Below are 40,747 nucleotides of genomic sequence, written 5' to 3' on the forward strand. Positions count from 1 at the left end.
GCTGTCTGGAACGTACGCCCCGGAAATAGACAAGTAGGTGTGGGGTAAGCAGAGAAATTCAAGGTCAGCAAATGGAGGGCAAGGAAGCGGTTATGACAGGGCAATGAGAAGGCAGAGATTGTTGCAAGACTTTGGCCTCAACGCGATTGCGTGACAAGGATGTTGCAGAAGCCTAGAATCAACTGGGGACAGTCTTGGCGATAGGCTGAAAGTTCCATGAATAAATTGGATAAAGGTTCTTCGGACATGCGCGATCCGTATGAAGTTCTGGGTGTCAGCAAAACGGCCACCACCGATGACATCCGCCAAGCGTACCGCAAGTTGGCGAAAAAATCTCACCCAGATCTCCATCCGGGTGACGCCAAGGCCGAAACCCGTTTTAAGGAACTGAGTAACGCCAAAGAGTTGCTGTCCGATGCAGATAAGCGCCGTCGCTTTGACGCTGGCGAGATCGACGCCGCGGGCAACGAGCGTCCTCAGCACAATTACTATCGTCCCTATGCCGATGGCGGCGAGGGGGCAAAATACGCCCGTTACGGCGACGGCCAGGACCCTGAAAATATGAGCGATATCTTCGCCGATCTTTTCCGTGGCCGCGGCGGCGGAGGGGAAGGCCTAAAAATGCGCGGGCAGGACGTCAGCTATAGCTTGGCTGTCCCATTCATAGATGCAGCCCGAGGTGGAAAAATGCGGGCAACTATGGCTGATGGTAAGGTGTTAGACATTTCCATACCCGAAGGCGTGCATGATCGCCAGTTGCTCAGGCTGCGTGGCAAGGGCATGCCCGGGATTGGCGGCGGACCGTCTGGAGACGCCTATGTCGAAGTTCATATCCAATCACACCGTTTTTTCGACCGCAAGGACAACAATATTCACATGACCTTGCCAGTGACGTTGCGTGAAGCCGTCCTCGGCGGCAAAGTGAAGGTGCCAACCGTCTATGGCCATGTGGAAATGACGGTGCCAAAGAATGCCAACGCTGGTACGACGTTGCGCCTCAAGGGCAAGGGCATTTTGGATCCGAAAAGTGGCCAACGGGGTGATCAATATGTGCGTATAGAGATCGTTTTGCCTGAACACCCGGATGCGGAGCTTGAGGCGTTCGTCCGCGACTGGCAAACCGGCGAAGACGATCCGCGAAAAGGAATGGTGGCGTTATGAACTTGGAATTCGATGAAATCCTCGCCGTCGTTGAGAACCTTGGCGCCGACGAACTGACGATCTGGATTGAGAGTGGCTGGGTCCGTCCCGAAGAAACCGTTCCCACGCCAAAATTTTCGGCCGTGGATGTGGCGCGAGTCCGTCTTATCCACGAATGCATATACGAACTCGGGGTGGAGATCGATACGCTGCCGCTCATCTTATCCCTTGTTGATCAAGTCTATGGGTTGCGTCGTGAACTGGCGGTGCTGGTCGAGGCGGTTGAGGAGCTACCGGAAGAAACCAAAACAAAGATTCTTCAGCGCGTGGGCCGTGTCGGACAAGACTGAAATGGCTAAGCAGTTTTTCAGCTATAACGCGGGTTGCGACGTATGCTCGGCTAGCAGATCATGTCGCCTTATGAACGTCACGATCTAAGGGATGTTGCTAAAACCGTGGTTATAATAAGCAACAACCCGCCCACCACCATGACGCCCTTAAAAGTCAAGGCGCCGTTACGGTAAAGCATTACGACCATAACCCCAATCGCAGCGCTCGCGACCAATAGGGCAATCAGCGAATCAAGATTGGTGTCCATCGTTTTCTTACCTTATCAAATGGCAGGCGTTAGATAATAGGCACCCAAAATAAAGGACAAGATAACGCATAGAAACGCGATAAAGCCCTTTTGCCAACCTGAGCTGCTCTGCCTCAGGTTCAGGTAAAACCACAAGATCAGAGATGACTTGGCACCGGCCAAAACCAGCAACACCGTCACCCATGTTGAGCCCAGATCAATGTCTGCATTGACGCGCCCGGCCCCCATGAGGCCAATGGTCGCCGCGATCAAGACGGCCCATACGAAAATCAATCTACGTGTTGAAGGGAGTTTCGCCTGCATGACTCACCTCACCAGATAGATGACAGGGTAGACCAGCACCCAGATCAAATCGACCATGTGCCAGAACGCCGCCCCGGTTTCGAGGTTTTCAAGACTGTTCTTCCACGCAACGATTGCCAGAATGATCAATCCCATAATCACATGGAAAAAATGGAACCCGGTGATCAGGTAATAGAGTGTAAAAAATGTATTCGTTTCTATGTCAAAACCGGCGTCCAGCTTGTCACCATATTCGATGATTTTGACGTACAAAAATACCGACCCGATCAAAATCGCGTAAACCATCCACCACCTTGATGCCGAACTGTTCCCATCAGATCGTACACGCACCGCAAGGGCGGCACATAAGCCACTGGTCAACAGGACCATCGTGTTGAGGGCGCCAAAAAACCGATCAAGATGAGCTTGGGAAGCATCGAATGTTTGCACATCCAACATGCGCGCCACGGCGAAGCCACTGAGCGCCGCGCCGAACACCAAAAGCTCGCTCCAGATCAGCACCCACATGATGGGATTTCCGGGCAGGCTCGACAATGGCCCCCATCCGCTGTTGTGTTCATTCAAATCAGACATCAGCTCATTCGACCTAGCTCACAAGGTGACGATAAATGTTTGGCAACGCAGCGCTCAGTCGGTTGATATGGGGGATGATGGCGCAGCCCCCCCTTCCAAACATGTAGGGAAAATAGTCTCGCGCCTGAGCGTCGATGGTCACCCCGTACACCGCCGCACCCGATCTGCGCGCTTCGAGGATGGCCATGCGGCTGTCTTCAATGCCATAGCGCCCATCGTAATGATCCAGATCGTTGGGCTTGCCGTCACTGATCAACAACAACAATCGATGGCGGTTCGGACGCTCGTTCAATTTGTCCGCCGCGTAGCGGATCGCCGCGCCCATGCGGGTGTAATATCCGGGCTTCAGGGCTGCGATGCGTCGATCAACAGCGGGAGACAGCGTCTCGTCAAAATCTTTTAATCGATCCAGTCGCACCAAGCTTCGCTTGCGCGATGTGAACGTGTAAATCGCGTGGTCGTCGCCGCTGGCCGCCAGGCCATGCGTCAAGGTGGTCAGGGCTTCCTTTTCCACGTCCAGCACGCGCTGCCCATCCATCCACGCATCGGTGGACAGCGACACATCCACCAAGATCAGCGCCGCCAGGTCACGGCTTTCGTTGCGAAAGGAGGTGTAAATTCGGTCGCTGCCTTCACCGCTGGCGGCCAGATCGCAGCGCGCCCGGATCAGGGCGTCAATGTCCAATTCGCTCCCGTCAAATTCGCGGGGCGTGCGTTCGCGTTTGGGACGCAAGGCTTCGAACTGACGGCGCACCTTGTTAATCCGCTTGCGGCTGGCTTCATCGGGGCTCCAGTCTTCGCCTTCCTCGTCCGCCAGGCCGGACACGACCACGCAGTGATCTAAGTGATAGCTTTTGCGCCGATAGTCCCATTCCGGATAGGTGATGTCGGCGATGAGCCGTGATGTGTCAACGGCGTTGGCCGGAAGGTCCAGATCAAGACGGATGGTCGAGGCGGTTTTTTTGTCATTTTTCGACAAGGTGATGTGTTCCAATTCCTCCGCCGCACGCTTCGGGTCATTGTCTTCATCGTCGTCAACAGGACGGTTGACGTTGACCATGTCGGCCATAGAGAGGATGTGTTCAAAACGGTCGAAGGCCAGCGGGTCGTCGCGTTCGGCTTGATCGTTGTCGCGTTGTTCGGCCACGAACTTGCGGCCATCGCGCAGATCTTCACTGTTTTGGTGATCGCTTTTGCTGTCTTCGTCATCGACCGCATCTGGGTCGTGTGCGTTGCTGAGACCCCGGTCCACGACCTCGCCCCACAGCGGCACCGACAGAAACGGTTGGTAACCCGTGGGGGCGGTGAAGTCGTCCAGTTTGCCTTGCCCCGCAGACACAAAGTTCCACATCGCCGCGTTTTTGGGAACAGTTCCGCCCAACAGCGCATGCACCACGTCTTCAATTTGTTGTTCTATGGCGGGCTTGGCGTGCGTCGGCCGTGCGTTGCGCACGCCTTCAGATAAGCGTTCGAACACAACCCGCAATCCCGGAAGCTGCTTTAAGGTTGTGCGGGTTTGAGCGGCATAGATCTGGAGGGCCAGCAGATCACCTTGCAAGGGGTCCGCCGGTGAAGGTTGACGGCTTGGTGCTCCGGCTAAGGCCAAATAAGCCGCCAGCCATATATAGAGTTTTCGATTGAGGTCCTGATCGTCGAACAGATCTATGACGTTCGGTAGGGTGAGCGTTTCGGCATCACGCTTGGCGGTTTCCAATTTTTCCATATCCGCGCCCAACTTCATCATCAGGCTGAGACGATGTTTCTTTTCACGCGCCACGGCACCCACAATCTCCAGTCCGCCCGCACCGCCAACGCCGTGAAAAAACACCGCCACCATGGTGCGTACGTCGTCCAGACGTACTGCGGCGTCAGGGTAATGGGCGTAGCTGCTTTGCCCCCCCACCAGACGGTTCCAAAACGTACCGATGAATTCTTCCGGTTCGAGAAAATCTGCGAGACCCACGATGCTGTCTCCTACCCAAACGTGGCGAGAACCACTTCCTCAAGACCGGCCTTAACGTCATCATCATCACTGAGCGGTTCGATCAGGGCTGCGCGTGCCGCATCCAGCGTCGACATCCCAGAGCGGATTAAGGTTGCGCAATACACCAGCAAACGGGTCGATGCACCTTCTTCCAGGTCCTGATCTTTCATCGCCCGAATGCGCGTGGCCATGTTCACCAACGGCGCACAGTGTTCTGCGTCCAGACCGGATTCTTGCGCGACGATGCGCACTTCGATATCCGGTGCGGGGTAATTGAAACTGAGGCCCACAAAACGCTGGCGAGTGCTGGGCTTAAGGCTTTTGAGAATGTTCTGATAGCCCGGATTGTAGGACACGATGAGCATAAAATCATCCGGGGCTTCTAAGGTTTCACCGGTGCGCTCCAACGGTAAGATGCGTCGGTCGTCGGTCAACGGGTGTAGCACTACGGTCACGTCCTTGCGCGCTTCGACCACTTCGTCGAGGTAGCACACCCCGCCCGTGCGCACCGCATGGGTCAAAGGTCCATCAACCCATAGGGTTTCTCCACCTTTCAACAAGTAACGTCCCGTCAGATCCGCCGCCGTCAGGTCATCGTGACATGAAACGGTATGCAAGTCCAAACCCAGACGCGCCGCCATATGTGCCACGAAACGGGTTTTTCCACATCCCGTCGGACCTTTGAGCATTAGCGGTAGATTGTTCTTATGGGCGTGTTCGAACAATTCGCATTCACCGCCCACCGGCAGATAAAAAGGAATATCGGCGTTGATTGCATTCATGATCTGTCCACCAAACTGTACAAAATAACGAGAGAGCAAAATAAAGAAAAGAGAGGGGGGCAGTCTCCATCACAAAAATGGATCGTGCCCCCCTTTTGAAGTTTGTCTTCAGCTAAACTTCATCTTTTTTATTCAGCGGCTTGAGGTTTCATCCCTCCAACGCGAACCTGCGCTTTATCGGTGCTCAACGTGGCGTAGACGAACAACAGCACGCCGATCACCACCACGACGCCGGAAAGCCCGCGCAGGATGAAGAAGAAGCCGATTTCGTCGGCGACCTCCATAAAGCTGATGCCCATGACCCGTTGCAGATGGGTCTGCAAAATGCCCGCAGCCGTCAACGTCAAGGTCATAAAGACCATGCCGCTGGACATGATCCAGAAGCTCCACATGTTGAGCACCTGGTTATACGGCTGCATGCCCCGCAAGTGCGGCATGGCGTAGGTGATGATCGCCAGATTGACCATCACATAAGCGCCGAAGAACGCCAGGTGACCATGCGCCGCAGTGACCTGCGTACCGTGGGTCAGGTAGTTGATCGGGGCCAAGGTGTGCATGAACCCCCACACCCCTGCACCAAAGAATGCCAACACCGCACAGCCCAGAGTCCATAACATAGCGGCCTGGTTGGGATGGTCGCGGCCACCTTTGCGCACGACCATAAAGGCGAACACGACAATGGCGAAGAAGGGCAGAACTTCCAACGTCGAGAAGATCGAACCGATCCATTGCCAGTACCCTGGTGTGCCGATCCAGAAGTAGTGGTGGCCCATGCCGAGCAAGCCCGTGAACAAGGTCATGGAAACGATCACGTACAACCATTTTTCGACGATTTCGCGGTCGATGCCAGTCATCTTGATCAACAAGAATGCCAAGATCGCCGCCATGATCAATTCCCACACGCCTTCGACCCACAGATGCACCACATACCACCAGAACATTTTATCCAGGGCGAGGTTGCTGGGGTTGTAGAAAGCGAACAGGAAGAACAGTGCCAGTCCCCACAAGCCCATGACCAAAATCAGGGACACCGCCGTTTTTCGGCCCTTGAGTAAGGTCATCGAAATGTTGAACAGGAACATCAGCGCCACGACAACGATGGCAACCTTGATCCACAGCGGTTGTTCGAGGAACTCGCGCCCTTCGTGGATGCCGAACAGGTACCCTAGAACTGCTGCTGCCGCGCCGAACAGGAACAGCCAAAACTGTAACTTGGCAATCAACGGGCTGTGAATTTCTGTTTCTGTTTCTTCTGGAACCAAATAATAAGCTGCACCGAAAAAGCCGAACAGCAGCCACACGATCAGCGCATTGGTGTGGATCATACGGATGACGTTGAACGGCACGGCTTCCGCCAACAGATTGGGGAATATATAAACCGTTCCAGCCAGAAGGCCACCCAGCACTTGCGCAACGAAGAGACCCATCGCCGCAAGAAAATAGGGGTAAGCCAGTTTTTGAGTTTCATATTTCATGATCAATTTGTCCTCTTGCCTGGCTCAATTAACCGGCCACGTTGGGGGGCCAGTTCTGTGTTTTGATGGTGTTGACCCATTTGAAAAAGTCAACGAGCGCATCGAGCTCTTGTTCGTTGATTTCGAAATGCGGCATTTGCCGACGCCCTTCGACCTCAGTCGGCTGGGACCGAATCCAGTCCTTGATGCCGTCGCGTGCTGTGTCGGCATCTTCAAAACCGCCGTAGCGCGCCCATACGTTGCCCAACTCCGGCGCGTAGTAGGCACCTTCGCCAAGGATGGTGTGGCAGTTGATGCATGAATGTCGTTCCCACACGGCTTTACCCTGTTCGACACCCGGCGTAATACCCGCCACATCCGTAGAGTTCTTTTCGATGTAGCCGTAGCTGTGCACCGTCAAGGCAACCAGAATGACGAGAAAAAAAATGGTGCCGCCGAAAAAGATGTTCCGTGCGGCTGACTTGGTTAGACCTTCTGACATGTTCAATATCCTTCGTGATTTCCACGATCATTGCCAAGTGGTCTCGATAAACCACCGTGGTGGTATTCAATCTGTCCCCGTCCATGGCGTCCTTATCTTTTGTTAAGAACGCTAAAAAACGCCTGACCATGTTCCTCAACTCTCGACATGCTCCTCATCTATGCCTTAGAATGGTTTTATTGGTTTGGAAGTAACTGCATTTTGCCGGTGCGTTTTTGTTTGTCCGTGAATTGGAGTTCTAAGCCTTGTCTCATGTATCCCCATTAAGCGAAGACCCGGGTCTGATTTTCAGGCTTGGTATGGTTCCCGTGTTCTTAGACACCCCGCAGAAAAGCCTTTGTGCTTTGTTGCAAAACGCGACGCAGTTGATGCCACCTCCCGGCACGCAAATCGTTGGCAGCGATACGACAGCCGATCATCTCCATATTGTTTTGCAAGGTTATGTGGGCTCTTACGCAGGAGATGGAGTGACGAGCGATGATGCTGCTGGCGCACAACAGTTGCTCAATTGCATCGGTGCCAACAGCTTCATCGGTTTGTCGGAAATCTTTCTCAATCATCCTCATAAGTATGCTTATAGGACTTTTGACGACACGCACATCGTGAGTATTCCGACCGAAGATTTGTTGAGCGCCTTGGAAAAAGATTGGGTTTTATTAAGGTCAATGCTTTGTGGTATGAGCCAGCGCATTCACGGCTTGGTCCATCAAATCAACAGCCTCAAGACGCAAAAAGCGGAACAGCGCCTTGCGGCCCATTTTCTCGACTTGATGGAACAGCAAGGCGGCGGCATGGCGTTTGAGTTGCCCTATGGCAAAAAGAAACTTGCCGCACATCTCGGTCTGGTTCCGGAAAGTCTGTCGCGTGCCCTCAAGCGGCTCAAAGAACGCGGCGTTCACGTGGAGGGTCGTTCTATCACCATCAGCGACCCCCAGTCATTGATGGATGTTTTGGGAAAATTGAGGGCTGAGCTATGAACCATACCCTCAAAGCCAAAACCACCGCCATGTTGTCACAGGAAGATTTCGAGAGCATTGCATCGGTTCCGTTTTTTGCCCACATACCGACCGAATTGCTGGCGTCTTTGACCGTGTCCGCCAGCGTTACAACCTATTCCCAAGCCGGACTTCTGTTTAATCACAACGAGCCGGCGGATACCATTTACGTCTTGTTGGACGGCATGGTGACCATTTCGCTTTATCACGAAGACGGCACCCAGGCGATCATCGACACCATTACCCCGGTGTCTACGTTTGCGGAGGCTGCTGCCTTCCATGAGGGGAGTTATCCGGCAACGGCGGAATATACCGCAGGTTCGAAAATCATCGCCATTCCCGTATCTCTGTTTCTCAACCAACTGGAATCTTCATCGAAGACAGCCTTTTCGATTTTAGGATCTTTGGCCCTGCGCGAACGCGATCTTGCGACGCAGTTGGATACTTTAAAACTGCACAGCCCGACCCAGCGCATGATCGAATACTTGCTCGAACAAATTCCGGAAGACGAAAACGGCGCATACAGTTTAACCTTGCCCTTCGACAAAGGGCTGACCGCCAAAAAGCTGGGGATCACAGCCGTAAGCCTGTCGCGCCTGCTGGCTCGGCTGTCACAGTACGGTGTAAAAAACTCCCGAAAATCCATTCATATCGCCAATGTCACTAAGCTTCGAACCTATCTGGAAGATAGCAAAAAGAAAAAGCGGTAAGCGGTGAGCAGAGTGCCGCGCAAGTTTGCCTTGTGACTTCGGTTATGGAGACGTGAATGTACGTCGAAGTTGGTCGTGCTTGTTCTGACAGGTTACACAACAACCGCCCGCGACCGCACGGGCTGCAAAGCTTTATGTGATGTGTTGGAGAATGTGTTTGTATTTGGACCAAGTTGTGTGGTGTCGGATACTTTGAACTCTGGTGAACGGTTACCCGTGTCCGTAAGTCAGTTTTTTTTCCGCTTTGATCACATAGGGGATATACCCCTTATCTAACTGGCCGATATGTTTAACCAGCCATTCTTTCAAAAAGCCCAATAATTTTTCCATATCCACAGACTGTGGATCGGATGCAAATGCGGCCGAAAAATCATGCACCAGATTTTCAATATCGCGATGATTTTTTTTGTGCTTTTCCGCGTTGGGGTAGTCTGTGTTGGAAAACAAATCTTCTTCCCGTGCAAAGTGGGTTTCAATGTATTGCACAAGACGTTCCAAAGACTTTCCAATCGCGTCAGGTCCCTGAGCGTTCACAGTGTGGTGCAAGTCATTGGCGATGTTAAACAGCATCTGGTGATCGTAATCGATAACCTTATGACCGACTTTCATTTTATCAGACCACTGTAGCAGCATACCGAACTTCCTTGTTGTACGTTCCGGATGTTCCAGATGTTCTCGTTGTAATTTTATTACCATAGCACGATGCCGCCAATTAATGGTATCGCACAATGATATTAGGGTGATGACAGCGGCCTCTCTGATTTGGTTGCAAGATGGTTTGAGCACAACAAACCGAACTTGTATTCCAAGGCTGTGGGGGGTAAGAAATTTGGACTCAAAAAAGCCGTCAGCCATGGGGCGGCTGACGGCTCATTTCATCAGGAGTTGGCAACCTGATGTTTAATACACGTCCTCACGCGTATTAAAGACGTTGAACTTACCCGTTGGCGTGATCAGACGCTTATCCTTGATCACCTTTTTCACCTTTAGGGTTTTGTCATCAATAACAACAATGGCAGACTGCTTATCCTTGCCGTTCCATACCGAGAACCAAATTTCCGTTCCGGCCTTGTTGTATTCACCTTGCACCGCGCGGCGAGCACCATCTTTAATGCCGGCCAAAGCTGCGATGGGGATCACTTTATAAGGTGCATCCGGTTTGGTCATGTCGAACACCGCGACCGAAGATGCGATCTCTTCATCGGGATTAAGCGGGCTATCAACCCACAAATTGGTGGAGTTGGGGTGCGTTTTGACGAACAGAGACCCGCCACCCTGGGCTTCAAGGCTCTGCACAACTTTCCAGGCATATTGCGGATGACCGATCGGGTCGGTACCGATCAGCGCCACCGTTTCATCGCCGAGATGACTGGTCGCCCACACGGGTCCAAATTTTGGATGATTGAGGTTTGCCCCGCGCCCCGGATGCGGGGTGGTAGTCTTGTGTATCCACGGTCATGCCGCGGGTCGATACGATCTTAAGGGGCTCCAATGTATGGCCGTCCATAATGGTAAATTGCGGTGGCCAATAGGCTCCCGCGATGGCGTACTTATCTTCGAAGCCTTTCATTTTTGAGGATTCGACGGAGCGTGCTTCCATACCGATTTTAATAGAGGCGACCGTGGCGGGTTCTTTCATCCATAAATCGATCATGTTGATTCGCGCGTCGCGACCAATCACCAAAAGATAACGGCCATTGGCCGAGATCCGCGTGATGTGCACCGCGTAACCGGTTTTGATAATGGTTTTGATTTCATATGTATTGCCGTCGATGAGGGCGATCTGACCGGCATCGCGAAGTGTCACCGAAAATAAATTGTCGATATCCCAATCATTCATCTTTTTCGTGGGACGCTTGTCAGGAGGAACCGCCAAATTCCAACTGGCCTTCATTTCGGGCATGCCGAATTCTGGCGGAGTTTGTGGCTCATTCAACAGATAACGCGCCATCAGATCGATTTGGGATTCACTCAGCTCCCCAGATGTGCCCCAATTGGGCATACCCGCTGGTGAGCCATAGGTGATAAACGCGACCAACGTGTCGTAGCCGCGCTCTTTGGTGATGTCGGTGGTCAACGGTTTCCCCGTAGCACCCTTGCGCAACACGCCATGACAGCCTGCGCAGCGTTCGAAGAAGATTTTGTTGGCTTGGGTCCGTTCCTCATCGCTGAGGTTTAGATTTGGTTCCGCTGCATTTGAAGCGAACGCAGTCCCCAAAAGAGAGCCGAAAATCATAGCGACACCGACCAGACGGCTTATCTTTGTTCCGGGCATCTTTCCAAATGGACCAAATAATGTTGTATGTCCCATATTCATTTTTCCTTACAGATTGGACGGATTTTGTCCGTCGTTAAAATGTTTGGGCCAATGATCATTTGATCTAACAAAGGCTTTGGCGCAGCCAGTTATAAGTTAAGCCGCTTTTTTCCTGATGGTTGAAGCGGTGTTTTCTGATTTTTTGATGTTTGATTCTTTGGGCTGTTTCAATCTCGTTCAAATAAGGTGGACCTGAGGGGTATTTTTTTTGCCAGGCGATTGCGCTCTTGGATCATTTTCTCAATATCTTCGAGTTCACATGCCTTGGCACATTTCTTGATGAACTTTTGGGAATCGTGAACACTTTCCAAAACGTCTTCATATTTGCTGATGGCATTCCCCAGATGTTGGTTCGTAATATCCAGTCTACGTTGGATTGAGGCGTGTATTTCAGTCAAGGAAGAGACTGTCAAAGCCACATCATGCGCTTGCTTGGTAAAGCCTTTCAAAAGGCTGGCGGCACGAATTGAACCAAAATCATAGACAATAGACATGGCAGAAGTTACCCCTGACGAATGTTGTCGAGGAACACGTTTACTTCCTCTCTCAAAACTTCAGATTGACGAGACAGCTCTTGTGCAGCCGTCAGCAATTCCTCCGAAGAAGCTCCTGTTTCATTTGCGGCATCATTCACCCCGGCTATGTTCGAGGAGACCTCATTGGTTCCCGTGGCAGCCTGTTCTACGTTGCGTGCAATTTCCTGAGTGGCGGCTCCTTGCTCCTCTACTGCGGCAGCAATAGCTGAGGTTATTTCGTTCATTGTGTTGATCGTTCCGCCAATGGATTGAATGGCAAGAACGGCCTCATCCGTGGCACCCTGGATGCCACCGATCTGCGTTGAAATTTCTTCCGTCGCCTTGGCCGTTTGGTTCGCAAGGTTTTTAACTTCTGCGGCAACAACCGCAAAACCTTTCCCGGCTTCACCAGCACGTGCGGCTTCGATTGTGGCGTTGAGGGCAAGAAGGTTGGTTTGGTCGGCGATGTCTGTGATCAAAGCAACCACGTCACCGATTTTTTGCGCAGCTGTGGCCAGACCCTGCACCTTCTGATTGGCAGAAGCAACTTCTGCTACTGCGGCACTGGCAACATCCGTAGACTGTGCAACTTGTCGTGAAATCTCAGCAATTGAACTCGAAAGTTCCTCCGCAGCAGAGGCGACCGTTTGGACGTTTGTTGATGCTTCTTCGGCAGCCGCCGCAACAGTGGTGGACTGTTTTGATGTTTGCTCTGCCGTTGCAGAAAGGGAGGCAGCTGAAGCTTGCATTTCCGTTGAGGCAGACGATACGGACTCGACAACGCTGCCGATAGAGCTTTCAAAGTCATTTGCCATCTTCAGCATTAATGCCCGCTTTTCTTGCTCGGCTCGAAGTTCAGCTTGTTTTTGTTCTTCCTCCATCTTTTTCACGCGGATGGCGTTGTCTTTGAACACTTGAACAGCTTGGGCCATTTCGCCAATTTCATCATGCTTATCAAGCGCAGGAATATTGGTTTCCAGGTTGCCATCGGCCAAGCTGCCCATTGATCGGGTCATGTCTCTGACGGGTCCAACGATGGAGCGAATGATCAAGAAGGCAACCAGACCTGCAACGGTTAACCCAACGCCCAAAAGGACCCATTCAACCGTTAATAAGGCGGATATGGCTTTGCTGTTGTCTTGAGCATCATTTGTCAAAAGCAGCTTTTGATTCCCGGCCATGCCGCCGGAACGTTTCCCATCTGCGTTTGCTTCGCCCAACAAGATGTTCAGAATTCGGCCCGCCCGTGGTGCCGCTTCAGTGACCAACAAGTAGTTGGCCATATTTGTTTTGCTCGATGCTCGGATCTCAAACATTTTAGCAGGGAGGGAAGAAAACTGTTTGCGCACATCAGAAAAGTTGGAGAGTGCTGTGATTTGATCTGTCGAAAGTAAGGACGAAGAAGCCGTTAGATCAGAGAATCGTTTTTCATTCGTCGACCACAATTTTGCATATGCGTCTGCATAGGATGTATCTCCAGTCAGCAAATAGGCGCGTATGTTGGCGAGGCTCAAAGCCAGAGAGCCTCGCACATCAGCCATCATGCCCAGGATTTGGACGCGGTCGCCGCTTGTCCCACCTTTTCCCGCGAGTTCGAGGTTGATCATATTTGTGATGTTATCAACCATTTTGGACGCATGAGGGGTAACCCGACGGCCACCGCTAAGATCAGAGCCATTGCGGTAAAACCAAAAATCAACCGAGCGCTGATTTTAAAATTCATTCTATTGTTCCATTCCACAAAAATTTGCGCGTCTACATAATTGGTATGGGGTGTGAGCAAATGGTCACGTCCCAAAACACATCAACGGCTTGACGCTCCATTTTTCTGGAGGCCAATACACCGTTTAGATGTGTGTGCAGCTAAAATAGAGGCTGTATCACCAAGTGATAAATCCGGGAAATACACGTATATATTTTTAAGAGATAAAATTAACTGTATACAACCTTACAGGGTTCTGTCGTATTGGATAAGATCGGCAATAGAGCGCGCGCTCATTTTCCTCAACACGCGAGATCTGTGAATTTCGACCGTTCGATCACTGATGTTCAAACGTGCAGCAATCGTCTTATTGGTCTTTCCCAACACCAACATATCGTAAACTTGACGTTCTCTTGGCGTCATCAGCTCTAAGCGCTTTGTAACTTCAACATTATTCTTGCGGACATTTCTTTGTTCCGCATTTAAAGATATTGCCGCTTTAATGCAGTCTAAGAGGCGCCGGGTGTCGAACGGTTTTTCAAAAAAATCGAAGGCTCCGGTCTTCATTGATTCGACGGCCAGTGGCACATCACCATGACCTGTGATCATAATGACGGGCAGGATGCTGTCGTTGGCCTTCAACCATTTTTGCAGTTCAGACCCATTCATTTTAGGCATTCGAATATCAAGCAAAAGGCAGCCTGGATCGGATAAATGATTGGCTTCAATGAAATCATGAGCAGATGAGAAGGTCTTCACGTCCAAATTCTCTTGGCTGATAAGCCAAGAGAGAAAGTCACGGATGGCACAATCATCATCAATGACAAAAACCGTTGGATTAGATTGCAAAAGCGCTCTCCACCTCAATAAAAGGGATGCTGACTTGTGCTATGCATCCCTTTTCAGGGCCATTGCTCAGGCTAAGGTTTCCACCATGTCCCTCTACAATTGTGCGACATATTGTCAGACCGATGCCAATTCCATCGTCTTTGGTTGTGTAAAATGGGTCGAAAATGCGATCAAGATCATTCTCTATAACGCCAGGTCCGTCATCGCAGATCTTGATGACAACGTCACCATTTTCGCCAACACACGTGCCAATCGTGACCACAGTTCCAGAGTTCGCTTGCGTGGCCTCAATTGCATTTCTCGCTAAATTGAGAATGACTTGTTCAATTTGAACTCTTTCAGCCGATATATCGGGCACACCAGAATTTAGATCGAGGATTATGCTGATTTCGTTCCGCCGTCCCAACGCATTCAAGATTTCGGACAATTCTTGAATGATGGTGTTTATGTTCAATGTCCTCCGCCGAGGGGGCTCCTTTCGGATGAAAGCGCGGACTCTGCGAATGATCGCATTTGCTCTTTCAGCCTGCATCAAGACTTGTTTGAGCCCTTCACGCACCGTGGTCATATCAGGGCATTTTTCCTGTTCGGAATGCGCTTGTAAAAACTCTGAAGCCACTTGAGCGCTACCAGATATGACGGTGAGGGGTTGATTGAGTTCATGGGCCAAAACGGTGGACATCTCACCAATTGCGGCTATTCGCCATGCACGGGCAATTTCCGACTGATGGAGACGGTCTCTTTCTTCGCTGGCGAGGCGTTCAGAAATATTTCTTGCAATGACATGAATGCGTCCATCGCTGAGTTGTTTTGCACTGATCTCGACGGGAACTGATGAACCATCGACACCGTGTATGGATTGAGTCGAACGTACAACTTGACCTGCCTGCAAGCGGGCGAATTCTTGATCGAAATCAGAACCGTTCTGAGAAGGTAGAATGTCGATGTAATTTAAATCGAACAGAGGGGCGTTGTCAGGAAGAGCCAAAAGCTCACGTCCGGCAGAATTGAGGTCGAGAACTTTTCCATTTTCGTTAAAGACAAAAATGGCATCGGAGGCTTGCTCCATAAGTGTTCTAAAATTGTACTCGCTGGCCCGCAATGCCGTTTCCACATGCAAACGTTCTTTAATTTCTGCGCGTAGATTTTGGGTCCGGTCATGTACTTTTTGTTCTTGGTCGCGCAAGGCCTCATTGAGCGTGGTTTCATATTGCTTGCGTTGATAACTTAAAAAAGCGGTTACCCAAATTGCGAATAAAGCCAGTCCTCTGTTAAAGACAACCATCCAATGCAGGCCTGCAGGAGCAGACAAAAAATAGCCGAGGATCGTCAAGACGCTGCCCAGCACGGCCAGGATAAAAATCATACGTTTGTCTGGATGCCAAAGTCCCAGCAGAACCAAAGCCATATAAGGAACGCCCGCTGCCACGCCGAGCGGTATAGAAAGGTCAAAGAGGAGTATAAGGGCGGCAAAAAGCACAGCCCTAATCAGTAAAGGGTTATAGGATTTAACCTCTAAACTTTTATTCGTTACAAGCATTCGGTTTGGCACATAGGAGCACGCGGTTTCTATTGTGAAACCCGAGTTCCCTCCAGTTATCAACAAGGAGAGGCTGAATTGATAACATTGCCTATTTAAGGGACTTTAATCAAGGCGATAGAGGGTCATCACACTTCGCCATCATCTCTTTCAGAAAAAAATGGGATATTCACTAAAGTTCTTGCACGGTTATGTGTCGTTTTGAACAGTACGCCACCGTTATGTGTGGTTAGTACATGGGCAACCCCATTTGTTTAATTCGCAGGGCCCCAAACGGCTCGGCGTTTTTTTGAGGATCTAAGGTCGGACAATTGCGACGTTTGAATTGCAAAATGCAGGGGTAAAATAATGGTCACCAAACGACCGGAAAGTTCTACGACGAAGCAAGCGTTCGGCCTCAAGTTAGTCCTCAACGCCGTTGGCGATGGTCGGCGTAATGTCCATTATAAAAACAAGGACTTGATCTACCGACAGGGAGACGCCGCTGATGCCGTCTATTATATTGAGAAAGGCGGTGTGCAGATATCCGTCGTCTCCGGTCAAGGTAAACACGGCATTATTGGGGTGCTCGGCGCGGGGGCGTTCTTTGGCGAGGGATGCCTTTCAGGTCAGTCCTTGAATTTGTCCTCGGTCAGTGCGAACAAACCGACCACCGTGATCATCATCTCCAAGGTGGCGATGCAACGGATGCTCCACGATCAGCCAGAGTTCTCGGAAATATTTATGTCGTTCTTGCTGAGCCATAATAGCCAGATTGTTTCCGATCTGGTTGAGTTGTTGTTTAATTCCAGTGAAAAGCGTCTGGCCAGGGTGCTTCTGCTTCTTGCAAGCTTTGATAAACACGGAATGATTTCGGTTGTTGTCCCGAAAGTCAGCCAGGATGATTTGGCATCCAGGGTCGGCACAACCCGAACCCGGATCAATTTTTTCATGAACAAGTTCCGTACCCTCGGCCTGATTGAATATGACAACGACACGATGAAGGTTCACCCGGAATTGATGAATGTGATTGTTCACGACTAAGGTCAGGACCTTTTAAAGAAGGTTGAGCGCGAACGTAGAAAGCTGATGTGCTAAATTGGAGCTGACCGAAGAATGTCACGGGGAGCTCTTCATCCCTGTCAAACTCACTCTCTTTCAGCGTACTATGATCATCATGAGCAAAGTCATTTTCGCACGTTCGAATTCTTTTAAGCGGCACATGCGTCTTGTCGTTGGGGCCCTCGTTTTGGCCCTCGCCCTGGGGGCTGTTGTTGCAGAGCGCACGGTTTTAATGGAAACGGCGCTGCAGGCGTGGTTGAAGAGCCAAGGCATTGGGAACGTAACACTACGCGTGACAGGGTTGGATTGGCGCAAAATACAGGTCGAGGGTATTCGTTTCGGCGATGAATTGTTCTTGGATGCCCTTAAGGTTTCCTATGATGTGGGGCAGCTCATCTCTGCACAGGTTTCTTCAATTGAGATTACCGGGTTAGAGCTCACCGTATCAGATTTTAATTCAGACCTGATGGCTGTTGTGCGCCAAAACCTGGCGGCCTCTCAAAGCGCTGAGGCAGGACCATCCATCACGTTGCCGCGCATTCTTTTGCGCGATGGCAAGGTTCATCTGAGCCAAGCTGATAATTCTATCCGTGCCAAAATTTCAGGTGAACTCCACCCCGATGGATCGGGGACCTTGAGGGTATCATCGGGACACGTGATGGTGCCGGGTCTCGCGCCGTTCGATATTTCAGGGCAAGCGCTATTCGATGGTGCACATGGGAAGGCTGAGCTTGTCGCCTCGCCTGACAAGAGCTTCCCCCCCATCATCATAAAGGCGACGTTCGATGGCAACGAGGGCAGCTCTGGGGGCGCGGCCTTTGAAGTGTCCAAGCTGAGTTTTGCGTCCGGTGGATTGCAGCCGGGACATTGGCTGTTGGCGCTGAAGGACCTTGGCCCCGTATCGGGTGATTTTGAAGGCAGCGGCGAAGTAACGCTTTCGCCCGCCGGGCCGACTTGGGTGGCACGGGTGCGCTTTAGCGGAGCAGGTGTACGGGAGGATGATTTCAACGTGATCGACGGTGCCGGCGTGGTCACGATTGAGCCCGGTGCGGGGCAGAGCGGGCTTGCCCTTCAAGTTCAAGACGGACAAGCCGTTGTTGGTACTCGCCAGGGTCAGCGCGTGCGCTTGAACGATCTCAACATTCACGCTGACCTAGATTTTGAGACGTTGAATTTGAACGCCCGTCTGGAGACCTTAACGGTCAAGCATCCCTGGATCGAACCGCTGCACTTTACGGGTGACGGGGAACGCAACGGGGATCTGGTCAATTTTTCCATTCAGGCTCAAGATAATTTGCTCAGCGCCACCGGGCACCATGACCTTGCGACGCAAAAAGGCATGGGGACTGTTCACGCAGGGCCGTGGCGCTTTACGCCTCACGGACTGCAACCCAAACAACTCTCACCGTTGTTTGCGGACATTGAAGAGGCGCGCGGAACACTCGGCGCAACGCTCAAAGCTCATTGGGGTGGAGAAGCCGATGGGACGGCTAGCATCATTTTGGATGACCTCACGCTCAAAACAAATTCGCTTGTTGTCGAAGGCTTGAACGCAAACCTCAACTTCGCGCACCTGACGACGCCCGTTATGGAGCGCGTTCAGACGGTTCAAGCTCAACGCATCGGCGGTGTACTGGATTTGGTGAAGCCGAGCATAGCCTTCCGTTTTGCCCCCGAAGATAAGCTATACATCGCTCATGCCGAAAGCGGTGTTGCGGGTGGGCAAATGAAGATTGATGATCAGACCATAGATTTTCGCAAATCAAACCACCCCATAACGGTGGTCTTTTCACGCCTTGATCTGGAGAGCTTGTTTGGGCTGTTGAATGTTGACGGCGTATCGGGCACAGGCGTGTTAAGCGGCTCAATTCCATTGATGATTTCGGCGGATGCCGTGACCGTGGCGAACGGTCGTTTTGCGGCAACTGGTCCCGGCGTTTTACAAATGCGATCGCAAGCGGCCCGCAATGCCTTGGGCGGAGCGGGGCAAGATGCCGTCATGTTGCTCGATGTTCTCGACGATTTTCACTATCAAAGTCTGGAACTTAGCATTGATCGAGAGGCAGGCGGTGAGGCACGCATTCTTCTGTCCACGGCAGGCAGCAACCCCGCCGTCATGGATGACCAGCCTTTTGTGCTCAATGTCAGCGTCAGCACACAGCTCGATAAAGTCCTGGCGGTTCTGAGTACCGCTTTGAGCTTGTCACAAAAGGCCTTGCGCGGTACTCTGAAATCCCTTCAGTAAAGGATACAAAAATGGCTGTGACACGCTCTACACAGACGATGGCAGCTCTTGCTGTTGTGGCCATGGCAGTGGGCGCGTGTACGCCGACGGTTCGGGTCGAAGCGCCGCGCGAACCCATCACCATCAATCTCAACATTAAGCTCGACGCCGACGTGCGTCTGAAGCTTGAAAAGTCCGCCGACAAAGACATCACCAACAACCCGGAGATTTTCTGATGCAAGGGGATAAGAGGACGCTGAGCCGCCGCTTTGTTTTGGTCGCAACTCTGGCTTTGATGGTCAGTGCTTTAACGGGCATGCCTGCGTTGGCGCAATCGCTTCAGGATTTGCGGGCCTCCGGCGCGGTTGGCGAGGCTTTTGACGGCTACGCCCGCATTCGATCCGGCGCGGGCGCGGATCAATCCTTAGTGGATGCGACCAATGCGCAGCGCCGTGCCATCTATCAAAAGCGGGCCCAGGAACAGGGCATAAGCGTTGATCAGGTCGGTCGAGTTTATGCCAAAGCCATTTTTGACAAGGCTCCGGCAGGGGATTGGTTTTTGTTGGAATCAGGAAAGTGGGTCCAAAAATAATTCAGGATCAACCGTGACGGGCGTTGATTTGTTCGTCCCCCCTTTGGCATGAGTTGGTATACTGAGGCCCCGACAATAAAAAGGATCTGAACGAAAATGAGCGCCTTACTCATCTTGACGGCGAGCGGTTTTTTGGCTGGCTTTTTCTGGGGGTTCAAAAAACCCGCAAACTACTGTCATCTCGGCACCGCAGGCGCTCAAGCATTTGGCAACCGCTTTGGCAGCGGCATGATCAATGGCGTGATCGTCGGCGCGCTTGTCGGCATAGTGTCTTACGTCGCATTCGGTTAGGCATAATCGGCGGATAACCTATAGATCGTTGGTTTAATCCAAGCCCTGCAACCCTAATAAAAACGGCTAACTCAATAAGTTAATCGTTTTTTGTTGCCTGGATAAATTACCATACAAATGATCGGGTAAATGACCGGGCAGGCGTCGGCTATACAGTCGACTTCAAAATCTAGAAAACCAACGCAAGGTATTCAATAAATGCGGGGCTTGTCACATCGGTAAATGTTCAATGGGTTTCAGAACATTTAGCTGAAACAAACGCATAAAATACCCTTTGCTTTTAGAAATATGCTAAGACATCGATAAATAATGATACAGTCAGGCGTGAACTTATTTTAGAATTATTCTATTGTGTGAGGGTGGTAATGGTAAAGGCAAAGAAAACAGTCGCAGAAATTCTGACGTCAAATCAGCAGAGCATTCTGGAAAGCTGGATCAAGAGTATCAAGCATCTTGAGGGCAACCGCACATTGGAGCTGTTGAGTGAAAAAGAACTGCGCTCAGACGCGACGAGCTTGGCCGACGCATTCGTTACCGCCTTTTCCGTGGAAAATTACACCGACATTCAGCGCCCCGAATTTAAACCCGTTTTGGCCTTGCTGAGGGATATCTCTGCCTCACGGGTGGAGCACGGATTTACGCCTTCCGAAACGGCGACCTTCGTTTTATCGTTTAAAAATGCCTTGTTGGAGTACTTGCAAAAGGAATTTGGCGGCACGCCGAAGGCTCTGCACGAAGAAGTCATTAAGATGAACAAAGTGATCGACGAACTGGGGTTGATCACACTTGAGGGGTTCATCGAAAGTCGGGAAGAATCGGTGCGCCAACAAACGCGGACCTTGATGGAGCTTTCGACGCCGACCATGCGGCTATGGGATGAAATCGTCATGCTGCCTCTGGTCGGGGTGGTTGACACGGTGCGTGCATCACACATGATCGAGAAGCTGCTGGAAGCCATCGTCGCCAACGAAGCACGCGTCGCCATCCTTGACGTCACCGGGGTGCCGGTCATCGACACCCGCGTTGCCCAACACATCATTAAAACCGTTCATGCAACCAGCATGCTTGGTGCAACCACAATTCTGACCGGGATCAGTCCTGAGGCCGCGATGACCTTGACTTCGTTGGGGATCGATCTTTCGGGCATTCGCACCCGTGGTTCGCTGCGCGCGGGTGTGGCGGAGGCCTTCCGGATGGTTGGCAAGTCCGTAACCGATATCAAATCAGCCACCAACTAGGAGAACGGCACATGCGCGTTCCCATTCTTCGCTTGGGTGACATTCTCTTGGCCTCGATCCAAGAGGATCTGACGGACCATGATGCCATTCAATTTCAAAGTGACCTTGCCAACACCATGAGCAGAACGGACGCCAACGGCGTGGTTATCGATATTTCGGCACTGGATGTGGTGGACAGTTTTTTGGCGCGTATTTTAAATGATACGGCGTCGATTGTTTTGTTGCTTGGCGGCGAAGCGGTGATTTGCGGTATGCAGCCCGCCGTGGCGGTGACCCTCATCGAGATGGGACGTGAGTTGCTGGGCGTGCAAACGGCGCTGAATCTTCAACAGGGAATGGAAAAGCTCAAAGATTTGCTGGCAGCCCGCGAGGAGGCGCTCAATGGTGAGTAGCTTTCAGCCATGAAAGATGTGTGGCGAGTTTTGGATATTAAAACCGATGAAGACGTCTTGCGAGCCCGCCAAGCGGGGCGCGATTTGGCGCGTGAAATGGGCCTCGGCACGGCTGATCAAACGCGCCTAGCGACGGCAATTTCAGAACTCACCCGCAACGTCTTGAAGTATGCGGGCGAAGGTATATGCAGCATTGTTGCCGAAGATGAACTCAAAACCCACCGGATCAACGTGAAGGTGGAAGATCACGGACCGGGCATTCCCGATATCGACAGCGCCTTGGAACAAGGTTTCACAACCGGCGGCGGGTTGGGCGCGGGACTACCGGGCACGCGTCGGTTGGTCGATGTCTTCAATATTCAATCTTGCCCGGGCTCAACCGTGGTGAGCATTTCCATGATTCGCCCAAAGTGAAAAGAATTTGACGGAAACGATGGAGGGTGAAAAGCACAAAACGGACCTTAAGGTCTGCATCGTCAAGGTGAAGGAGGAGTATCACGTTGACCAGGCCCGCCGGGAAGCGATGGAGATGGCGGTAAAAATCGGTTTTGATAAGTCGGCATCCCATGCCATCGGCACCAGCGTCACGGAGTTGGCGACCAATCTGGTTTTTTATGCCGTAAACGGTGGAACAATCTTCATCAGGTCCGTGGCAAAAGAAAATCGAGTGGGGATTGAAGTCGTCAGCGAAGACTTCGGCCCCGGCATTGAAGACGTGAAGGCCGCCATGCAAGACGGGTATTCTACGGGTGGAGGGCTTGGCGGGGGGCTGCCCGGTATCAACCGTCTGATGGATGAGTTCGAGATTGTTTCGAACATGGGAATGGGGACCAAGATTATAACCCGGAAGTGGAAAAAATGAACATTGGGCAAGCTCATCGTCCATACTTGGGTGAAGGCCATTGCGGTGACCAGTCTGGGTATTGGTCAGAGGGATCTAGAACAGCGCTTTGCATTGCGGATGGACTGGGGCACGGACCGGAAGCTGAAATTGCAGCAAAAACGGCATTGAGCTACCTGGAAAAACATTGGAACCTGACGATGAAGGCACTGTTTGAAGGGTGTGACCTGGCTCTACGCAAAACACGGGGGTGCGCCATGGGGGTGGCCATTATTGACGAAAGTCGCAATGAACTTACATTTACGGGCATCGGCAATATTGAGGCCCGCATCGTTGGGTCCAACGGGAAGGCCTTGAGCAGCTATCCCGGCATTGTCGGCACCGGGTTGCGTCATGTGAAGTCCGAAACCTTGCCGTTTGCAAAAGGGGACTCGGTGGTGCTGTTTACGGACGGCGTTAAAAACCGCATGCCGCTTTCCGACTATCCAATGCAAGCCTATCGAGAGCCGCGTGAATTGGCGAAAGCCATCATTCGCGATTGGGGCCGGGAGACCGATGACGTTGGCGTCATCGTTTGTGTGCGGGAAGTGGGCGATGACTGAGGTGCCAGATTCGATCCTGTCACGGTATATGGTGGTGGTGGAAGGCTACTTTTCCAACCAAGATGAAAAGTGGCTGGCCGAGGCGTCGACCATTGGTCGTGACGCACTTCAGCAAAACATCCCGCCCGAGGAAATTGCAGAAATTCAAGAGCAGGCCCTTGCCATGCTGGCCAGGAACAAACCCGATCTGACATTGCGCGAAGCATCCCATCTGATCACCGCACCATTTACGGAAATGTTGATGGCTTACGGCCTCGCCTATCGCGAACAGGTTAAAATCCGCGAATCCTTGTTGGCGGCACTGGAATCAGCAAACCGCAGTAAGACCGAATTTCTGGCCAATATGAGCCACGAACTGCGCACGCCGTTGAATGCCATCATCGGATTCTCGGAAATGATGACTGAGGAAATGTTCGGGCCAGTGCAAAATGAGAAGTACCTTGAATACGCCGGCGACATCACCCGTTCTGGAAGTTTTTTGTTGGAAATAATCAATGACATCTTGGATGTATCCAAGATCGAAGCCGGGAAACTCACACTGACCGAAGAAGACGTTGACCTCGCGCAGGTTCTCAATTCGGGAATTCGCCTGATCCGGGATCGGGCGCATGAAAAAAAACTTGTCCTCATCGAGGAAATTGCGTCCCCTTTACCGCTTCTTTTGGGCGATGAGCGCCGGATAAAACAGGCTCTGGTCAACTTGTTGGCCAATGCGGTCAAATTCACGCCGGAGCGAGGTCGTGTGACGATCAGGTGCGCACTGGATACTGAGGGCTGTGTCTGGATCTCGGTTGAAGATACGGGCATCGGTATCGATCCAAAAAATATCAAAAAAATTATGGAGCCGTTTGGGCAAGCCGATAACTCTCACACGCGCAAATACGGCGGAACGGGCCTTGGCTTGCCCTTGGCGAAAAGATTGATCGAGCTGCATTCTGGGGCTCTGGAAATCTCCAGCGTTCTGGGCGAAGGCACGGCCTTGAAAATCGTGTTCCCTTCTCATCGAACGATTTTGGCCGAAGGCTGAAAAGGCTCGATGGGTGGTTTGATATTGGCCTGATCGGACATGGCGAGCTGGATGCCTTTGATCATCAGGGCGTTGTCGGGGCACCTGAAACATAGAATTTTTAGCCAAAACCTCTGAATGTGGTATAGGATCGTTACGGCGGATACCGACGTATCAGGGTGTCGGCTGAGCGGGTTTTAGAAAGCGTGGTTAACACCAAAGCCTTGAAAGGCGCGCCCTTCCATGAGCATTCATGTCGCCCTCCATCACCGTACGACCTATGTTTATGACAAAAAAATCAAGATGGCGCCCCAGGTCATTCGCCTGCGTCCGGCCCCCCATGCGCGTACTCCCATTTTGAGCTATGCGCTCAATGTGGAGCCGAAGGGCTACTTCATCAATTGGCAGCAAGACCCGCACGGAAATTATCAGGCGCGGGTCGTATTCCCGGACCCGGTCGAAAAATTCCAGGTGGAGGTTGATCTGGTCGCCGACATGTCGGTGCAAAACCCCTTCGATTTTTTCTTGGAACCAGATGCCGAAGACCTGCCGCTGGTCTATGAAGACACCTTGAAGGTCGAACTTGGGCCGTACTTGGAGGCCGAACCCGCCGGGCCGCTTTTGCAGGCTTGGCTGGATAGGTTTCCCAAACCCAGCGGCGCGACGGTTCCGTTTCTGGTGGGCTTAAACAGTCGTTTGCAAGGTGAAATCGATTATCTGATCCGCATGGAACCGGGGGTGCAGACGTGCGAAGAAACCCTGGGCCGGGCCAAGGGGTCGTGTCGCGATACGGCTTGGTTGTTGATTGAAATTCTCCGTCACTTAGGTTTTGCCGCACGCTTTGTGTCTGGGTACCTGATCCAATTGGTGCCCGACGTCAAATCCCTCGATGGGCCGTCCGGTGCGGATCGCGACTTCACCGATCTGCACGCTTGGGCGGAAGTTTATTTGCCGGGTGCCGGCTGGGTCGGGCTTGATCCGACGTCAGGCTTGTTGGCGGGTGAGGGGCATATTCCCTTGGCGGCGACGCCGCGTCCCGGCAGCGCGGCCCCCATTTCGGGCGCGGTGGAACCGTGCAACGTCGAGTTTGAATTCGACATGGCCCTAAACCGCATCAGCGAATCCCCTCGTGTGACCAAGCCTTACACGGAACAACAGTGGCAGGCGATTGACTGCTTAGGCTTGGAAATCGACAAGACCCTGACTGAGAACGATGTCCGTTTGACCCTGGGTGGCGAGCCGACTTTTGTGTCCATCGATCATGTGGACGCCGAAGAATGGAACACCGCTGCCGTCGGCGACACCAAGCGCGGCCTTGCCGACGAACTGATCCGCAGATTGCACGACAAGTTCGCCCCCGGTGGGTTGCTGCATTACGGCCAAGGCAAGTGGTATCCGGGCGAGCCGTTGCCGCGTTGGGCTTTCGGTTTGTACTGGCGTCGCGACGGGGTGCCGTTGTGGCGCAACGAAAAGATGATCGCGCGCGAAGACGCAGACCTTGAACCCGATATTGATACCGCCGAAGAATTTGCCAAGGGGATCGCCGAACGATTGGGCGTTTCGCCTGCCGCCGTCACAGGTGCCTACGAAGATCCATGGCATTTTATGGAGAAGGAACGCCGCCTTCCCGACAACGTCACGCTGAGCGATTCCAAACTCGACGATCCGCTGGAACGGTCTCGACTGGCCAAGGTGTTCACCCGGGGGCTCAGCAAGCCGACCGGATACATTTTGCCTTTGCAGCGCTGGAATGCGCGCGACGGGACGCACCGTTGGCACAGCGAAACCTGGGCGACCCGCACAGATCGGCTCATTTTGATACCCGGCGATTCTCCGATTGGTTATCGCTTGCCGATTGCCTCGTTGAAGCACGTGTCTGCCATCGATTACCCGTATGTCGTGCCCGCCGATCCGTTTTCGGAACGCAGCGAACTTCCCGAACCTGACGCCCAGCGCCAGCCCTATCTGCAAGGCAGCGAACATCCGAACGCAAACCGCCAGCATATCGTCGAACAATCGCTGACCAGCGAGAAGGTCCGCGCCGCCATGACGGTGGAACCCCGCGATGGTCGGCTGTGCGTGTTTATGCCGCCGACGGAAACCTTGGAAGACTACCTGGATCTGATTGCGGCTTTGGAAGATGCCACGGCGGAATGCGGTATGCCGGTGCACATCGAAGGCTATACCCCGCCCCATGACCCGCGCCTGAACGTCATCAAGGTCACCCCGGACCCGGGTGTGCTGGAAGTCAACATCCAACCCGCACACAACTGGCCGGAAATGGTCGACATCACCACGACTGTATATGAACAAGCGCGTCTCAGCCGCTTGGGCTCTGAAAAATTCATGCTCGATGGTCGCCACACCGGAACCGGGGGCGGTAATCATGTGGTCATGGGGGGCGCGACGCCCACCGACAGTCCCTTCCTGCGCCGCCCCGATTTGCTGCGCAGTCTGGTCACCTATTGGCAGCATCACCCCAGTCTCAGTTATATGTTTTCCGGCATGTTCATCGGCCCCACCAGTCAAGCGCCGCGCATGGACGAAGCCCGTCACGATGCGCTTTATGAACTTGAAATTGCGCTGAGCCAAATTCCCGAAGTGGGCACGGAATGTCCGCCTTGGCTGATTGATCGTATTTTGCGCAACTTGCTGATCGACGTGTCCGGCAATACGCACAGGACTGAAATCTGCATCGACAAATTGTATTCGCCGGACGGGCCGACGGGACGTTTGGGACTGGTTGAGTTTCGTGCTTTCGAAATGCCGCCCCATGCGCGCATGAGCCTGGCCCAGCAGCTTTTGCTGCGCGGTTTGATCGCGCGGTTTTGGAAAACCCCCTACACGGGTGATTTGGTGCGCTGGGGAACCACGCTGCACGATCGGTTCATGTTGCCCCACGCGGTGTGGAATGATTTTACAGGCGTGATTGACGACATGCGTCGGGCTGGTTTTCCGTTTGAGGCGGACTGGTTCGCACCGCATTTTGAATTTCGCTTCCCGCGCTATGGCTCCACCACCTTCGATCAGATCGAAGTCGAGATCCGTCAAGCGTTGGAGCCGTGGCATGTCATGGGCGAAGAGGGGGCCACAGGCGGCACCGTGCGTTACGTCGATTCCTCCGTCGAACGCCTGCAAGTTCGGGCAGCAGGGCTTACGCCGGGGCGCTACGTGATCGGCTGCAACGGCTACCGGGTGCCTTTGCAATCCACCGGAACGGCGGGCGAGTATTTTGCTGGCGTGCGGTTTCGCGCCTGGAAACCGGCGTCGGCCCTGCATCCGACCATTGGCATCGACGCGCCCCTGACGTTTGATCTCTACGACACCTGGGCAGGGCGCGCCGTTGCCGGGTGCTCATACCATGTTGCTCATCCCGGCGGGCGAAACTTTGAACACTTCCCGGTCAATGCCTATGAGGCGGAAAGCCGTCGTTTGGTTCGGTTTTTTGACACAGGTCATACCCCTGGGGCATCGCCCGCGCCCATTCCGGTGGACAACCCGGAATTCCCCATGACCCTTGATCTGCGCAGAGCGAAAGCTAGGTCCTGACCCAAGTGAAAGGCACTAGCCGCCATGGGCGTGATATTCTATTCTTTCGCCCGCGACCGCATCTTGGGAAGGACGACTTGTGAACGGTGATCAACGATCAAAACGCGGCCCGGCAAAACTCGGTCCGGGGGCACCGAGCCTTATTATTGATGGCTATGCACCGGAGCCCGACATCTACGACGAGATGATGGATGCAGACGGCACCATTCGATCCCATTGGCAAAAGCCCTTAGACGAGCTGCGGGCGTTTTCAGACGCGGACATCAAACATTTCTGGGATACTGCCCAGCGCTTGGTTCGAGAAAACGGCACCACCTACAATATCTATGGTGACGAAGGTCAATCCGCACGGCCCTGGCGCATGGACCCCATGCCGTTTTTGATCAGTGCCGATGAATGGAAACATCTGGAAGCCGGATTGATTCAACGGGCGCGTTTGTTGAACTTGCTGATCGACGACATTTACGGTGATCAGAAACTGCTGTCCGATGGGTTGTTGCCCGCGTCGTTGGTTTTTGGAAACCCGAATTTCCTGCGCCCGTTGCACGGCGTTCGCCCCGTTGGCGGAACGCATCTGAATTTTCTGGCCTTCGATTTGGCGCGTGGGCCCGACCGACGCTGGTGGGTGTTGCGCAACCGAACCCAAGCGCCGTCGGGTGCCGGGTATGCGCTTGAAAACCGGGTCGTGTTGGCGCGCACCTTGCCGAACATTTTCCGCGATGCCCAAGTTCACCGTCTGGCCGGATTTTTCCAGGCGTTCAGCGACAACTTGATCGGCCTGAGCGGCAAGGATGATCCGCTGGCCGTTTTGTTGACCCCCGGTCCGCACAATGAAACCTACTTCGAACACGCTTATCTGGCCCGCTATCTCGGCTTCACCTTGGTCGAAGGGGCTGATCTGACCGTGCGTGACAACAAGGTTTATATGAAAACCTTGAACGGCCTGAAGCAGGTCGATTTGATTTTCCGTCGGGTCGATGGCGAATTCTGCGATCCCTTGGAATTGCGCACCGACTCCCTGCTTGGGGTGGCCGGGCTGGTTGCAGCCATTCGCGCCGGAAACGTGGTGGTGGCCAACAGCCTGGGCAGCGGTGTGGTGGAATGCGAAGCCTTGATGGGGTTTTTGCCCGGACTGTCGAGAACCTTGATGGGCGAAGAACTGTTGGTTCCGTCCTTGGCGACTTGGTGGTGCGGTCAGGAAAAAGAGCGCGACTATGTGCTGGGCAATCTGGATCAGTTAACGGTGTTGCCGACCTTTTCCCATCGCTCGATCATGAATACACAATTTGCATCGCTACCCTCGGATCGTTTTACACAAGGCGCGCAAGATCAGCTGCGCAGCCACCTGTCGCGCCGAGGTTACGAATTTTTTGGACAAGAATCGGTTACGCTGTCCACCACCCCGGCCTGGCAAGGCGATAAATTGGCCCCCAGTCCTATGGTTCTTCGAGTCTATTTGTGCGCCGATGGCGACGATTATCGGGTTATGCCGGGCGGGCTGACCCGGACGGCGGAAAAATCTGCACGCTCGGTTTCTATGCAGCAAGGTGATGCCAGCAAAGATACATGGGTTCTTTCCGATACGCCGGTCAGCACCTACACCCGACTGACGGCACCTGATCAGGTCATCAGCCTACGCCGAAGCGGCAGCGACTTGCCAAGTCGCGTGGCCGACAACTTGTATTGGTTGGGCCGCTACGCGGAGCGCACGGAAGGCACCATTCGTCTGATGCGGAGCATGATTTTGCGTCTGTCCGGTGAAGCCGGAGCGGGCGACGATCCGCAAACCCTGACGCGGTTGACGAACATCTTGGTTGATCTGGGCTATTTGCGTCAGCGCACCGCACGCCGGGCCATCGCCGGGGGCATTCACGCCATTGAACGCGAAGTGGCGATTGTGCTGTTTGATCGCGCTTGTCCCAGTGGTCTGTTGAACCTGCTGGAAAACATTCAACGCACGGCCTCTCTGGTCCGCGAACGCCTGAGCATGGATTCTTGGCGTATTTTGAACGGCTTGCATGCGTTGGCCACAAGCCATGCGGCGATGATCCGCTTGGACGTCGATGACGCCCTGGAACTGTTGAACCACATGCTTGAGGAATTGGCGGCGTTCAGCGGCATGCAAATGGAAAATATGACCCGCAGCTTGGGCTGGCGCATGCTCGACATCGGGCGGCGTATTGAACGGGTTTCGCACACAACGCGGCTGATCAAGGATATGGCCATCGGCGGCGACCCGGCGGCGGAGGGGCGGTTGGATCTGTTGTTGGAACTGGGGGACAGCTCGATGACGTATCGTACCCGGTATTTGTCATCGGTGCAGTTGGCGGCGGTGATTGACCTGTTGTTGACCGATGATACCAATCCCCGTTCCATTGCGTTTCAGGTTGCCACCTTGGCCGAGCACATCGAAGCGCTTCCCCATGATCGCGACAGCGCCACCTTGTCGCGGGAACAGTATTTGATTTCGTCGATGCAAAGTCAGTTGCGTCTGGCGGATGTTCATGCTCTTTGTGCAATACGCAACAAACGGGAGCAATTGAAGGATCTGGAAAACTTCCTGACCCGTCAGGAACGCGAAGCCTACGAAGTTTCGGAAGCTCTGGCGCGCAATTACTTCAGTCATGTTCTGTCTACACGAAGCGGGTTCGCGGGCGGCATGGTGCCATGATTTATGATGTCACTCATAAGACGGTCTTTTCTTATGCCTCGCGGGTCTCGCTTTCCCAGCACCTGCTGCACATGGCGCCGCGCGCGTGCCCACAACAGACACACTATCATTTTTCCTTGATCGTCGAACCCGCACCGGTTGTGAATCGAGAGGATTTCGATTTTTTCGGCAATCCCATCACCTACTTGACCGTTGAAGAACCACATGACCGTTTGACGATCATCGCGACCAGCCGCGTGGAACTGATTCCCGTTTCCTTGCCGATTGCTGAGACGACCATCGCGTGGGATCAGATGGCGCAGACTTTGGAACAGCGCACTGACCGTGAGGCCATTGAAGCCCATCAGTTTATTTTTGATTCGCCCTACACCGTGTCCCAAAGAGCCTTGGCCTATGTGCAGGAATCGTTTCCATCGGGGCGACCACTTTTGCAAGCCGCCATCGAGTTGACGTCGCGCATTTTCCGCGATTTTAAATACGAAGGCGGCGTCACCGATATCAACACCCCGGTCGATCGCATTTTGACGGATCGTCGTGGTGTCTGTCAGGATTTTGCCCACTTACAAATTGCTTGCCTGCGGGCTTTGGGGCTTCCGGCACGGTATGTCAGTGGCTATCTGCGCACGCACCCGGCAGAGGGCCAAGAGTTAAAAATCGGTGCCGATGCTTCACATGCCTGGTTGTCGGTTTGGATTCCCGCTCACGGTTGGGTGGACTTAGACCCCACCAACGATATGCTTCCCGGCGATGAACATATCACCGTTTCCTGGGGACGTGATTACGGCGATGTCAGTCCAATCACCGGGATGGTCTTAGGTGGCGGGGCGCAAAAAATTGACGTCTCCGTGGACGTTCGTCCTGTTTAGGTCCGCGCCGATTACCCTTGCGATTGGGTCGACGACACACTCCCCCCTTCGGCGCTCGCGTCGGCTTCGCCGCCGAAGTAAGACCAGGCAATGGCCGAAGCCAGGCTTTGCAGATTGATCTGTATGCGGTCGAGATATTCGTGCAAACCTTCACGGGTCACCTGTTGAATGGGAACTGACAACATGTTGTCCAGGTCATCCAGTCCGCTCGGCGCGAAAGCCACTCCGGCAAGGTTGGGGTCTTGGTTCAAGCGGTCATGATAGTGGCGGATTTGCCGGACACACGACACAACGGAACGGGGAAACTCCGGGTTCATCAAAATAAACTCGGCTACCGTTTCGGGGGTCATACCACTGGGCCGGACACGGCGATAGCCGTGGTATCCGGCCACGGACCGCAGCAATGCGTTCCATTGGCTGACGTCGATGGGTGATCCCACGTCGGCCACGTTCGGCAGCAGTCGATGATATTTCATATCCAACAGGCGTGTCGTCTGATCGGCGCGGGCGATCATTTTTCCCAATTGATAAAAGGTCCAGCCTTGATCGCGGAAGGTCGTGCCCTCGACAATGCCGGTGTGAAGCTGGCAACCTTCCTTGAGTTCCTGACAGAGGTGGGACAATTCTCCAAGGCGCAAGTCCCGTGGGCGTAGCCCGGAGACGAACTTGTAAAACACGTTCAATTGCGACCACACTTCGATGCTGATGAGGTGGCGCAAACTGCGGGCATTTTCCCGTGCCGCCCAAACGGACGACACAATCGAATTGGGGTTGGTGCGATTGATGACGTAAAACTGGACAACGTTCTCCGCCGTGGCTTCCCGGTAATGGGTGAAAAAATGCTCATCGTCGGCGTAAAGCTGAATGATTGGCAACCACGCGGGTTCGCCGGCGCTGTCGCGAGCAAAGGATTCGTTGACGTCCAATATCCGGGCGAGGTTTTCCACCCGCTCCATATATTGAGCCATCCAAAAGCCGTTTTCGGCGAACCGGGCAAGTAAACTATGCAAGAACCCAGGTATCCTTTGTTCCGCCCCCTTGCGAGGAATTGACAATCAATGAATCTTTTTTGAGCGCAACCCGCGTCAGTCCGCCGGGCATCACCCAGGTGTTTTTCCCGGTGACCAAGAAGGGCCTGAGGTCAACGTGTCGGGGTTCAATCCCCGCATCGACCAGGGTCGGACAGACCGAGAGATCGATCATCGGCTGGCTGATGAAATTTTCCGGACGGGCCAACAGCAAGTTCCGACAGTTCTCCAATTCCGCCGCGGATGAGCGTGGACCGACCACAACGCCATAGCCCCCAGATTCACCCACCGGCTTGACCACCAAGTCGGCCATATGGTCGAGGGTGAATTGCAATGCATCCTTTTCCCGGCAGATGTGGGTTTCCACATTGGGGATGATGGCGTCTTCGTCCAAATAATATTTGATGATCCTGGGCATGTAGGCGTAAACCGCCTTGTCGTCGGCAACGCCGGTTCCCACCGCGTTGACCAATGTCACCCGGCCGCGGCGATAGACATCCATAATGCCCGGTACGCCGAGCATGCTGTTCGAGTTAAACGCCAGCGGGTCGATGAAGTCGTCGTCGATGCGTCGATAAATCACATCGACGCGGCGCGGACCTGCCGTGGTCTTCATGTAAACCAGACCGTTGTCGATCACCATGTCGCGGCCCTCGACCAGGGGTACCCCCATTTCGCGGGCGAGGAAAACATGCTCGAAGTATGCGGAGTTGTAGGCCCCCGGCGACATCAGAACAATTTGTGGGTCGAGAACTTGAGCCGGGGCCATATCGGCCAGGGCGTCTCGCAACCGGATGCCATAATCGGATACTGGACGAATGCCGATCCCGGCAATGAGGTCCGGAAATGCACGCTGCATCAAATGGCGGTTCTCAATGACATAGGACACCCCCGACGGTGTGCGGGCATTGTCTTCCAGAACACAAAATTGGCCATCTTTGTCGCGGACCAGATCCACACCACATATGTTGACATAGGTGTTATGGGGAATATCAACGCCGATCATTTCTGCGCGGAAGTTGCTGTTGCCCTTGACCAGATCTTCGGGCACCACGCCGTCTGCCAAAATTTTCCCGGCACCGTAAATATCGTGGAGAAAATGGTTGATCGCCGTGACCCGCTGGACAAGGCCGCGCTCCAGGCGTTTCCATTCTTCCGCTGCGATGGGGCGCGGGATCACGTCGAACGGCAATACCCGGTCGATGGCGTTGGCTTCGGAATAGACCGTGAAGGTGATGCCAAGATTATAAAGCTCGCGTTCGCAATCGCGGGCACGGCGCCGCAGCGTCATTGGGCGAATCTTGTTCAACCAGTCTTGAATTGTGCGGGTGTGATCAAGGGGCGAGCCGGACTTTCCCGTCAACTCGCAGTAATAAGCACCTGGATTATAGTCGTCGAAAAGGCCATTCATTTATGTACAGCCATCGAGTGTTAAGACGATATCCATCGTTTAACCATAATCCAACGGTTAAGTCTGCGCCATTAAATTATGATCCAAGAAGCAATGACGGTGCGAGTTTCTCAGAAGGGGAAAAACACCGGAACGACCAGCAACGTCACCACCATGACCAAGGCTTGCAGGGGCAAACCCACCTTGACGAAATCGGAAAACGTATACTTACCCGGCCCCAAAACAAGCGTGTTGACCGGCGACGCCACCGGGGTCGCGAAGGCGCTTGATGCAGACAGGGCCACGGCCATCAAAAGGGGCTGGGGGGCAACCCCCATAAGATTTGCGATGCCGAAAGCCACGGGGGCGATCAACACCGTTGTCGCGGTATTGGAAATCACCTGGCTCAGCGCCGACGTCAGCAAGAACAGGGCCGCCATGACCAGCAGCGGCGAACCATCGCCCACCAGACCCATCATGGTGTCCACCATCAGCCTTAAACCGCCGGTCTTTTCCAGGGCCGTTGCCATGGGCAGCATGCCTGCGATGAGCACCAGGCTTTGCCAATTGATGGCTTTGTAAATCCGGTTGGCGGGAACACAGCACAACAGAACCATCGCTATTGCCGCCAGCAATGCCGCCATAACCGTAGGCACGATTTTAAACGCCATCAACCCCAGCATGGCCGCGACGACCAACAGCGCCAATGGTGCATGGTCGCGTCCCAATGCTTGATCGTCGAGCTCCTCCGGCAGGCTGAGGACGACAAAATCCTTGTGTTGCGATCTCAGTGCACGGATTTGCTTCCAGCTGCCGCTGACCAGCAGGGCATCTCCAAAATCCAACGGCACGTTGGCGAAACTACCCACCATCGGAACCCCTTTGCGGGCGACCGCCAGCACGCTGAGGTCATAGGTCTGGCGAAACCGACTGCTCGTCAGAGTCTGGCCCAGCAAAGTTGAATTGGGCAGCAGCAAAATATCCGCCAGCCCCACATCGCGCGCCGCCACATTCAACTGCTCGCCGTTAAAGTCCAAAATTTCAACGTTTTGGTCCGTTGCAAGGATCGGAGCAGCTCGGGCGGAATCCACGGCATACAAAATGTCGCCAACAGCAAAATGGGTGCTGGCATGAATTGGGCGGACTTGCGTTCGTACCCGTCCGGGACGTTCAAACGCAAACACCGTAATCCCGTATTTGGTGCGCAAGGCGGCCTGCACGACGGTTTGGCCGATCAACGGCGAACCGGGATGCACGGTCACTCGGATCATGTGACTGTCGGCGCCATAGGATGACGTGAGGTCGGCCAAGGTGCGTCGGTCCCGGCGGATGGCGTCGGCTGGTTTTGACGCGGGCAAGAGATGTCGTCCGATGGTTAACATATAGACGATGGCCGTGGCCAAGATCGCCAACCCAATGGGGGTGAAGTCGAAGAATGCAAAGGGTGCTAAACCTGCTTTGACCAATTGCCCGCTGACGATCAAGTTGGGAGGCGTGCCGATCAACGTCAACATGCCGCCGATCAGCGAACCGATGGCCATGGGCATGAGAAAGCGTGCCGGAGCCAATCCGGCTTTGATGGCAAGACGCACGGCAACAGGGATAAAAATTGCCACCGCCCCGGTGGAACTCATAAACGCGGACAGGCCGCCCACGGCAACCATCAACACGACAATCAGACCCATTTCGCGGTTTCCCGCCACCCGCACAATCAGATCGCCCATGGTGAAGGCGATGCCGGTGTAAAACAGGCCTTCGCCGACAATGAACAGGGCTGCGATCAGCACCACCACCGGATCGCCAAACCCGGACAGCGCCTCTTTCGGCGTCAGAATGCCACCGATCGCGAGGGCCAAGATGACCAGCACCGCAACAATGTCCAAACGGATTTTGTCGCTGACAAACAAACCGATGGCGACGGCTAAAATGCCAAACACATATAAAGTTTCACCGCTCATGAGGGTAGCTTGCCTTTACAACAGGTCCGACAAGAGCGTCGCGATGCCGAGGAAGCTGAAAAATCCAGCAATGTCGGTGACCGTGGTCAAGATGATGGATGACGCGGTTGCCGGGTCTTGGCCAAAGCGGGTCAGAACGATGGGAACCATTGCGCCTGCCAAACCGGCTGCGACCATCGCAAGCACCATGGACAGGCTGATCACCAGAACCATGCCAAGTGAGCCGCTCCAGATATACACGCCAATGCCGCAGGTGATGGCGATTCCGATCCCGTTGACCAAGCCGACGTGGGCTTCTTTCCACGTCACGCGGAACCAATGGCGCAAGGTGATTTCGCGCAGGGCCAAGCCGCGCATGGTCACGGCCAAGGCTTGCGCCCCGGCGTTTCCCGATTGTCCCGCGACCACCGGCAGAAGCACGGCAAGGGCTGTGTATTTGGCGATGGTGCCTTCGAACAGACCCACAACGGACGCCGCCATGAAAGCCGTCAGCAGATTGATTTGCAGCCAGCCGATGCGCTTGCGCACCGCAAACAAAGGGGATGAAAGGGCTCTTTCGTCACGGCTCACGCCCACCATGGCTTGCAGATCTGAGGTGCTGTCGCTGTGGATGGCGGCGGCCATGTTGCGCTGTTCGAAGTGCCCGACCAGTCGACCGTTTATGTCGATCACCGGGACGTCTTCAATGTTGAGGGTTTCAAACAGCTCGACCACGTCTTCCATGGGGTCCACCGCATTGACGACCACTTCGACGGGGGCCGCTAAGGATTCCAGGATTGTTTCCGGGGCGGCGAGGGCAACCGCTTCAAGGGTCAGGCGGCCAAGAAGATGCAAATCATCGTCGACGGTGTAGATCACTCGCGTGTTGTGGTGCTGGCGTAGCCTCGTCAGCGCATCTTCGACCCAATCGGTCGGGCGCATGGTCAGGATGCGAGAATCCATTTTGCGTCCGGCGGATCCTTCTGGATAGACCAGAACGGTATCGATTTCTTGGCGCACATTTTTGCTGACGAATTGCAAATACGTGGCTCGGACCTCGGGTTCCATATCGGAAAAGAGGTTCACCAACGCCGTCGGGGCAAGTTGGCTGAGCACCGTCGCGGTCAGTTTCTCGGGCAAGACGGCCAGAAACTCTCGGGCGAGATCCGGAGAAAGTCTCTCCCAAACATCGATGAGCGTTGCATCTGGAAGGCTTTGCAAAACGTCAACGGCCTCTTCGGGTGCGAAGGCTTCAATCCGTCTGGCGAACAATCCCGGTTGTGTCACGGCAAAATGGTTGTTCAATCCGACGGCAGCGGTGAGGGCGTCGCTCATGAGGATTTCTCCGTGTCATTCGTCGACAGGGTACGCTGCCCCGACGTGCTGAACATGGCAGTGAAGCCGTCCGCGCAGATCAATGCGGCTTCAAGGAGAATGCCGATTGTGCCGCCCATGTCTGCGGGCAGATCCGTTTCTGTTTCCGTCTCCAGCGCCAGCTCCAACCGCTCCCGACGCAATATGCCCAACAGGGCGCCATTGCGGCCCACGACGGGCAACGACAGATGTCGGTTCCATTCCACCGATTGAGCCAACTCGGTGATCAGTGATTCGGGTGCCAGCGGCTTGACCGTGCGGTCCAGATAACGACGGATGGGTTGGCGCTCAGACGCACCCAGCAACCGACTGGCGTTGATGACCCCGGCATAAACCGTATTGGCGTGGGTGAGAACCAACGTTGAATCAGGTGAGCGACGGCGTTTTCGCAAAGTCGTGAGAACTTCGCCGACGGTCATCCCTTCATCGAGGACGGTTGGCGCCGTTTCCATCCAGGCCCCGACACTTCCGAGCGCATAGGTCAGATCGCGGCGAATTTGCCGGGCGTCTCGGCGCGGCAGCAGGTCAAGGATATCGCGCAGCAGAGGCGTCGGAAGCGACCGTGCCACTTGGGTCTTAAAAGGATAGTCCATCCCGCCCACGGCTTCGGCGGCATCTTCCAGTTTCATGGATGTCAGCAGGGTCTTCGCCATGGTTTCGGGAACATGACCCAGCACGGGCGAGAGAACATCTGTCGGCAGGCCTGCCAAAAAAGTTATGGCCACAGGCATGGGCAGGGTGGCTAAAAAGTCCGCCGCCGCTTCGGGGTCGTCTTCGGCCAATATGGTTGCGAGCTCAAAAGCGTCACTCATCAGCCTGGACCTCTTCATCCAAAATGATCACCGTGCTGCGTTGGAACAATGATCCCGGCACGATGGCGCTGCCGTCCTCTAGGGCGAGGGTGACGTTGGTGGGCGACATGGTCAGCACTTGTCCCTGCACATCGCCAAGCCGAACCCGTTGACCAATGGCGACGGATGCGCGGGCATGGTGAATTCCCAACAGATTGGCGACCAATTCCTGGGCCCCCAATCCAAAAGCCAACGCCATGCCGCCGAACAGTCCTGCCATCAATATGGTGATCATGGACACCAGAAGGGTCGTGTCGATACCCGCTTGACCAAGGCCAACCACCAATGCGGCGGCGATGACCATCATCTGCGTCAGGCGGGCCAGAACCGTTGCCCGCACGCCCATGGCGGGTTGCAAGGCGGCAAGAACCACCTCGCGCACGAATTGGCTGATGACGAAGCCAACGAACACCATGATCGCTCCGCCCAGCACAGCCGGTAAGTGAGACAGAATTCGCGACAGCCAATCGGAAAAGACTTCCAGACCGAGGATTCTCGATGAGCCAATCAGAACCAGCAACAGCACGGTCCAGTGGGCGACCGTACCGCTGATGCCGATCATGGTGTTGGACAGGCGGATGTCCGCGCCGATGCCCGATCGCCATTTCTGATCCAGCAAGCGGTTCACACCCATTAACATACGCCGCGACAATCGGCTGCCCATGCGGGCCAGGAACCAGCCGGCGATCAACGAGATCAGCGCCCCCGCAAGGCGCGGTGCGTAAGCCAGGAAGATGCCGGAATTCGCATGTCCCCATACGTACAATTCCTTCAATTGAACGACCACATCATCCATCGTTCTCGTCCTTTTTATCTTGGGCTACATGGCGCGTGTTTTGGTCTTTCTGGTGCCCCTGCCAGCTTTGGGCTTCGATGAACACGCGTGTCACCTCACTATGGCAGGATTTGATGTGGGCTTCCATGTTGGAAATGCTCGCCTCGACCTCGTTCGACGAAATGCCGTCGACAAAATCCAGGCTCAGGTTCAGCAACACTTCGCGCGGGCCCAAATGCATGGTGAGCAGTTCGTTGACCTTGCTGACGCCGGGCTGCTCTTGAACAATGTTGCGGATGCTTTCGATCACTTCGCGCGCCGCACCTTCGCCAATCAACAGGCCTTTGCATTCATAGGCCAGCAAAGCCGCTGTCGCCCCCAAGATCAGACCGATTAATATGGACGCGACGCCATCAAGTTCGGGGATTTGTAAAATATCAGAAGCTCCGATGCCTAAGGTCGCGACGATCAACCCAAGCAGGGCTGCACCATCTTCGAACAACACGGTGAAGACGGTCGGGTCCTTGCTGTTGCGAATGGCATCGAGCAACTTCCCGCCAGTGTGCTGAGCCTTGAATTCACGAAGGGCGACGGAGAAAGCATAGCCCTCAAACAAAAACGACAGCCCCAAAACCACATAACTCACCATCATGTTGTTGACGGGATGTGGGGAGCTGAGTTTTGAGACCCCTTCGTACACGGAGACCCCTGCGCCAACAGCGAAGATCAAAATGGCGACCACAAAAGTCCAAAAATACAGCTCCATACCATAACCAAATGGATGGCGTTCGTCTGGTCGGCGTGCGGCGCGGCTGATGCCAAACAGCAAAAGAAGCTGATTACCCGTATCCACGACCGAGTGAATGCCTTCGCTCAACATCGCCGAACTGCCCGTGAGGCTCGCCGCCGTGAATTTGGATCCGGCAATCAAAGCATTACCGGCCAAAGCGACGTAAATGACCTTTTTGGAACCGTGAACCGACATAAACCTAGAAACTTTCGTGTGAAAAAGAGGGGGGGTGAATTCGGCAGATGATAGGGGGGCAGACCATAGATCGAATTTGTAAAAATAACCATTGCCTGAACATCTGGCGCGCTGGCGTTCAAAAAAACAATAGCGTTTCTGAGATTCAGAGGACGGTAACCGTTGGTAAACCGTCAAACTGACCGTTAAATAACAAGATATTTCGGGGCAATCACAGAATAGTAAAAAGGCACTAATTGATAATAAACGTGGCATAAAGTATGAGGTGTCTTGGTCTTTTTTCTTGCCTGGTTTTGCTTATCGCTCAAGCGTGGAAATAAATATTATACATATATATTAGCTATAATTTATTAACCTTGTTAATAACGCTTAAAGAAAAGACGCTAATGTTGTATGATGAATGCGGTTTGCGCCTGTAAATGAGAATATTGGATTTACTTGCAGAAAATGAACTTTACATCTTTGAATGATGGAACCTTTGTCCTCGCTCACCCGCTTGATGCAATAGATTCCCAGGGCAATGTCACCTTGCCGTCCGGGGATGATTTTTTGCGCGCAGATTTTAGCCGCGCCGGGCCGGACCTTCTGATCGAAACCCCCAGCGGTAGCCACTTCATCGTTGTCGATTATTTTATGGCCGCTGCGTCACCCGCCCTAGTCACTTCCGACGGCGCGGTGCTGTCGGCCAAGTTGGTGACGACCCTGGCCGGGCCGGTTGCTCCGGGTCAAGTCGCGCAGTTGGGTTTTGGCGCGCCCGCGACACAGCAAGACGTCGGCCTGGGCGTGCCCATCGGTCAAGTCAATGAAGCCGAAGGCCAAGTCACCGTTACCCACCCCGATGGTACGCAAGAAACATTGCTGACCGGTGGTTCTGTGTTTCAGGGCGACGTTTTGCAGACCGCAGCCGGGGCCAGCGTCAGTGTCATTTTTGTTGATGACACGGTGTTTTCGCTGGCCGAAGACGGTCGCATGGTCTTGGACGAAATGGTCTATGACGCCAGCGCGCAAACCGGGGTGTTCAAAGCCGAAGTGGTGCAAGGCGTATTCTCGTTCGTCAGCGGCCAAGTGGCGAAGACGTCACCCGATGGCATGGTCGTCAGCACCCCGACCACCACGATCGGCATTCGCGG

General features: G+C 53.8%; 39 protein-coding genes. 19 read left to right on the plus strand and 20 right to left on the minus strand.

What is annotated here, in order from left to right:
• The first annotated feature begins 216 nt into the window (after positions 1-216).
• Complete coding sequence (locus BEN30_RS17175) at positions 217-1,161, plus strand: DnaJ C-terminal domain-containing protein (protein WP_245649080.1); 945 nt, start codon at positions 217-219, stop codon at positions 1,159-1,161.
• Positions 1,158-1,490 carry a chaperone modulator CbpM gene (locus BEN30_RS17180; protein WP_069959530.1) on the plus strand — a complete coding sequence of 111 codons (333 nt, stop codon included), beginning with the start codon at positions 1,158-1,160 and terminating at the stop codon, positions 1,488-1,490. Before BEN30_RS17175 ends, BEN30_RS17180 begins: the two co-directional genes overlap by 4 nt.
• Before the next feature lie 263 nt (positions 1,491-1,753).
• Here the strand turns inward: BEN30_RS17180 and BEN30_RS17185 are convergent, their stop codons facing one another.
• The 6 genes from BEN30_RS17185 to BEN30_RS17210 all read right to left on the minus strand — a co-directional run bounded on the left by BEN30_RS17185 (position 1,754) and on the right by BEN30_RS17210 (position 7,336).
• Complete coding sequence (locus BEN30_RS17185; protein ID WP_069959531.1) at positions 1,754-2,041, minus strand: cytochrome C oxidase subunit IV family protein; 288 nt, start codon at positions 2,039-2,041, stop codon at positions 1,754-1,756.
• A 3-nt stretch (positions 2,042-2,044) separates the two neighbouring features.
• Positions 2,045-2,614 carry a cytochrome c oxidase subunit 3 family protein gene (locus tag BEN30_RS17190; RefSeq protein WP_069959532.1) on the minus strand — a complete coding sequence of 190 codons (570 nt, stop codon included), beginning with the start codon at positions 2,612-2,614 and terminating at the stop codon, positions 2,045-2,047.
• A 13-nt stretch (positions 2,615-2,627) separates the two neighbouring features.
• Positions 2,628-4,577 (minus strand): nitric oxide reductase activation protein NorD, encoded by a 1,950-nt coding sequence (locus tag BEN30_RS17195; RefSeq protein WP_069959533.1) that lies wholly within the window; start codon positions 4,575-4,577, stop codon positions 2,628-2,630.
• A gap of 11 nt (positions 4,578-4,588) precedes the next feature.
• Positions 4,589-5,380: a CbbQ/NirQ/NorQ/GpvN family protein gene (locus tag BEN30_RS17200; protein WP_069959534.1), complete on the minus strand. Its 792-nt coding sequence runs from the start codon at positions 5,378-5,380 to the stop codon at positions 4,589-4,591.
• A 128-nt stretch (positions 5,381-5,508) separates the two neighbouring features.
• Positions 5,509-6,855, minus strand: coding sequence for a cbb3-type cytochrome c oxidase subunit I (locus BEN30_RS17205; protein WP_069959535.1), 1,347 nt, complete (start codon positions 6,853-6,855; stop codon positions 5,509-5,511).
• Between the two features lie 28 nt (positions 6,856-6,883).
• On the minus strand, positions 6,884-7,336 hold the full coding sequence (locus BEN30_RS17210; protein WP_069959536.1) for a c-type cytochrome: 453 nt from the start codon (positions 7,334-7,336) through the stop codon (positions 6,884-6,886).
• Between the two features lie 245 nt (positions 7,337-7,581).
• Between BEN30_RS17210 and BEN30_RS17215 the strand changes: the two genes are divergently transcribed.
• Positions 7,582-8,313, plus strand: coding sequence for a helix-turn-helix domain-containing protein (locus tag BEN30_RS17215; RefSeq protein WP_139135114.1), 732 nt, complete (start codon positions 7,582-7,584; stop codon positions 8,311-8,313).
• Positions 8,310-9,041 (plus strand): Crp/Fnr family transcriptional regulator, encoded by a 732-nt coding sequence (locus BEN30_RS17220; RefSeq protein WP_069959538.1) that lies wholly within the window; start codon positions 8,310-8,312, stop codon positions 9,039-9,041. Before BEN30_RS17215 ends, BEN30_RS17220 begins: the two co-directional genes overlap by 4 nt.
• A gap of 210 nt (positions 9,042-9,251) precedes the next feature.
• Here the strand turns inward: BEN30_RS17220 and BEN30_RS18165 are convergent, their stop codons facing one another.
• The 7 genes from BEN30_RS18165 to BEN30_RS17255 form a co-directional block, all read right to left on the minus strand.
• Positions 9,252-9,896, minus strand: coding sequence for a bacteriohemerythrin (locus BEN30_RS18165; protein WP_084005684.1), 645 nt, complete (start codon positions 9,894-9,896; stop codon positions 9,252-9,254).
• A 45-nt stretch (positions 9,897-9,941) separates the two neighbouring features.
• Positions 9,942-10,424, minus strand: coding sequence for a cytochrome D1 domain-containing protein (locus tag BEN30_RS19175; protein ID WP_069959540.1), 483 nt, complete (start codon positions 10,422-10,424; stop codon positions 9,942-9,944).
• The gene (locus BEN30_RS19180) at positions 10,396-11,352 is read right to left on the minus strand and encodes a cytochrome D1 domain-containing protein (RefSeq protein WP_322091080.1); all 957 of its coding nucleotides are present in this window, start codon (positions 11,350-11,352) and stop codon (positions 10,396-10,398) included. The genes BEN30_RS19175 and BEN30_RS19180 overlap by 29 nt, the downstream gene beginning before the upstream one ends.
• Before the next feature lie 173 nt (positions 11,353-11,525).
• Positions 11,526-11,852 (minus strand): hypothetical protein, encoded by a 327-nt coding sequence (locus tag BEN30_RS17240; RefSeq protein WP_069959542.1) that lies wholly within the window; start codon positions 11,850-11,852, stop codon positions 11,526-11,528.
• An 8-nt stretch (positions 11,853-11,860) separates the two neighbouring features.
• The gene (locus BEN30_RS17245; RefSeq protein ID WP_084005685.1) at positions 11,861-13,501 is read right to left on the minus strand and encodes a methyl-accepting chemotaxis protein; all 1,641 of its coding nucleotides are present in this window, start codon (positions 13,499-13,501) and stop codon (positions 11,861-11,863) included.
• 320 nt (positions 13,502-13,821) lie between these two features.
• Positions 13,822-14,424 carry a response regulator transcription factor gene (locus BEN30_RS17250; RefSeq protein ID WP_069959544.1) on the minus strand — a complete coding sequence of 201 codons (603 nt, stop codon included), beginning with the start codon at positions 14,422-14,424 and terminating at the stop codon, positions 13,822-13,824.
• Positions 14,414-15,964 carry a two-component system sensor histidine kinase NtrB gene (locus tag BEN30_RS17255; protein WP_139135115.1) on the minus strand — a complete coding sequence of 517 codons (1,551 nt, stop codon included), beginning with the start codon at positions 15,962-15,964 and terminating at the stop codon, positions 14,414-14,416. Before BEN30_RS17255 ends, BEN30_RS17250 begins: the two co-directional genes overlap by 11 nt.
• A gap of 348 nt (positions 15,965-16,312) precedes the next feature.
• Between BEN30_RS17255 and BEN30_RS17260 the strand changes: the two genes are divergently transcribed.
• The 14 genes from BEN30_RS17260 to BEN30_RS17320 all read left to right on the plus strand — a co-directional run bounded on the left by BEN30_RS17260 (position 16,313) and on the right by BEN30_RS17320 (position 31,277).
• Entirely contained in the window at positions 16,313-16,987 is a 675-nt protein-coding gene (locus tag BEN30_RS17260) for a Crp/Fnr family transcriptional regulator (RefSeq protein ID WP_069959546.1), read from the plus strand.
• Positions 16,988-17,165: 178 nt separating this feature from the next.
• Positions 17,166-19,250 carry an intermembrane phospholipid transport protein YdbH family protein gene (locus BEN30_RS17265; RefSeq protein WP_170827108.1) on the plus strand — a complete coding sequence of 695 codons (2,085 nt, stop codon included), beginning with the start codon at positions 17,166-17,168 and terminating at the stop codon, positions 19,248-19,250.
• Positions 19,251-19,261: 11 nt separating this feature from the next.
• A complete protein-coding gene (locus tag BEN30_RS18175; protein WP_170827109.1) occupies positions 19,262-19,465 on the plus strand; it encodes a YnbE family lipoprotein in 204 nt (67 codons plus the stop codon).
• The gene (locus BEN30_RS17270; protein WP_069959548.1) at positions 19,465-19,821 is read left to right on the plus strand and encodes a YdbL family protein; all 357 of its coding nucleotides are present in this window, start codon (positions 19,465-19,467) and stop codon (positions 19,819-19,821) included. The genes BEN30_RS18175 and BEN30_RS17270 overlap by 1 nt, the downstream gene beginning before the upstream one ends.
• Before the next feature lie 96 nt (positions 19,822-19,917).
• Positions 19,918-20,112 carry a hypothetical protein gene (locus BEN30_RS17275; RefSeq protein WP_069959549.1) on the plus strand — a complete coding sequence of 65 codons (195 nt, stop codon included), beginning with the start codon at positions 19,918-19,920 and terminating at the stop codon, positions 20,110-20,112.
• A gap of 365 nt (positions 20,113-20,477) precedes the next feature.
• Positions 20,478-21,350, plus strand: coding sequence for an STAS domain-containing protein (locus tag BEN30_RS17280; RefSeq protein WP_069959550.1), 873 nt, complete (start codon positions 20,478-20,480; stop codon positions 21,348-21,350).
• Positions 21,351-21,361: 11 nt separating this feature from the next.
• Positions 21,362-21,742, plus strand: a complete 381-nt coding sequence (locus BEN30_RS17285) for an STAS domain-containing protein (protein WP_069959551.1) — start codon at positions 21,362-21,364, stop codon at positions 21,740-21,742.
• A 9-nt stretch (positions 21,743-21,751) separates the two neighbouring features.
• The gene (locus tag BEN30_RS17290; protein ID WP_069959552.1) at positions 21,752-22,156 is read left to right on the plus strand and encodes an ATP-binding protein; all 405 of its coding nucleotides are present in this window, start codon (positions 21,752-21,754) and stop codon (positions 22,154-22,156) included.
• 7 nt (positions 22,157-22,163) lie between these two features.
• Positions 22,164-22,604, plus strand: coding sequence for an ATP-binding protein (locus BEN30_RS17295; protein ID WP_139135116.1), 441 nt, complete (start codon positions 22,164-22,166; stop codon positions 22,602-22,604).
• Entirely contained in the window at positions 22,601-23,185 is a 585-nt protein-coding gene (locus BEN30_RS17300) for a SpoIIE family protein phosphatase (protein WP_084005687.1), read from the plus strand. Before BEN30_RS17295 ends, BEN30_RS17300 begins: the two co-directional genes overlap by 4 nt.
• Positions 23,178-24,212: a sensor histidine kinase gene (locus BEN30_RS17305; protein WP_170827110.1), complete on the plus strand. Its 1,035-nt coding sequence runs from the start codon at positions 23,178-23,180 to the stop codon at positions 24,210-24,212. Before BEN30_RS17300 ends, BEN30_RS17305 begins: the two co-directional genes overlap by 8 nt.
• Before the next feature lie 222 nt (positions 24,213-24,434).
• Entirely contained in the window at positions 24,435-27,740 is a 3,306-nt protein-coding gene (locus tag BEN30_RS17310; RefSeq protein WP_069959556.1) for a transglutaminase family protein, read from the plus strand.
• A 79-nt stretch (positions 27,741-27,819) separates the two neighbouring features.
• The gene (locus tag BEN30_RS17315; protein ID WP_084005689.1) at positions 27,820-30,411 is read left to right on the plus strand and encodes a circularly permuted type 2 ATP-grasp protein; all 2,592 of its coding nucleotides are present in this window, start codon (positions 27,820-27,822) and stop codon (positions 30,409-30,411) included.
• Positions 30,408-31,277, plus strand: coding sequence for a transglutaminase family protein (locus tag BEN30_RS17320; protein WP_069959557.1), 870 nt, complete (start codon positions 30,408-30,410; stop codon positions 31,275-31,277). The genes BEN30_RS17315 and BEN30_RS17320 overlap by 4 nt, the downstream gene beginning before the upstream one ends.
• A gap of 11 nt (positions 31,278-31,288) precedes the next feature.
• Here the strand turns inward: BEN30_RS17320 and BEN30_RS17325 are convergent, their stop codons facing one another.
• The 7 genes from BEN30_RS17325 to BEN30_RS17355 all read right to left on the minus strand — a co-directional run bounded on the left by BEN30_RS17325 (position 31,289) and on the right by BEN30_RS17355 (position 39,617).
• Entirely contained in the window at positions 31,289-32,287 is a 999-nt protein-coding gene (locus BEN30_RS17325) for an alpha-E domain-containing protein (protein ID WP_084005690.1), read from the minus strand.
• Positions 32,280-33,716 (minus strand): circularly permuted type 2 ATP-grasp protein, encoded by a 1,437-nt coding sequence (locus BEN30_RS17330; RefSeq protein WP_069959559.1) that lies wholly within the window; start codon positions 33,714-33,716, stop codon positions 32,280-32,282. The genes BEN30_RS17325 and BEN30_RS17330 overlap by 8 nt, the downstream gene beginning before the upstream one ends.
• A 110-nt stretch (positions 33,717-33,826) precedes the next feature.
• Entirely contained in the window at positions 33,827-35,653 is a 1,827-nt protein-coding gene (locus BEN30_RS17335; RefSeq protein WP_069959560.1) for an SLC13 family permease, read from the minus strand.
• A gap of 15 nt (positions 35,654-35,668) precedes the next feature.
• Positions 35,669-36,967, minus strand: a complete 1,299-nt coding sequence (locus tag BEN30_RS17340) for a magnesium transporter (RefSeq protein ID WP_069959561.1) — start codon at positions 36,965-36,967, stop codon at positions 35,669-35,671.
• Entirely contained in the window at positions 36,964-37,818 is an 855-nt protein-coding gene (locus BEN30_RS17345; RefSeq protein ID WP_069959562.1) for a magnesium transporter MgtE N-terminal domain-containing protein, read from the minus strand. The genes BEN30_RS17340 and BEN30_RS17345 overlap by 4 nt, the downstream gene beginning before the upstream one ends.
• Positions 37,811-38,653: a mechanosensitive ion channel family protein gene (locus tag BEN30_RS17350; RefSeq protein WP_069959563.1), complete on the minus strand. Its 843-nt coding sequence runs from the start codon at positions 38,651-38,653 to the stop codon at positions 37,811-37,813. Before BEN30_RS17350 ends, BEN30_RS17345 begins: the two co-directional genes overlap by 8 nt.
• On the minus strand, positions 38,646-39,617 hold the full coding sequence (locus BEN30_RS17355; protein ID WP_069959564.1) for a cation diffusion facilitator family transporter: 972 nt from the start codon (positions 39,615-39,617) through the stop codon (positions 38,646-38,648). The genes BEN30_RS17350 and BEN30_RS17355 overlap by 8 nt, the downstream gene beginning before the upstream one ends.
• Before the next feature lie 447 nt (positions 39,618-40,064).
• On the opposite strand from BEN30_RS17355, the gene BEN30_RS17360 reads away from it, so the two are divergent.
• On the plus strand, positions 40,065-40,747 hold a 683-nt coding region (locus BEN30_RS17360; RefSeq protein WP_170827111.1), incomplete at its 3' end, for a FecR family protein.

The organism is Magnetovibrio blakemorei (assembly GCF_001746755.1).
In the GTDB taxonomy this organism is placed as follows: domain Bacteria; phylum Pseudomonadota; class Alphaproteobacteria; order Rhodospirillales; family Magnetovibrionaceae; genus Magnetovibrio; species Magnetovibrio blakemorei.

Coding starts and splice junctions, on each gene's coding strand:
- BEN30_RS17175 (WP_245649080.1), top strand. CDS start 217: ATGAATAAATTGGATAAAGGTTCTTCGGACATGCGCGATCCGTATGAA.
- BEN30_RS17180 (WP_069959530.1), top strand. CDS start 1,158: ATGAACTTGGAATTCGATGAAATCCTCGCCGTCGTTGAGAACCTTGGC.
- BEN30_RS17185 (WP_069959531.1), bottom strand. CDS start 2,041: ATGCAGGCGAAACTCCCTTCAACACGTAGATTGATTTTCGTATGGGCC.
- BEN30_RS17190 (WP_069959532.1), bottom strand. CDS start 2,614: ATGTCTGATTTGAATGAACACAACAGCGGATGGGGGCCATTGTCGAGC.
- BEN30_RS17200 (WP_069959534.1), bottom strand. CDS start 5,380: ATGAATGCAATCAACGCCGATATTCCTTTTTATCTGCCGGTGGGCGGT.
- BEN30_RS17205 (WP_069959535.1), bottom strand. CDS start 6,855: ATGAAATATGAAACTCAAAAACTGGCTTACCCCTATTTTCTTGCGGCG.
- BEN30_RS17210 (WP_069959536.1), bottom strand. CDS start 7,336: ATGTCAGAAGGTCTAACCAAGTCAGCCGCACGGAACATCTTTTTCGGC.
- BEN30_RS17220 (WP_069959538.1), top strand. CDS start 8,310: ATGAACCATACCCTCAAAGCCAAAACCACCGCCATGTTGTCACAGGAA.
- BEN30_RS18165 (WP_084005684.1), bottom strand. CDS start 9,896: ATGGCTGACGGCTTTTTTGAGTCCAAATTTCTTACCCCCCACAGCCTT.
- BEN30_RS19180 (WP_322091080.1), bottom strand. CDS start 11,352: ATGGGACATACAACATTATTTGGTCCATTTGGAAAGATGCCCGGAACA.
- BEN30_RS17240 (WP_069959542.1), bottom strand. CDS start 11,852: ATGTCTATTGTCTATGATTTTGGTTCAATTCGTGCCGCCAGCCTTTTG.
- BEN30_RS17245 (WP_084005685.1), bottom strand. CDS start 13,501: ATGGTTGATAACATCACAAATATGATCAACCTCGAACTCGCGGGAAAA.
- BEN30_RS17255 (WP_139135115.1), bottom strand. CDS start 15,964: ATGCTTGTAACGAATAAAAGTTTAGAGGTTAAATCCTATAACCCTTTA.
- BEN30_RS17260 (WP_069959546.1), top strand. CDS start 16,313: ATGGTCACCAAACGACCGGAAAGTTCTACGACGAAGCAAGCGTTCGGC.
- BEN30_RS17265 (WP_170827108.1), top strand. CDS start 17,166: ATGCGTCTTGTCGTTGGGGCCCTCGTTTTGGCCCTCGCCCTGGGGGCT.
- BEN30_RS18175 (WP_170827109.1), top strand. CDS start 19,262: ATGGCTGTGACACGCTCTACACAGACGATGGCAGCTCTTGCTGTTGTG.
- BEN30_RS17270 (WP_069959548.1), top strand. CDS start 19,465: ATGCAAGGGGATAAGAGGACGCTGAGCCGCCGCTTTGTTTTGGTCGCA.
- BEN30_RS17275 (WP_069959549.1), top strand. CDS start 19,918: ATGAGCGCCTTACTCATCTTGACGGCGAGCGGTTTTTTGGCTGGCTTT.
- BEN30_RS17280 (WP_069959550.1), top strand. CDS start 20,478: ATGGTAAAGGCAAAGAAAACAGTCGCAGAAATTCTGACGTCAAATCAG.
- BEN30_RS17285 (WP_069959551.1), top strand. CDS start 21,362: ATGCGCGTTCCCATTCTTCGCTTGGGTGACATTCTCTTGGCCTCGATC.
- BEN30_RS17290 (WP_069959552.1), top strand. CDS start 21,752: ATGAAAGATGTGTGGCGAGTTTTGGATATTAAAACCGATGAAGACGTC.
- BEN30_RS17300 (WP_084005687.1), top strand. CDS start 22,601: ATGAACATTGGGCAAGCTCATCGTCCATACTTGGGTGAAGGCCATTGC.
- BEN30_RS17305 (WP_170827110.1), top strand. CDS start 23,178: ATGACTGAGGTGCCAGATTCGATCCTGTCACGGTATATGGTGGTGGTG.
- BEN30_RS17310 (WP_069959556.1), top strand. CDS start 24,435: ATGAGCATTCATGTCGCCCTCCATCACCGTACGACCTATGTTTATGAC.
- BEN30_RS17320 (WP_069959557.1), top strand. CDS start 30,408: ATGATTTATGATGTCACTCATAAGACGGTCTTTTCTTATGCCTCGCGG.
- BEN30_RS17330 (WP_069959559.1), bottom strand. CDS start 33,716: ATGAATGGCCTTTTCGACGACTATAATCCAGGTGCTTATTACTGCGAG.
- BEN30_RS17335 (WP_069959560.1), bottom strand. CDS start 35,653: ATGAGCGGTGAAACTTTATATGTGTTTGGCATTTTAGCCGTCGCCATC.
- BEN30_RS17340 (WP_069959561.1), bottom strand. CDS start 36,967: ATGAGCGACGCCCTCACCGCTGCCGTCGGATTGAACAACCATTTTGCC.
- BEN30_RS17345 (WP_069959562.1), bottom strand. CDS start 37,818: ATGAGTGACGCTTTTGAGCTCGCAACCATATTGGCCGAAGACGACCCC.
- BEN30_RS17350 (WP_069959563.1), bottom strand. CDS start 38,653: ATGGATGATGTGGTCGTTCAATTGAAGGAATTGTACGTATGGGGACAT.
- BEN30_RS17355 (WP_069959564.1), bottom strand. CDS start 39,617: ATGTCGGTTCACGGTTCCAAAAAGGTCATTTACGTCGCTTTGGCCGGT.